Source organism: Coleofasciculus sp. E1-EBD-02 (assembly GCF_040218245.1).
Classification (GTDB): Bacteria; Cyanobacteriota; Cyanobacteriia; order Cyanobacteriales; family Coleofasciculaceae; genus Coleofasciculus.
In genome coordinates, this window is the sequence record NZ_JAVJQN010000008.1 from 1 (window position 1) to 57,671 (window position 57,671).

General features: G+C 44.9%; 50 protein-coding genes, 2 tRNA genes, 1 pseudogene and 1 riboswitch (1 of these 54 running past the window's edge). Of the genes and pseudogenes, 28 read left to right on the forward strand and 25 right to left on the reverse strand.

The annotated features are described in order from the left end of the window. The first annotated feature begins 227 nt into the window (after positions 1-227). Both RIC07_RS00965 and RIC07_RS00970 read left to right on the forward strand, forming a co-directional pair. On the forward strand, positions 228-1,145 hold the full coding sequence (locus RIC07_RS00965; RefSeq protein WP_446392875.1) for a tetratricopeptide repeat protein: 918 nt from the start codon (positions 228-230) through the stop codon (positions 1,143-1,145). A gap of 71 nt (positions 1,146-1,216) precedes the next feature. Further along, positions 1,217-1,447, forward strand: a complete 231-nt coding sequence (locus RIC07_RS00970; RefSeq protein ID WP_446369429.1) for a hypothetical protein — start codon at positions 1,217-1,219, stop codon at positions 1,445-1,447. Positions 1,448-1,592: 145 nt separating this feature from the next. On the opposite strand, the gene RIC07_RS00975 is transcribed toward RIC07_RS00970, so the two are convergent. Then, a complete protein-coding gene (locus tag RIC07_RS00975) occupies positions 1,593-2,009 on the reverse strand; it encodes a hypothetical protein (RefSeq protein ID WP_446392876.1) in 417 nt (138 codons plus the stop codon). A 204-nt stretch (positions 2,010-2,213) separates the two neighbouring features. Here RIC07_RS00975 and RIC07_RS00980 point away from each other — a divergent pair, with 204 nt between their 5' ends. Further along, positions 2,214-2,342 carry a hypothetical protein gene (locus RIC07_RS00980; protein WP_446392877.1) on the forward strand — a complete coding sequence of 43 codons (129 nt, stop codon included), beginning with the start codon at positions 2,214-2,216 and terminating at the stop codon, positions 2,340-2,342. Between the two features lie 185 nt (positions 2,343-2,527). Continuing rightward, the gene (locus RIC07_RS00985; RefSeq protein WP_446392878.1) at positions 2,528-5,248 is read left to right on the forward strand and encodes a WG repeat-containing protein; all 2,721 of its coding nucleotides are present in this window, start codon (positions 2,528-2,530) and stop codon (positions 5,246-5,248) included. A gap of 833 nt (positions 5,249-6,081) precedes the next feature. Here the strand turns inward: RIC07_RS00985 and RIC07_RS00990 are convergent. The 12 genes from RIC07_RS00990 to RIC07_RS01045 all read right to left on the reverse strand — a co-directional run bounded on the left by RIC07_RS00990 (position 6,082) and on the right by RIC07_RS01045 (position 15,599). Next, entirely contained in the window at positions 6,082-6,285 is a 204-nt protein-coding gene (locus tag RIC07_RS00990; protein WP_446392879.1) for a hypothetical protein, read from the reverse strand. Between the two features lie 30 nt (positions 6,286-6,315). After that, positions 6,316-6,756, reverse strand: coding sequence for a hypothetical protein (locus tag RIC07_RS00995; protein WP_446392880.1), 441 nt, complete (start codon positions 6,754-6,756; stop codon positions 6,316-6,318). Between the two features lie 147 nt (positions 6,757-6,903). Further along, on the reverse strand, positions 6,904-8,127 hold the full coding sequence (locus RIC07_RS01000) for a tetratricopeptide repeat protein (protein WP_446392881.1): 1,224 nt from the start codon (positions 8,125-8,127) through the stop codon (positions 6,904-6,906). A gap of 147 nt (positions 8,128-8,274) precedes the next feature. Further along, a complete protein-coding gene (locus tag RIC07_RS01005) occupies positions 8,275-8,565 on the reverse strand; it encodes a nucleotidyltransferase family protein (RefSeq protein WP_446392882.1) in 291 nt (96 codons plus the stop codon). A 533-nt stretch (positions 8,566-9,098) separates the two neighbouring features. Beyond that, positions 9,099-9,740: a Uma2 family endonuclease gene (locus RIC07_RS01010; RefSeq protein ID WP_446392883.1), complete on the reverse strand. Its 642-nt coding sequence runs from the start codon at positions 9,738-9,740 to the stop codon at positions 9,099-9,101. Between the two features lie 92 nt (positions 9,741-9,832). Next, positions 9,833-10,687, reverse strand: coding sequence for a DUF4435 domain-containing protein (locus tag RIC07_RS01015; RefSeq protein WP_446392884.1), 855 nt, complete (start codon positions 10,685-10,687; stop codon positions 9,833-9,835). Next, positions 10,684-11,775, reverse strand: coding sequence for an AAA family ATPase (locus RIC07_RS01020; RefSeq protein WP_446392885.1), 1,092 nt, complete (start codon positions 11,773-11,775; stop codon positions 10,684-10,686). Before RIC07_RS01020 ends, RIC07_RS01015 begins: the two co-directional genes overlap by 4 nt. An 18-nt stretch (positions 11,776-11,793) precedes the next feature. Further along, on the reverse strand, positions 11,794-13,110 hold the full coding sequence (gene sbcD, locus RIC07_RS01025) for an exonuclease subunit SbcD (protein ID WP_446392886.1): 1,317 nt from the start codon (positions 13,108-13,110) through the stop codon (positions 11,794-11,796). Positions 13,111-13,433: 323 nt separating this feature from the next. After that, the gene (locus RIC07_RS01030) at positions 13,434-13,775 is read right to left on the reverse strand and encodes a phage holin family protein (protein WP_446392887.1); all 342 of its coding nucleotides are present in this window, start codon (positions 13,773-13,775) and stop codon (positions 13,434-13,436) included. A 30-nt stretch (positions 13,776-13,805) separates the two neighbouring features. Further along, on the reverse strand, positions 13,806-14,588 hold the full coding sequence (locus RIC07_RS01035; RefSeq protein WP_446392888.1) for an RNA polymerase sigma factor SigF: 783 nt from the start codon (positions 14,586-14,588) through the stop codon (positions 13,806-13,808). A gap of 220 nt (positions 14,589-14,808) precedes the next feature. After that, on the reverse strand, positions 14,809-15,306 hold the full coding sequence (locus RIC07_RS01040) for a hypothetical protein (protein ID WP_446392889.1): 498 nt from the start codon (positions 15,304-15,306) through the stop codon (positions 14,809-14,811). Positions 15,307-15,311: 5 nt separating this feature from the next. Further along, entirely contained in the window at positions 15,312-15,599 is a 288-nt protein-coding gene (locus RIC07_RS01045; RefSeq protein WP_446392975.1) for a polymorphic toxin type 24 domain-containing protein, read from the reverse strand. Between the two features lie 257 nt (positions 15,600-15,856). Between RIC07_RS01045 and RIC07_RS01050 the strand changes: the two genes are divergently transcribed. The 5 genes from RIC07_RS01050 (at position 15,857) to RIC07_RS01070 (ending at position 24,805) form a co-directional block, all read left to right on the forward strand. Next, the gene (locus RIC07_RS01050) at positions 15,857-19,300 is read left to right on the forward strand and encodes an AAA domain-containing protein (protein ID WP_446392890.1); all 3,444 of its coding nucleotides are present in this window, start codon (positions 15,857-15,859) and stop codon (positions 19,298-19,300) included. Next, on the forward strand, positions 19,300-20,685 hold the full coding sequence (locus tag RIC07_RS01055) for a phospholipase D-like domain-containing protein (protein WP_446392891.1): 1,386 nt from the start codon (positions 19,300-19,302) through the stop codon (positions 20,683-20,685). The genes RIC07_RS01050 and RIC07_RS01055 overlap by 1 nt, the downstream gene beginning before the upstream one ends. Positions 20,686-20,740: 55 nt before the next feature. Further along, on the forward strand, positions 20,741-20,920 hold the full coding sequence (locus tag RIC07_RS01060) for a hypothetical protein (RefSeq protein WP_446392892.1): 180 nt from the start codon (positions 20,741-20,743) through the stop codon (positions 20,918-20,920). Positions 20,921-21,401: 481 nt separating this feature from the next. After that, positions 21,402-21,498, forward strand: a riboswitch (TPP riboswitch). A gap of 9 nt (positions 21,499-21,507) precedes the next feature. After that, on the forward strand, positions 21,508-22,881 hold the full coding sequence (gene thiC, locus RIC07_RS01065; protein WP_446392893.1) for a phosphomethylpyrimidine synthase: 1,374 nt from the start codon (positions 21,508-21,510) through the stop codon (positions 22,879-22,881). Positions 22,882-23,089: 208 nt separating this feature from the next. Next, positions 23,090-24,805 (forward strand): adenylate/guanylate cyclase domain-containing protein, encoded by a 1,716-nt coding sequence (locus RIC07_RS01070; protein ID WP_446392894.1) that lies wholly within the window; start codon positions 23,090-23,092, stop codon positions 24,803-24,805. A 51-nt stretch (positions 24,806-24,856) separates the two neighbouring features. Here RIC07_RS01070 and RIC07_RS01075 read toward each other — a convergent pair whose 3' ends face one another. Next, a complete protein-coding gene (locus RIC07_RS01075) occupies positions 24,857-25,156 on the reverse strand; it encodes a hypothetical protein (RefSeq protein ID WP_446392895.1) in 300 nt (99 codons plus the stop codon). 798 nt (positions 25,157-25,954) lie between these two features. Between RIC07_RS01075 and RIC07_RS01080 the strand changes: the two genes are divergently transcribed. Both RIC07_RS01080 and RIC07_RS01085 read left to right on the forward strand, forming a co-directional pair. After that, positions 25,955-26,839, forward strand: a complete 885-nt coding sequence (locus RIC07_RS01080; protein WP_446392896.1) for a hypothetical protein — start codon at positions 25,955-25,957, stop codon at positions 26,837-26,839. A gap of 146 nt (positions 26,840-26,985) precedes the next feature. Further along, complete coding sequence (locus RIC07_RS01085) at positions 26,986-30,837, forward strand: CHAT domain-containing protein (protein ID WP_446392897.1); 3,852 nt, start codon at positions 26,986-26,988, stop codon at positions 30,835-30,837. A 262-nt stretch (positions 30,838-31,099) separates the two neighbouring features. Here RIC07_RS01085 and pyrE read toward each other — a convergent pair whose 3' ends face one another. Then, positions 31,100-31,714 carry an orotate phosphoribosyltransferase gene (pyrE, locus tag RIC07_RS01090; RefSeq protein ID WP_446392898.1) on the reverse strand — a complete coding sequence of 205 codons (615 nt, stop codon included), beginning with the start codon at positions 31,712-31,714 and terminating at the stop codon, positions 31,100-31,102. Positions 31,715-31,798: 84 nt separating this feature from the next. Here pyrE and RIC07_RS01095 point away from each other — a divergent pair, with 84 nt between their 5' ends. Further along, positions 31,799-32,251 (forward strand): hypothetical protein, encoded by a 453-nt coding sequence (locus RIC07_RS01095; RefSeq protein ID WP_446392899.1) that lies wholly within the window; start codon positions 31,799-31,801, stop codon positions 32,249-32,251. A 55-nt stretch (positions 32,252-32,306) separates the two neighbouring features. Here RIC07_RS01095 and RIC07_RS01100 read toward each other — a convergent pair. Beyond that, positions 32,307-32,379, reverse strand: a tRNA-Ile gene (locus tag RIC07_RS01100). A gap of 540 nt (positions 32,380-32,919) precedes the next feature. Here RIC07_RS01100 and RIC07_RS01105 point away from each other — a divergent pair. From RIC07_RS01105 to RIC07_RS01115, 3 genes are all read left to right on the forward strand, one after another. After that, positions 32,920-33,687 (forward strand): hypothetical protein, encoded by a 768-nt coding sequence (locus RIC07_RS01105; RefSeq protein ID WP_006099199.1) that lies wholly within the window; start codon positions 32,920-32,922, stop codon positions 33,685-33,687. 378 nt (positions 33,688-34,065) lie between these two features. Beyond that, positions 34,066-35,559 carry a hemolysin family protein gene (locus RIC07_RS01110; protein WP_446392900.1) on the forward strand — a complete coding sequence of 498 codons (1,494 nt, stop codon included), beginning with the start codon at positions 34,066-34,068 and terminating at the stop codon, positions 35,557-35,559. Between the two features lie 44 nt (positions 35,560-35,603). Next, positions 35,604-35,729: a hypothetical protein gene (locus tag RIC07_RS01115; protein ID WP_446392901.1), complete on the forward strand. Its 126-nt coding sequence runs from the start codon at positions 35,604-35,606 to the stop codon at positions 35,727-35,729. Here RIC07_RS01115 and RIC07_RS01120 read toward each other — a convergent pair. Then, on the reverse strand, positions 35,700-37,361 hold the full coding sequence (locus RIC07_RS01120; RefSeq protein WP_446392902.1) for a DUF6930 domain-containing protein: 1,662 nt from the start codon (positions 37,359-37,361) through the stop codon (positions 35,700-35,702). The two genes, RIC07_RS01115 and RIC07_RS01120, sit on opposite strands and share 30 nt — an antisense overlap. Positions 37,362-37,602: 241 nt before the next feature. Between RIC07_RS01120 and RIC07_RS01125 the strand changes: the two genes are divergently transcribed. The 6 genes from RIC07_RS01125 to RIC07_RS01150 all read left to right on the forward strand — a co-directional run bounded on the left by RIC07_RS01125 (position 37,603) and on the right by RIC07_RS01150 (position 40,058). Then, a complete protein-coding gene (locus tag RIC07_RS01125) occupies positions 37,603-37,956 on the forward strand; it encodes a HesB/IscA family protein (RefSeq protein WP_446357802.1) in 354 nt (117 codons plus the stop codon). A 93-nt stretch (positions 37,957-38,049) separates the two neighbouring features. Beyond that, positions 38,050-38,472: a tetratricopeptide repeat protein gene (locus RIC07_RS01130; RefSeq protein WP_446392903.1), complete on the forward strand. Its 423-nt coding sequence runs from the start codon at positions 38,050-38,052 to the stop codon at positions 38,470-38,472. Next, positions 38,465-38,629, forward strand: coding sequence for a hypothetical protein (locus tag RIC07_RS01135; RefSeq protein WP_446392904.1), 165 nt, complete (start codon positions 38,465-38,467; stop codon positions 38,627-38,629). Before RIC07_RS01130 ends, RIC07_RS01135 begins: the two co-directional genes overlap by 8 nt. A 242-nt stretch (positions 38,630-38,871) precedes the next feature. Then, positions 38,872-39,741 carry a M48 family metallopeptidase gene (locus RIC07_RS01140; RefSeq protein ID WP_446384060.1) on the forward strand — a complete coding sequence of 290 codons (870 nt, stop codon included), beginning with the start codon at positions 38,872-38,874 and terminating at the stop codon, positions 39,739-39,741. Further along, positions 39,720-39,802: transfer RNA gene (locus tag RIC07_RS01145), tRNA-Leu, on the forward strand. The genes RIC07_RS01140 and RIC07_RS01145 overlap by 22 nt, the downstream gene beginning before the upstream one ends. A gap of 22 nt (positions 39,803-39,824) precedes the next feature. Further along, positions 39,825-40,058: a hypothetical protein gene (locus tag RIC07_RS01150; RefSeq protein ID WP_446392905.1), complete on the forward strand. Its 234-nt coding sequence runs from the start codon at positions 39,825-39,827 to the stop codon at positions 40,056-40,058. Positions 40,059-40,207: 149 nt separating this feature from the next. Here the strand turns inward: RIC07_RS01150 and RIC07_RS01155 are convergent, their stop codons facing one another. The 3 genes from RIC07_RS01155 to RIC07_RS01165 form a co-directional block, all read right to left on the reverse strand. Beyond that, the gene (locus RIC07_RS01155; RefSeq protein ID WP_446392906.1) at positions 40,208-41,302 is read right to left on the reverse strand and encodes a serine/threonine protein kinase; all 1,095 of its coding nucleotides are present in this window, start codon (positions 41,300-41,302) and stop codon (positions 40,208-40,210) included. Between the two features lie 66 nt (positions 41,303-41,368). Continuing rightward, positions 41,369-42,307 (reverse strand): metallophosphoesterase, encoded by a 939-nt coding sequence (locus RIC07_RS01160; RefSeq protein WP_446392907.1) that lies wholly within the window; start codon positions 42,305-42,307, stop codon positions 41,369-41,371. 115 nt (positions 42,308-42,422) lie between these two features. Further along, the gene (locus RIC07_RS01165; protein ID WP_446392908.1) at positions 42,423-43,487 is read right to left on the reverse strand and encodes an ion channel; all 1,065 of its coding nucleotides are present in this window, start codon (positions 43,485-43,487) and stop codon (positions 42,423-42,425) included. A gap of 20 nt (positions 43,488-43,507) precedes the next feature. On the opposite strand from RIC07_RS01165, the gene RIC07_RS01170 reads away from it, so the two are divergent. Further along, entirely contained in the window at positions 43,508-43,696 is a 189-nt protein-coding gene (locus RIC07_RS01170; protein WP_446392909.1) for a hypothetical protein, read from the forward strand. A 152-nt stretch (positions 43,697-43,848) separates the two neighbouring features. Next, positions 43,849-44,259 carry a hypothetical protein gene (locus tag RIC07_RS01175; RefSeq protein ID WP_446392910.1) on the forward strand — a complete coding sequence of 137 codons (411 nt, stop codon included), beginning with the start codon at positions 43,849-43,851 and terminating at the stop codon, positions 44,257-44,259. A gap of 200 nt (positions 44,260-44,459) precedes the next feature. Here the strand turns inward: RIC07_RS01175 and RIC07_RS01180 are convergent, their stop codons facing one another. The 3 genes from RIC07_RS01180 to RIC07_RS01190 all read right to left on the reverse strand — a co-directional run bounded on the left by RIC07_RS01180 (position 44,460) and on the right by RIC07_RS01190 (position 53,156). After that, a complete protein-coding gene (locus RIC07_RS01180) occupies positions 44,460-45,245 on the reverse strand; it encodes a DUF4058 family protein (protein ID WP_446392911.1) in 786 nt (261 codons plus the stop codon). A gap of 167 nt (positions 45,246-45,412) precedes the next feature. After that, positions 45,413-48,541 carry a PAS domain S-box protein gene (locus RIC07_RS01185; RefSeq protein WP_446392912.1) on the reverse strand — a complete coding sequence of 1,043 codons (3,129 nt, stop codon included), beginning with the start codon at positions 48,539-48,541 and terminating at the stop codon, positions 45,413-45,415. After that, a complete protein-coding gene (locus RIC07_RS01190; protein ID WP_446392913.1) occupies positions 48,534-53,156 on the reverse strand; it encodes a PAS domain S-box protein in 4,623 nt (1,540 codons plus the stop codon). The genes RIC07_RS01185 and RIC07_RS01190 overlap by 8 nt, the downstream gene beginning before the upstream one ends. Before the next feature lie 248 nt (positions 53,157-53,404). Between RIC07_RS01190 and RIC07_RS01195 the strand changes: the two genes are divergently transcribed. From RIC07_RS01195 to RIC07_RS01210, 4 genes and pseudogenes are all read left to right on the forward strand, one after another. Continuing rightward, on the forward strand, positions 53,405-54,169 hold the full coding sequence (locus RIC07_RS01195) for a Uma2 family endonuclease (RefSeq protein ID WP_446392914.1): 765 nt from the start codon (positions 53,405-53,407) through the stop codon (positions 54,167-54,169). A gap of 113 nt (positions 54,170-54,282) precedes the next feature. Continuing rightward, on the forward strand, positions 54,283-54,483 hold the full coding sequence (locus tag RIC07_RS01200) for a type II toxin-antitoxin system VapB family antitoxin (protein WP_446392915.1): 201 nt from the start codon (positions 54,283-54,285) through the stop codon (positions 54,481-54,483). 65 nt (positions 54,484-54,548) lie between these two features. Then, on the forward strand, positions 54,549-54,755 hold the full coding sequence (locus tag RIC07_RS01205) for a hypothetical protein (RefSeq protein ID WP_446380983.1): 207 nt from the start codon (positions 54,549-54,551) through the stop codon (positions 54,753-54,755). A gap of 2 nt (positions 54,756-54,757) precedes the next feature. Beyond that, positions 54,758-55,025, forward strand: a pseudogene (locus RIC07_RS01210) (type II toxin-antitoxin system RelE/ParE family toxin). A 21-nt stretch (positions 55,026-55,046) separates the two neighbouring features. Here the strand turns inward: RIC07_RS01210 and RIC07_RS01215 are convergent. Next, positions 55,047-55,496, reverse strand: coding sequence for a type II toxin-antitoxin system VapC family toxin (locus RIC07_RS01215; protein WP_446392916.1), 450 nt, complete (start codon positions 55,494-55,496; stop codon positions 55,047-55,049). Positions 55,497-55,972: 476 nt separating this feature from the next. Between RIC07_RS01215 and RIC07_RS01220 the strand changes: the two genes are divergently transcribed. Next, complete coding sequence (locus tag RIC07_RS01220; protein WP_446392917.1) at positions 55,973-56,410, forward strand: GNAT family N-acetyltransferase; 438 nt, start codon at positions 55,973-55,975, stop codon at positions 56,408-56,410. A gap of 707 nt (positions 56,411-57,117) precedes the next feature. Here the strand turns inward: RIC07_RS01220 and RIC07_RS01225 are convergent. Beyond that, on the reverse strand, positions 57,118-57,671 hold the final stretch of the coding sequence (locus RIC07_RS01225) for an NB-ARC domain-containing protein (RefSeq protein ID WP_446392918.1). The gene runs 766 nt beyond the window's last position; the window shows 554 of its 1,320 coding nt (coding positions 767-1,320); its start codon lies beyond the right edge, outside the window; its stop codon occupies positions 57,118-57,120.

The following is a 57,671-nucleotide window of genomic DNA, read 5'->3' on the forward strand; positions in this document are numbered from 1 at the left end:
CGCGCAGGCGGACTTTGTTTGTGTAGCTGCGACTTCTAGTCGCCAGGGCTTCTAGTCGCCAGGGCAAAAAAGGGGTTTCTATTAAAATAGAATATAAAACTTTTGGTTCCTTGGGTTTTAACCCAAGGCGGTTGGTGAGACTGTAGCTTGAAATTTTGCTTCTGCTTCTGCCTTCTGCTTTTTTATGGTGTCATCTGCTCGATCCTGTAAACTACGATTTTAGCCTCATGACCTATTTATCCCTACCCCAACGACTTCACTCTCTCAGCTTGGCGACAGCGACGCTGCTGTTAACATTACTATCGCCGATTTCCCTATCCCCTAATCTATCCCTATCTCTATCAACCCAGGTACAAGCCCAAATCCCTCAAAATCAACTGGGTGCAGCCCAACAGTTGCTAGATGAAGGAATTGATCTGTATCAGCAAGGTCAAATGCAGGAGGCGTTAAATCGACTAGAGGAAGCATCCAACCTGTTTGAGCAAGTCGAAGCCCCCGTAGAAGAAACCATAGCTCTGACCCAAATTGGTCTAATTTATGAGCATCGTCAACAGTATGATGATGCACTAAACGCTTACGAACAAGCCTTAAGCCTAGCCAAAACCTTCGATGATCCTTACCAAGAAGCGATCATCCTCGATTATATGGGTTCAGTCTATTCAAGTCTAGAACAATATTCTCAAGCACTAGATCTGCATCAACAGTCACTGGCACTTTTCCGAGAAGTAGATAATCGCCGCAGTGAAGGCATTGTCTTGGGCAATATTGGCAAAGTTTATTTCGCTCAAGATCAAAATGAGCAAGCGATCGATTTCCTTAAAGAAGCGCTAAACATTTATCAGGACTTGGAGGAAAATATATTAGAAGGAGAGGTTCTTTATTACCTAGGATTATCCCATCAAAACTTAAAAGAATATGCCCCAGCTTTAGACTTTCACGAGCAAGCCTTAGATATTTTCAACGCTGAAAATATCCCTGAGTTGCAAGCTAGAGCTTTATACTATATGGGGATAATCTACAGTCAACAAGGCAAAGAAGAAATGGCGCAAACGTCTTATCAAGATGCCTTGGCGATTTTTGAAGAATTAGGAAATGAGCAAGGAGTTGCAGCTATTCGTTATCAAATGGAAACGCTTGACCAATAATTGAGGGGTTACACTCCTTTCCATTTTTGCGGAACTGTCCCCAACTATAAGTCCCGAATGACTAATTATCCATGATAAATGACAAAGAACCGATTTCCAAAACAGAAGCCAAGCAACTGCTAGAACGTTTAGTATTTGACGATGAACGTCCTCAAGACTGGGTACAGGATGTTTGGGGATTGAGTCCAACCTTAGGAGAAAGTGGCGCCAAATTGCTAGAGGTATTTGAAGCATTGATTGAATGTTGTCCTGATGAGAAATTGGAAAATTTAATCCAAATTTATTATCAGGACAAGTTGTAAAGGGAATAGGGAATAGGGAATAGGGAATAGGGAATAGGGAACAGGGAACAGGGAGTTCATCTAAAAGTTGGGAGAAGTCCCCTCCCCTTGACAAGGGGAGGGTTAGGGAGGGGTCAAATGTTTTCCAGGGAAACAGCCTATTTAATTAACGTTTACTCCTAGAAAGCAATATTGACACATCAGCATGCATCAGCGCAATATTGGGATCACGTTGAATTGCTTGATAATAACGTTGCTCTCGATTAGTTCCCGCTTCATCAGGAGAAACCAGAGAACGGGCTTCGTCTAAAAGTTCATTTGCCTGATGCAACGTTATCGGTTCTTTGGCACTCAACGCTTCATCAATCTGGACAATAAATTGAGAGAAAGGGCGTAGCCAACTAAACCATTCATCTTGGACAACCAGTTGGAAAAACTCTCCTTTTGAACGAATACGCCCATGAAACCGTTCATACCTATCGCGTTCCGAGTGGAGAAGGGCTTTATGCAGTTGCAGCAGCGCCCCACGCACATCGCGCAGGCGTTGAAAGGGTAGGTTTCCGGGAGAATAGGTAAATGACATGAACTAGGATTGCGATCGCGACTTTCTTTATCTTAGATTGAGTTTAACATTGGTGTAGCGTACCGTTCGCGATCGCACTTTAAATTAAGTCAATAAAAAATAAGTTACTATAGACAATCATACGTCTAATTTTATCACCCTATTTCTAATCCAGCAACGGGACAGCTAATCAAGCTGCAAATGACACCAACCCAGATCAAAAATATGCGATTAAACCGAGCATCAACAACGGATACACTATGGCTAAAGGATGTCTTGAATCGGGAAGGAAAAAAGTTTCGCGATCGCGTAAAATTGAACGCCGATAATACCTTAACACTACAGTGGGAATAATTGTAGCTTGCTTCTCGCGAAAGCGAGTATGATAAATGACAAATAACGTAGCTTGCTTCTCGCGAAAGCGAGTATGACAAATGACGAATGACAAATGACAAATGACCAATGACAAATGACAAATGACAAATGACCAATGACAAATGACCAATGACAAATGACAAATGACAAATGACCAATGACAAATGACGAACTCCCCCGATTCCAGCTTTGCCGATACCCAAACCCATTGGGCGAAAGACTCAATTCACCAGCTTTTTAGCCGCCAAATTATCAGTGGTTATCCGGATGGCAGCTTTCGCCCCAATAACTCCGTTACCCGGGCTGAATTCGCTGCGATTTTAAATAAAGCCTTTCCCCAGGCTACCCCAGTGCGCGATGCAATCAATTTTCGCGATGTACCCGCCAATCACTGGGCAAATTCCGCGATTCAAACTGTTACCCGTGCCGGATTTTTCTCAGGTTATCCGAATGGAACCTTTCGCCCCAATCAACCCATTCCCCGTGTACAAGCGCTGGTGGCATTAGTCAGTGGGTTACAGTATGACCGTGACCCGAATCCTAACCCAATTCTCCAACAATATTACGATGATACGGCGGCTATTCCCAATTATGCACGAGGCGCGATCGCAACCGCAACCCGTCAGTTTTTAGTCGTTAACTATCCAGATGTCAGACGCCTACACCCGAATCGCAATGCGACACGAGGCGAAGTAGCTGCACTGATTAGTCGGGCGTTAAAACTCCCTGGCGTTCCCCGACAGTATATTCCCGGTTGGGATATCATTGCCATTGAACCGTTATTCGATGAGGCGGATTCCTTTACCCAAGAACGGGCGAGGGTCAAACTAGGCGATAAATGGGGATATATTGATAAAACTGGCACATTTATTGTTGATCCGCAACTGAATGAAGCTGAACCGTTTTCCGAAGGAATCGCATTAGTACGATTGCCGCAAAATGGCGTTGACTTAAGCTGGGTTCGTAGTAGGCACTTTAGTGCCAAAAGTGCTAAAGCGCTGACTACAAACGCCCGAAATCAATTATCCCCACCCGAAATCCGAGGCGTTTGGCTAACGACTACTGATAGCCAAGTCTTTAATTCCCAAAAAAACATAGCTGAGGCGATGGATTTCCTCGCCAACACTGGATTTAATGTAGTTTTTCCGGTGGTTTGGAATAATGGGGCGACGCTTTATCCCAGTCGCCTGATGCGAGATACCATGGGACTGGAAATTGACCCGCGCTTTACTGGGCGAGATCCCCTCGCTGAACTGATTCAAGCGGCTAAGAACGTGGGATTAGCCGTAATTCCGTGGTTTGAATATGGTTTTGCCAGTTCCTATAACAAAAAAGGTGGACGCATACTTGCCCAAAAACCCGATTGGGCGGCGCGGGATAGTCAAGGCAATTTACTCACAAAAAATAACTTTGAATGGCTGAATGCGTTTGACCCCCAGGTGCAGAATTTTGTTATGGGACTTATCCTGGAAGTTATCCAAAATTACGATATTGCCGGAATTCAGGGAGATGACCGCTTACCCGCCCTGCCATCTGAAGGGGGGTATGATACCCAAACCGTACAACGTTATATTCAGCAGTTCAACCAAGAACCGCCTAAAAACCCAAAAGACGCCCAATGGTTACAATGGCGGGCAGATTTGCTAACGGATTTCCTCACTCGTCTGTACCGACAAGTAGTGACGATTAATCCAGACTTGATAATTTCTATCGCACCGAGTCCCTATCCTTGGGGATTCCAGGAATATTTACAAGATAACCAAGCGTGGGCGGATCAGGGATTGGTGGATATGATACATCCCCAATTCTATCGCCGGGATTTTGCTAGTTATAAACAGCTTGTTGATCGGTTGGTGAATGACCAATTAAACCCGGTACAATTGTCTACAGTGATGCCCGGAATCTTGATTAAAAGTGGGTCGTATCGCATCAGTTCCCAGGATTTAGTCCAGGCAATTGAGTACAATCGCGATCGCGGTTTAGCCGGGGAGGTGTTATTTTTCTACGAGGGCTTGCGCCAGGATAATGATACCTTAGCCAACGCCTTGCGATCGCACGTCTATGCCCAATCCGTTCCTTTCAACACTACCCACATAAAAGCCCAAGGGTTTACCCATCGCCGCGTTGGGGCTGAATATCGTTATATTGACCGCTTTGGGAATCTCGTTACTCAGCCTGAATTTGATTGGCTGGATTCGTTTCAGGAGGAACGGGCGCGAGTGCGAATGGGGTACAAGTGGGGCTATATTGACAAAACGGGACACCTGATCACTCGTTTAGAATTTGATCAGGCAGATCAGTTTGCGGCAGGATTAGCACGAGTAAAAATTGGTAGTCGGTATGGGTATATCGATTTATCCGGTCAATCCGTAATTTCCCCTCAGTTTGATCAGGCGACTCGGTTCAGTGAAGGGTTAGCGGCGGTGAAGGTTGAAGATCAATGGGGTTATATCGATAAAATTGGTCAATGGGCGATTCCGACTCAGTTTGATCAGGCGGAATTGTTCTCCGAAGGATTAGCGGCGGTACAACTCGCAGGTAAATACGGATATTGTGACTCAACGGGTCAACTGGTGATTCCCACGAACTTTGACGCGGCGGGGTCATTTGCCCAAGGACTTGCCCCTGTGCAATTACGCGATCGCTGGGGCTATATTAACTCTACTGGAGAATTGGTTATTGAGCCACAATTTGACGCAGCGCAACCCTTTTCCCAGGAATTAGCCGCCGTCAAAATTGGATCGTTTTGGGGGTATATCAATAAAAAGGGCGATCGGGTCATTTCACCAGAATTTGATCAAGTCAGGTCTTTTAGTGACGGATTAGCCCCCATTCAGATGGGTAAACGATGGGGTTATATTCGCAATCTCTTTGACAAATCGTAGGGGCGCACCGACGTGCGCCCGTGTCAACTTAAGGCTGGAACCCTTACTTAATAAGAGATCCCCCCTAGCCCCCCCTATTAGATCCCCCTCTTCCCTATTAGATCCCCCTCCCGTCCCCCTTCAAAAGGGGGAAGCCAGAGGATGCTTCGCTTTTATTGCATGGGGGATTTAGGGGGATCTAAACTTTGAGCGCTAGTTATACAAAGCCTTAAGTTGACCCATAAGACCGACGGGCGCCCTATCACCGACTTAATCGGCTGGTGTTAAAACTTTCTGTGACAAAATATCATTTAAGGGATTTACAAACGAAAACTCTTGGTGAAAAGGGTTTCTATTACTAGCTTTAACAGGCATATCTTGGCGACAACGAGAGCAAAACCAATAAATATGCTTATCACGAACGTGAGCTAGTAACTGAGACGAACAACAAGGACAATTATTCATGTTATTTCTCCACCCGACGTTGATCAGCTTACTTATTAAATGTAAAAATTTTGGGGAAGAATCGGAAAAAAATTAAATTTAATGCTTACCCGTCACAAGGCAGATGTCACTTTAAACTTAATTGTATATAATAGCAAATTTAGATAACAAAAAATTAATCAGTTTTGATGTTATTTGATGTTACATGACGTAATTTGCCTTTTCTTTGAGTATCATACGCCAGCTTAATCGCTCAATTGACCTGGATTGATTCAAGCTACTTGGTTCAGGGTTTATCATTGATTGTTCAGAACCCACAAACCATGCACCATGAACCATGAACGTAAAAACCCACGTCTTTGAAGCGTGGGATCTGAATAATTTACACTTCTTAAACTCGATCACTCCGATCACTCAGTTGTGATTAAAATCCGTTGCGATAACAACGGATCTAGCGTCTTGGTAACAGGCAACGCTGGAGACGGATTAGTTTTCGCGGCATTAGTAGCCGGAACAACAGATATCTCCTGACTATCGTGATTACCAAGCCAATGATTTGGAGTATGGCGAATACGAGGCAGAAGTTGAGCAGAATAACAAGGATAGTTGTTCATAATCAATGAATGCACCCAACACCTAACACCTTACATCACTTCTACTCGACCGTCATCTTGCAGATAAACAGCGCGAACCCCTGGAGAACGACCACTGGGCAATACTTCAATTCGTAAGACTCTGGCTTCAGGTTTGCGGATATTCACATTTAAGGGTAATCCTTGAGTATCCCAAAGCACCGCCGAGAAATTGGGGTTCGTATTCCCACCTCGGACAAAGGAGAGAACCTGTCCGGGACTCACAGGTAAAGGGTCTGTAACATCGACCTGTTGAAGTTTGATCACGCTAGAGGTTAAATTAGCTACCTCAACGGTAATTCGTTGACCCGGTACAAATTTTACGGATTCTTGTCTACAACTGTTTGCGGCACAGGTTTCCGCTTGTGCCGGATGAATATCAGCCGTTGATGGTATTACCAGCGTCGTGGCGACTAAAAGCACTATTGGCAATTGTTGGGAAAGTGGATTCATTAATTATTTGTCCTTTGTCATTTGTCATTCGTCCTTTGTCATTTGTTAAGCGATTTAGACGTAGGGTGGGCAAAATTTATAACGTTTAAAACCCTGATAATATCGTTCCTTATTTTTGCCCACCACAGAATCACTTATTATTGATTATCATTGCGGCACAATCTCCGGAAAACGCCAACTATTCCGTATCGATTCAAAATCAGCATCAGTTTTCGCTTGTTTTCGGAAATTGGGATTAATCTCAATTGCCTGTTTTAAACTGTCAATCGCCAGGTCAACATAACCTTGCAACGCACGACAACAGGCTCTATTATACCAAGTATCAGCCAAGTTCGGTTCGAGTTGCAGGGCGTGGTCGTAGGCAGTAATCGCCTCTGTATACTGTTGTGAGTGATAAAAGGCATTACCTAGAGAATTCCAAGCCTGATAAAAGTCTGGTTTAATTTTAATGGCTTTCTGGTAGGAAGTAATTGCCTCTTCGAATTGATGCAACTCTGCCAAGCAAAGTCCTCTATTATACCACGCTTGATAGACATTAGGATTAAATTGAATAGCTTTATCGTAAGCCGCGATCGCGTCATCATATTGCTGCTTTTCTATAAATTTATTTCCTTGGTTAAACCCGTGTAAATCGCTAGCCTTTTGGGTTTGATTTCCTTTTTGTTTCATCAACCAGAGAAAGCCAAGGAATCCGACAATTAATGCTAACTTCGTCGCGGGTTGAGTAAATAGGACACTTCCTAACTGAATCGCTTCGGGAGGAATCTTGAGAAGTAAAGCAATTTGATAAATGAACAGAAAAAGTTCTCGACTTGCTGCTGGTACAAACCATAACACACCAAAAATAAACCAAAAGCTATATCGACCCAATTTATTGAATCGTTGCTGAAGCGATTGCGGTAACCAAGGGCGGAGAATTCCATATCCATCCAGAGGGGGAATCGGCAGTAAATTGATAACAACGGCAAAAATTTGTAGGAAAATGAGAAAGGCTAAACTTTGTCCCAGCCAATCGTCAGGTGATACCGTAACCCAATCCAACCAGAATGGAATTGCCAACACCACCGTCACCACCGCATTAGCAAACGGACCAGCCGCAGAGACTGCACTCTCCCATCTGCGATCGCGTAATTTACTATGGTCAATATAAACCGCCCCACCGGGAAGGGCAATTCCCCCCATCACCAAGAAAATCATCGGCATTAGCAGACTCAAACCCGGATCAGTATAGTTGAGGGGATTAAGCGTCAAATAGCCTTTATCCTTAACCGAAGTATCGCCACCGAAATAGGCGACAACAGCATGACCAAACTCGTGCAAGCACAAAGATACCATCCAGCCGCCAAAAACAAACAAACCCGCTAACCACATGACCGCTTACTCCCAAGGGAAAAAAGATATATATTTAGCTTAATCCGCCAGAAGCCCCATGTCATATTAACCTTTACCAAACTCCACTTCTAAGATATGCTGAATCCCCTCCAGTAATGGAAATACTTTACTAGGTAAAGACGAATACTACGTGACACGAATTGCCTCTTGTTCTATAGTAGGACGAATCTGGGGTTTGAGCGATCGCCGAGTCACAAGATCTACTGATGTACCGAAGTGGTCTTCCAGGTAAAATTTGAGATCCATATAACGATCAAAGGTTACGGGTTCAGAGAATTCGACTAAAATATCCACATCACTGTCTGGTCTAGCCTCATCTCGCGCTACTGAACCAAAAATTGCCAAATACTTGACTCCAAAACGTTTTAAGGCGTCTTGGTTTGTGGTTAAAATTGCCAGTACCTTATCCTTTTGCATTATCTATCGGTTAAGCTCTATCTCCGATTCTGCCACGGATAGGACTATAGCTGATCAAATCGAGTTCACGTAATCGGTGCTTCCGTGAATCTGGTACAACTATACAGTTCGTGCTGATTTAACCTGTATTTCACCTAATTGCTATCACTCAGGATTGCACAGTAGTTCAGAAAAACTAAGTATTTTTATGTACTCTTCTCCACTTTGATTTCAGCATTCAATGTTTCGCCATTACGAATCCACTTAAACCACTCTCCACATTTTTTGCAGTACAATCCTACACCGTGAAGATTATTAGTTTCTTTTACTTCTCCCCATTGGCTTGAGCATTTTTTGCAAGGAGGTTCCAAACATATCGATATATGAAGTTGCATTGGGACACTTAATAATTTGACAACGGTAAGTAGTCGGACAAAAGAAAACAACACGCTCATTAATTTTTGTAAATCGACCTCAATTTCTTACTATTCCCTATTCCCCATTCCCTGTTCCCTAATCTCAACCGTTAACTTTAATTGTGTCCACCTACTTACTCATTGTTGAAATTGGGTTAACAACCAAGCACAAACTTGAGATTGATTCATCTGACGTGTACGCTGCAACGCTTCTTGTAATACCGAAATCGCTAAACCCGGGAGAACCTGAGACTCGCGAATCCGCCGACTCCCACCATTCTCGATGGAAAAAGCCATAATTGTGGCAGTCTTTACGTTGACAATCCAATATTCATTAACATTTAAATCCTCATAAAGTAGCCGTTTTTCGCCCTGATCATCTGCGAGTGAGGTATTGGCAACTTCAATAACTAAATTAGGGGGCGGATAATTATCAAGTTGGATAATAGACGTTCCCCATGGAATCACATCAGCGTTGTCACCAATATAGTAAGATACATCAGGTTGAGCATCATCAAAGCCTGTTTTCCGATAGGTACAGTTATCAAGTCCATGCAGAGGAATACCTTTTAGGGCAGCAAAAAGGTTAACACCGAAGATAATCACCGTATGATCGCTAGCATGATCATATCCCAGAGGAGTCCTTTCAATTCTTAGTTTTCCATTGTGGTAGTAGCATTTGGCTTTTGGGTCAGCCGGATTATCAATCGTCTGTATATATTCATCCCAGGTGGCGACGACCCAGGTATCAGTTGGAACTGCTGTTTTTAGTCGAGTCATGAATATGGGTTAACACTCTATCTCTGATTCTGCCATAAACGCGATCGCCTTTTCTCGTTTCATTCATTCACACTCACCCAAAGTTGCTCACGTTAATTCCCTGGCGACAAAACCTGGTAGGGTTTATTATTGATTTCCCACTGCTGAATTAATTGATAAAGTTGAGTGCTGCGGAAATAAGAATCCTCGTAAGCGAGTCGTAATTCTCTCTCCAGTATATCGGGTCTAATCTCGTTTGTTTTCCATGAACCCCACACCTTACTCAATCCTATTGATAAGATACAAATAATATCGTGACCACAACAGAGTTGCCAAGGATCGTGGGCAGTTTTTTCTAATGTTTCTATACTTTTTTGAATATCTTGCTCTCTCAGGGCTAACTTTTGAGAGTGATCTTTAACAGCCTTAACCAGTTTACCTGTATCAATCACTAATGTGGCTTTGTCAATAAATTTACTAAAACTTAATTCCTCAAACTTCAGAAATAGATTATCTTTTAATGAAAGCCATCTTAAATATCCAATCCTTTTTCCACTTTCCAGCAACGTTAAACGGATATCTTGACCAAACTTATTTATCTTGTCCTCTGAACCACGCTCGGAAAGTATTTTGTCTGAAGCCGATGATTTAAACAACATCATTTCTAGATCATGCTCATCGGTTAAGAGCAAGTTTGAGCTAGAAGGTAAAGTTCCCTCTAGTCTGCAAAAGTCTGCATCGACAATAGCGAGAACACCCGCAAAATTATCTTGTTCAAGAATCCTTATTGCAGCAACAGCATTCTCCTTGCCACTAGCGATAGAAAATTCACAGTTTGTCCTATCTATAAAACGCTCATACACAAGCTTATCATTACGCCCCTCCACGATTAGAAAAGAACCTTCGTGACTACTACGCCGCATCCGAATTTGATTGGCAATCCGATCCGGGGTAATAAATTCTCTCATTCGGCTGGTCCTTTTAACTCAACCGTTAAATCCCAGCGATCGTGAATAATGTCCGGTGAATGAGTCGCAATTAAAACATCAATATTAGACAGTTTAGTTATTTCTTGTAAATCTTTAAGGAATTGCACTTGCCACTCGACGTGTAATGATAGTTCTGGTTCATCAATGAGAATTAAAGAATTCGGTTTAACTTTGAATAATAACTCATAAAGAAGGATAACTTCGTGCTGTTCTCCAGAAGACAAATTTGTCGGATGCAAGAATTTACCATCGTCAGTTGCAAAACTAAACCCCCTGTCCTTAGTAATATGTATATGTTTGTAATAGAATTTGTTATTGATAATTCTTTGGAGTAAATCTATTTTTCTCGCTATCTCATCAAACAAGCTGAGTTTTTTCTCGGCATCTTCAATATAAACTGACAAAATTTTCTTAGTGCTTTCGTCTATATCTCCTTGAATTTTAATATCTGTATTTTCATCTTTAACTAATAGTCCATAATCAATTAACTTAGAACGTTTTTTTTTAAGGTGATTGAGTTTATCTTTGAATAGTTTATCCGTTAATTCAGGTATTCCTTTTTGTTGAATCACTCTTGCCGGAAATGTTGTATCAAGTGACTGAGATAAGGTTCCGTATGCCGTCAGTTTGGCTTGAATATTCTTGGCTAATTCTTGGGCATAATTTGAAACAGCACGTAACCTTGACTGACGATTATATTGTTGTGTTTGGTTATTATATTTTGAGTTTAACAACCGATTATCCTCTATAAAATGAACATTAATCTGGGAATATATTGAGCTTATTTTATCTAAAAATAACTCATGCCCTTCTGGAGAATCTTCAATTTTTCTCCCATCTACTTTAAGCGTTTTATCATTATCAAAATTTAGTGTTAACTGACCAAAAGGAATACTAGGAGTTTCATAACATACTGAACTACATATTTCATAGATTAACTTGAGCAATTTAGTTTTTCCAACACCATTTTTGCCATGAATTATGGTAATGTGTTCTTCCAAGTTAAGAGGAATAACATGATTGAACACACCGAACAAATCAGTGATTGAAATTTCCTTGATTCTCATACCTGTTTCCCCGAACCCCTAAAGCAAACGCAATTGATTCTTTTGACTACCTTTTCCCACCTGACTCGCTTCCTGCTTATCGTCTCCAGCCTCCTCTATCTCTAACCAGCCATCCCCTTGCCCATCCAACAAATATTGCGCTGCTTCTAACATATCTGCGGCAATATCTTTTAAATTATCCTGACTCTCTAAATACGTCTTCAGCGCATCCATGGGATTCATACTGCTACCCACCCCCAATTCTGGCAAACGTGGACGGGCTAACTGACTGGCTAATTCGGGGCGAATCGTATAACTGTGGGCTTCACTCAGGGCTTGGTGAATTGTACTATTATCAATTAAATCTAACTGATCAGAACGGACTTTATAAATCAACCGAACTACAGCGTCGTTAATCGCTTTTTTCTTAATCGCTTTAAGTAATGCCGCTTCTGGATCAGCTTCCTCAACCAAATTCACGTTAATCGTGCAAAATGGGCGCACAGGTAAGGGACAAAACTGCCACTCAGCCTTTCCTTTCTCTAACTCAATTAACACATAACCTTTGTCTTCCTTTTCCTCACTAAAATCAACCCGTTCAATACTACCTGGATAAATGACGGGTGGGTTATTCGAGGGGTTCAGATTTTGATGGCGGTGGACATGACCTAATGCTACATAATCAAAACACGATCGCGCCATTAGTGACAGGGGAATGGTAAAGCCTTTACCCACCGCTAAAAAACGCTCTGCGCCAAAACTAGCCCGATCTGCCATTAAATGGGCTAAGAGTATGGTTGGTGCTTGGGAATCTAGCCGCCGAATTTCTCCTTCTAAAATCGGTTCAAGGCGTTGAATTAATAACTCATTTACCTCGCCTAAGGCTAACCCTTCAGTTTCTGGGCGCGTCAGTAAACTAGAACGGGTTAACCAGGGTAACGTAATCACTTGGACTAAACCATTCCGGGTTTGAATTGGATGCGTCGCCAGCGTATCACCAACAATAAATCCTGGCACACCTAGGGTACGATAAATACATAAACTCGCGCCCCCATTGCCTTGGGAATGTTGGTCATGATTCCCTACTAGCAATACCGTAGGAATTTCTGCATCCACTAAGCGGCGAAATTGCGTGGCAAAGGCTTCTTGCACATAAGGGGGTGGTGTAGCATCAGGAAAAGCATCGCCGCCAAATAAGACTAAATCCACGGATTCAGCAATAGCGCGATCAATACATTGAGATAAGGTATTGACAAAATCTTCCAGTCGTGTATTTAACCCCGTTTCTGGGTTAGTTCGCCCGTGGGAGAAGCCACTTCCCAGATGGATATCTGACAGGTGAAGAATTTTAATCATTAGTGGAAACCATTTTGACGTTCTAGGGGGGCAAGTTTATCTACTTTCGTCTCCCGATCAGAGAGAACATTAATACAAAACCCGTCCTGTCTCAATGTAGGGACGGATTGATATATTTTCGTTTCCCTATTGATGATAACGTTAATTCCAAACCCTGATCGACTGTAGGGGCGGGTTTCACGATTAACATTTTTTTGTCACCCCGATGTCACTAAACCCGCCCCATCCAATGGCAAGTTTCACAACTAACATTTTTGTGTCACCCCGATGTCACTCAATCCGCCCCGACCAAGGACAAATGACCAAGGACTAATGACTAATGACTAATCCGCAAACTGGTTGAGGATACTCGCCACGACAGACAACACAATTGAACCAATCAAGGCGTCAAGAGGTCCACTAATCGTAAACATGGCACCCGTTAGGTAAGCGACTAAGGACAAGGAGATGGCATTAATCACTAACAGAAATAGCCCCAATGTCACAATCGTCAAGGGTAAAGTCAGCATGATCAGAATGGGTCTGACAATAGCATTGACAATCCCTAAGATAATCGCCGCGATCGCAGCCGTGGCAAAACTCCCGATCGCAATACCCGGTACGAGATAGGCAGTAATGATTAATGCCAGTGCCGTAAACAGCCAGGTTAAGAGAAAATGTTTCATGGGTTTGGTCGAATAACACACACCCGAATTCTAACTGGCGAGACGTTCTGGTGTTTGCGGCTGTAGTAAAGACACCAATTCATTAATCCCCCGTTGTAGGTGTCGCGTTACCGTCATCGGACTAACACCAATGTGTTTAGCGGCTTCTTTACGGGGGAGATCTCGGAAAAAGACAAACTCAATCGCCGCTTGGGTTTTAGTTTCCAGTTGTGCGATCGCACCTTGTAACTGCTGTCGGTCTTCTTCCCAGTGCTGCAAGGTTTGGTCATAACTATCCGGTAGCATATCACCCAACGTGACCGGATGATCGACATGATGACCCACCGTCAAATCTAAACTCAAGGGTAAGCGATTTTTCGAGGCTAATTTACTCTCCTGCCATTCTTGCATAGAAATATTCAACGCTTGGGCAATTTCCGACTCTTTGGGTAAACGTCCCAACGTGGCGGTTAACCGTTTACTGACGCGCTGTCCCTCTTGCTGAAGTTCTTGCCAACGGCGAGGAATCTTGACGATATGTCCTTTATCTCTAAGAAAATGTAGCATCTCGCCGCGAATAAATGGCACAGCAAAGGAACTAAAAGCATACCCTTGATCTGGCTTGAACCGTTCAATCGCCCGAATCAAACCCAGATAGCCAAGTTGTACCAAATCGTCATAAGGTTCGCTACATTGCTGGCTAACTCGATAGGCAATTTTCTTCACCAATCCACTATTTAACCGGACAAGCTGGTTACGTAACTCAATTGACGGATTTTGGGAGTACGCCATCAATAATTCCATTCCGCGAACATTAATTGATTGAGTTGTCATGATGAATAAACCAACACCTGTGTTAAGGTGTCCTCTAACAGGGCTTGATATTTAATCAGTAATCTTGACCCTATTGTCGAAAGAGACAGACAATTCAACCATCGTTGTTTTACGGAAATTTAAAGGGTGGGTGTTGAGCGTCTCCGCAAAAATACGTAAACTGCTTGCGCTGAGGGTGTGTACTCCCGCGAACACGTTGACCCTGAGCGAAGTCGAAGGGTCAACACCGAGCAAAGCCGAGGTGTTGATTGTTATTCCGAGATAACATCTGATGGAAGGTGACAACCACGGTGTATTCATCTCTATCACAAGAAACCTTAAAACTACGCTGGGGATACAGTGACTTGAGATGATTTGCCCACATTTGTTTGATCAGTTGTCCCAAATAAAATAAGTTATCGATTCCAACACATTCTGAACCAGGAAGCAAATCATCAATGTGCTGATGGTTCATTACCTGTTCAATGGCGGCAAGATCATCGGCGAGCTTTGCTTGCCACTGTTTATATGTTTCTAGATGGAAGGTTTCCAATAAAAATATACCGCCCTCATGTTCAACAACGTCAGGTAAAAAGAGTTTGGTGAAGGCTAAAGCCACTTCAATATTAGCGACTCCACCAAGATAATCCCAGAGTGAGAAATCATCGCCATTGGCTTGTTTCCACTGCTGGAAATTGCTCATCTTATCTGTATTTAAGGATAGGCGTTGGGTTTCCATAATTTCTAAGGTATCTCGTCGGCTCTAGCCGGTCGAACTGTTTTTTCAGCTTGCACAAAAATATCTCCGGCGGGATTTTGGTTCTGTTTGTATTCAACCACATGGGGCGTTGGTATTCCTGCATGAGCTTTACCTGTCAAGTCTACTCGCTTAATCGCCCGTCCATTGTCATCGTAGACAATATAGCTAGTTATGTTACCGTCATCTAAACGATAACGCACCTCTCTAACACTGGCTCCATCCAGAGGAAATCTCCCCCTGACTTGAGTTCCAGTGGTGATACAGCGCTTAATTCTGTAATAAAGTACAGTAGATCAAAGTCCCCCTTTTTAAGGGGGATTTAGGGGGATCGAAAATGTACCGCATAGCAGAGCAAACTGCTGTAAGAGTGCTTGCTGGTATACCAACTGTCCAGTCAACGGGTTTAAACACGGATACAGCATTGCATCAAATTTGTAGAGACGTTGCATGCAACGTCTCTACTCCTGATTGTGTGCCAAACTGGTAGAAGTGCTACTCATCAGTGTAAACAATTAGGGGCAAATCAATCATGTCACCTCGCCTCATCAATAATCGATATGCTATATCTCCCAATCCTCTCTCCGGAGGGATGGCTGATGTTTATCGAGCAAGAGATTTAGAGGATGATGAGGAACGACGGGTTGCGGTAAAGTTATTCACACAAAGGAATATAGAGGAGGAAATCATCGCCGAATCCTTTAGGCGCGAAACTAAAGCCCTCCAGGAATTGAAGCATCCCGCAATCGTAGAACTCCTCGACTCAGGTAAAGATGAAAAGACGGGTCATCATTTCCTGGTTCTGGAGTGGATGGAAAAGGATTTAACTGCACTTCTGAAAGAATCTCCGCCGGATGGCTGGAACTCATTTTGGCAGGCGGTAGCTTTACCGATACTCGAAGCTTTGGCGTTCTCTCATAATCGTGGTTGTGTTCACCGAGATATCAAACCCAGTAACATTTTAGTTGGTAGTGATGGCAAGCCAAAACTTGCTGACTTTGGCATTTCTAAGCTCAAAAGCTACCTGCAACCTAGTGTAACACTCAGAGAGTTTGTTTCTCGTCCCTTCACGCCGCCAGAGGAGGATGACGGTTCTTATACCTACACTCGCGATGTCTTCAGCTTCGGCGTTTTGGTACTCAAGTGCCTAACAACTGTAGATATCAATTACGATAGCATTCCTGAGGCGATCGCAGCCTTGAATGCGCCAGAGTCAATTATTGACATTATCGAGCGTGCTGTTTCCCTTGATCCCGCAGAACGTCCACAAAACGCCGAGGTTCTCCTAGCACAACTCCAAGCCATTCAAAGAACCCAAACCCAAACTGGGTTGACGAAGACGCTGACTTGCTACTTAAAACTGACTCGAACTGCTCTGGACAATTTACAAAATGAACTAAATGCCTCTGAAAATGAAATCCAGGATATTATTTTAGAGGATCTCAATACAGCTTGCGGCATCACTCGCTACAGAAAATTTAATGCCGCCAGTCCTGAAGAAGAATTCCCCGCAGGTTACTACTCTATATTTGGCGTTTCCTATAGATATCATATAGCAGTAGAGCGAGAACATCTAGTTATCATCAACGCTCAATCTTTTTCGAGCGCTATACTCGAACAAAATCGGGAGCGTTCCTGGGAACCACCTTATGAATTTAAGTTTGGTAAACCTCTAGTGTTATCAAACGCCGAGGACGTTATTCGCGAACTTCAACTTGCTGTAGAAGAACACGCAGCTAACCTAAAACAGCGAAAAGCTGAAGAAGACAAGCAACGCTTATTTCGGATATGGGGTGATATTCTTAGAGCCAAGACAGATTGGGAAGAAAAACGCGAGACACCGATTCGGTATAAGAGCTTTACTGATGAGGGTAATCGCATTGTCTTTGAAATAGAATCCCTTCCAGATGAAGATATTACTGGACAACCTCGTCATGTCAAGACTGCCAATGGCTATAGCGTACTTCGGGGAGATGTTGAAGAAATAAAGGATGATCAATTAACCCTATACATTAGATATGTAAAGCCTGAACGATTACCAAAATCAGGAGAACTACGCTTTGATAGTCATGCGGCTGAAGTTGCCCTAAATCGTCAGAAAGCGGCTTTGGATGCTGTGCGATTTGACCGTGCAGTTCGGGCAGATTTACGCAATTTACTGGTTAATCCCCAACAAGCTTGTTCTCCAAATTTAGATAGAACTATACCGTTTATTCAATCCCTCAATTTGTCGCAGCAGGAAGTAGTTAAAGCGGCACTCTCGACTCAGGATTTTCTGATTGTTCAAGGTCCACCCGGTACAGGAAAAACAACATTTATTACAGAAGTTATCCTGCAAACGATTCAGCAAAACCCTGATGCGCGAATTCTGCTCAGTTCCCAGACTCATGTCGCCCTCGATAACGCCCTCGAACGGATTCAAGCGGAAAATCCTAATTTAAAATTGGTGCGGATTGGCAACCATGAACGGGTATCAGAAAAGGTTCATTTGCTTCTGCTAGATGAACAGATGAATCAGTGGAGAAAGGACGTTATTGCTAAGGGACAACAGTTCATTGCTAATTGGTCAGCGCAACGCGGTATTTCTGCCGATTACAGTGAAATGTCAAGTCTGTTTCAAGAGTTAAAAAATATAGCCATGAAGCTTAAGACTCTGAAAGAAGAAATGAAAATTTGGCAGCAAGATTTAGATGAGATTTGCCCTAATGCCTACAATCCGAACAATCAAAACTCACTAGCGACAGAAAGAATACCTAGAGACAGGGTAGATGAAGTTCAAAATATTGTCGAAGAAATTGACCGTTTGCGTCAGCAGTCAAAACTGGCTCGCGATGAGCAAAAGAAAACAGCTAAACGCTTACATGAGTTAAGTAAAATTGAAGATGATGAACTATTAAAAATGTCAGTTGAGGATCTGGAAGGTTATGCAAGCATCTTAATTGATGACGCCAACAGTTCTGATGCGAAGATGCTGCAAAAAATGCTGAGTATTCAGACAGAATGGTTTAATCAGTTTGGTCGCAATGAGACATTTACGGCTCCTTTAATTAAGCGATCGCAAGTCGTGGCGGGAACCTGTATCGGGATTCCCAGAGACATTCAGGATATCGAATTTGACTTGTGTATTGTCGATGAAGCCTCCAAAGCGACGGCGACAGAAGCGTTGGTTCCCTTGGCGCGATCGCGACGCTGGATTCTGGTTGGTGATCCTAAACAACTTCCACCGTTTCAAGATGAAGCGAGTCGAAATACTGAATTTCTCAACAACTATGATCTGAATCAAGAGGATATCAAGGAAACGTTATTTGATTATCTCTTGAGAATGCTTCCCGAAGTTAACCGCAAGATGTTGACGATTCAACATCGCATGGTTAAACCGATTGGCGAGTTAGTCAGTCAGTGCTTTTATGAAGGTAAAATTGAAAGTGCAAGAACTGATATAGATGCCAATCTAAACTCTGTTATCCCTAAACCAGTAACTTGGTTTACGACGGCGAACCTTCCTAATTTTCACGAACAGCATGCTAATCCTAGCTATAACAATGTCTGTGAAGTAAATGTTATTATTAAATTGCTCCAACAACTCAATCAGATGGCAATCAATGTTCCAACTAACTACAGCATTGCTGTATTAACCGGATACTCAGCACAGCTAAAATTACTCAATCGTTACCTAGCTTCAGAATTAGATAAGTTGTCAGCACTGACAATTGAGTGCAATACTGTTGATGCATTTCAAGGGCGCGAAGCTGATATTGCTGTCTACTCGGTGACTCGTTCTAATAAAAAGGGTGACATGGGTTTTCTCCGGGAATCTGAGCGGCTGAATGTGGCGTTATCTAGAGGAAAAGTTGGTTTAGTTATTGTCGGCGATCATCTCTTCTGTCGAAAAACCTCACGCCATAATCCTCTTAGTCTAGTTGTGGATTATGTTGAGCGTTACCCAGACTATTGTTCTCTCAAGGAGGCTGAGTAATGAATGTCCCGAAATATGACTTCTTAATTTGCCCAGAACAAGATGATCCGGAACAAATCGCTCGTCGCTACGATAATCGAGCTGGCTTTGATTTGGTTAGCTATAAAGAAGTGGGTTTACCTGTTTATAAAATAACGGTTCAAGCTCTGACTCAAATTCGGAAGCCGATTCCTCCCATAGAAGAATATGTTTTAAAAGCTATTCATACTGGGTTATCCTCAGAACAGGATATCGCTGGATTTCTGGGTTTAGAACCATCTATCCTTAGAGAAGCCATGATTGAGCTACGGTTGAACGAAACTATCGACCTCATCGCTCCAGAAGACGCTGCGATGCAAGTTTGGAAGCTGACTAAAAAAGGAGAACGAACGCTCAAGGAAGCCCAAATAATTGTCCCCGAAGAGCGCACTTTTCCGATTAACTTTGATGGACTATTAAGGTATGTACGCTGGTATGGACGATTAGAAATAAATTTGCTACGTCCCAGAGATTTGCGTCAGCAAGGAATGATGGAAATTCCAGCTTTTCCGGCAAAAACTCCAGAATTATCGGACATTAAACTAACGGATGTAGACAAAATTATTAGTCAAGTAGAAAAGGAGAAGAAAAGAACGCGATCGCGAGAACAAGATATTCTGGGTTTAAAAGCTATTGAGCGCCGACAGCGATTTTTTCAACCCGCATTAGCCCTAATCTATAAAGCCAAAGATAGCAATGAGGTGCAGGTTGCTTTTGCTATTGATGGTAGGCTATCCTCTGAGCATGAACAAGCTTTTGCTCGTGCTAATGGTGCGAAGAAACTCCGTATCCTAGAAAATCTTAAGGACAGCGAATTCAAGACATTAGCTGAGGATATTTTAGGACGTGAATTTGTGGCTCAAGCTCCACTCGTTGAAGTGGAGAACATAAAAGAAAAGGTAACTTCGGTTCGCGATACTATTGAAACGACTCGCCAGAGTCTTGAACAAACCCAGACGGATCACGAAAAGAGAGAACTTGAGCAACAACTTCAAGCCGCTAACCAGGAAATAGAACAACTCCAGGCTCAACTCAATGCTGTTCCGATTCGTTGGTTAGAGGTGTACGAACATCGCCCTTTGCTCGAACAGGCGCTCCGAGATAGTCAAGAACGTCTTTTAATTATTTCACCCTGGATTCGACAAAAAGCGACAAATAAGTGGTTAATTCAACAGTTAGAGAAACTTCTCAAACGGGGAGTCAAGGTTTTTATTGGATATGGCTTAGGAGCAGATGACAATCAGAAAACCCGCGACAAAAAAGCAGAAAAAGCGATAAAAAACTTAGAGCAGCAGTACGATAACTTTTGTCTCAAGCGTTTGGGCGATACCCACGCCAAAATCCTTATACAGCGCTTTGCGCTGTAATAAAGTACAGTAAATAAAAGTCCCCCTTTTTAAGGGGGATTTAGGGGGATCGACAATGTACCGCATAGCAGAGCAAACTGCTGTATCTGACTCCAAGTTTGCTATTGTCACCAGTTTTAACTGGCTGTCATTTAAGGGAGATCCCAACCGCACATTCCGGGATGAACGGGGAACATTAGTATCGGATTCGCAGAAAATTCAGGAATTATTCGACAAAGAGATGAAGCGATTTTAACAACTTGGGGTTCGTGCGTAGTTCGTAGTAAGGGAACCTTAGCCCTAGCTTTTGTTAGGTAACATACATCAACCCCACCGACGGAATTGACACAGCTAAAATAGAATAAATCGGCAATTAATCACCAATTTCATAAATACTGTAACCCTTAATTGAAAATAAACATAGCACCCTCTTGGATTTGAGATTTAGGAATCAAGGATAACTTGGTGGGTTACGGCGGATAGATCATTCAATGGTTCGTTTCCGTGGGTTGAGTACCGCCTAACCCACCCTACTGTTGTGGCACACCTTATTTGGTGGATTAGAATTGTAGGGGCGCAAGGCTTGCGCCCGGTTTAAACGTCAAATCTATTCCACAATTTTAGCTGTGTCAGTCCACTACGGGTTAAGGTTTATCTATGTAGGTGTGCCAAGTCACTACAAACGTAAACTTTTATAAAGCTTTATCCTCTCACCCAAGCCTAGTGGTACGATGAACAACTAAAGCTAGGGGTGCCTGAGCAACCAGGCTGAGATTACACCCTGAGAACCTGAGACTGGTTAAGACCAGCGGAGGGAAGCGGTTTATTAAAAGGAATCTAAATATGAGATCAGAATGGGTCGCCAAGCGGCAAGGACAGGGTAATGTTACACAAATGCACTACGCCCGCCAAGGTCTGATTACTGAGGAAATGGATTATGTCGCAAGGCGGGAAAACCTTTCGCCAGAATTGATTCGGGATGAAGTGGCGCGGGGGCGCTTGATTATTCCCGCCAATATTAACCATACCAACTTAGAACCGATGGCGATCGGCATCGCCTCTAAGTGTAAAGTTAATGCCAATATCGGTGCGTCTCCCAATTCGTCTAATATTGACGAAGAAGTCGCTAAGTTGAACCTAGCGGTTAAATATGGCGCGGATACCGTGATGGATTTATCCACCGGGGGCGGAAACCTGGATGAAATCCGCACCGCGATTATCAACGCTTCCCCTGTACCGATTGGTACGGTACCCGTGTATCAAGCCCTGGAAAGCGTTCACGGTACGATAGAAAACCTGACCCCGGATGATTTTCTCCAGATTATTGAGAAACATGCCCAGCAGGGTGTTGATTACCAAACGATTCACGCGGGACTTCTAATCGAACATCTACCCTTGGTGAGAAATCGCCTCACCGGGATTGTCTCTCGCGGTGGCGGTATCCTGGCGAAGTGGATGCTGCACCATCATAAGCAGAATCCTCTCTATACCCACTTCGACGATATTATCGAGATTTTCAAGAAGTACGATGTCTCGTTCAGTTTAGGTGATTCCCTGCGTCCAGGTTGTACTCATGACGCCTCTGACGAAGCGCAACTAGCCGAACTGAAAACCCTGGGACAACTGACTCGTCGCGCTTGGGAACATGATGTGCAAGTGATGGTGGAAGGTCCCGGTCATGTGCCGATGGATCAAATTGAGTTTAATGTCAAGAAGCAGATGGAAGAGTGTTCCGAAGCACCGTTCTATGTGTTAGGACCTTTGGTGACTGATATTGCTCCCGGTTATGACCATATCACGTCTGCGATCGGGGCAGCTATGGCGGGGTGGTATGGGACAGCGATGCTGTGCTATGTGACGCCGAAAGAACACTTAGGACTACCGGATGCTGAAGATGTGCGAAATGGCTTAATTGCCTATAAAATTGCTGCCCATGCTGCTGATATTGGACGCCAACGTCCCGGCGCACGAGACCGAGATGATGAACTCTCCCGCGCCCGTTATAACTTCGACTGGAATCGCCAGTTTGAGTTGTCACTAGACCCCGACCGGGCAAAAGAATATCACGACGAAACGTTGCCAGCAGATATCTATAAAACGGCTGAATTCTGTTCAATGTGTGGACCCAAGTTCTGCCCGATGCAAACCAAGGTTGATGCGGATGCGTTGACCGAATTGGAGAAGTTCTTAGCCAAAGAACCTGTTAAGCAAAGTTAGCCTTGAATTATAACACATAGAACAAAAGGGTGGGTGATGCCCACCTTTTTCATTTGTTATAATTAAGACTTAAGACTTATCCATTCTTTCGGGGTTTCGGTCAAAATAGTGACTAGCAAGTTATGAATCATCATGCTTAAAGCTGTGTCAGTTCATCAATATCAGGGTAGCTACTATTTATTGTGCCGCATCTCTAGACCGTTAACCCTTGTTTAAATCGAATCGTCAACGTAGAAGGTTAAAAAAAAATCTGACTAGAGGAATTGTCAGTATCATCAGATGGCTGGCAAAACTCGGTAAAGGTTTATATAACACGATCGCGTCGCTGCGATCGCATCAGCCGCATCAGTCCTCCTCTACTCCACCCCCGATGCAAGCGGCACCCTTACCTGGCAACGAAGCAGAAAGGCTCAAGGCTCTTCAGGGATACAACATCCTTGATACATTGCCCGAACAAGACTTTGATGACATGACGATGTTAGCCTCGCACATCTGTGGGACTCCCATCGCCCTGATTAGCCTGATTGATCAAAATCGCCAGTGGTTTAAGTCAAAAGTTGGCATCGAGGCGCAAGAAACACCCAGAGACCAGGCATTTTGCGCTCATGCTATTCTGAATCCGGAAGATATCATGGTTGTACCCAATGCCTTAGAAGACGAGCGGTTTGCCGGGAACCCTCTGGTAACGTCTGATCCGAATATCCGATTCTATGCGGGCGCTCCTTTAGTAACTGAAGATGGTTTTCCCCTGGGAACCCTGTGTGTGATTGACCAGATTCCTCACGATCTCACACCGCAACAGATCAACGCCCTACAAGCCCTCAGCCGTCAGGTGATTAACCAAATGGAACTACGGTTGAATATAACTCGGTTAAATCGCCAAATTGCTCGACGCCGGGAAGTCGAAGCCAAACAGCGTGTCTCAGATCAGCAAGTCGTCGAACTCCTGGAAAGCATGACTGATGGGTTTTTTGCCTTGGATAGACAATGGCGATTTACCTACGTTAATCAAGTCGGCGCTCAAATTTTACAGCGCCAACCTGAAGAATTACTGCGTCAGAATATCTGGGACACTTTTCCCGATGCGGTGGGTTCAAAATTTGATCGGCAATATCACAAAGCAATGGATCAACAGACTCCTGTCACCTTTGAAGCCTTCTACCCACCGATCAGATGCTGGTTTGAAGTGCGGGCTTTTCCCTCCTATGAAGGACTCTCGGTTTTCTTTCATGACATTACCCAACGCAAGCAAACCGATGCGGCTTTAAAACGGGAAAAGCAAAAAGTTGAGAACTTATTACTCAATATTTTGCCCCAACCCATTGCCAAGCAGTTGCAACATGAGCCAGGATTAATCGCCCAGAAACATGAAGATGTGACAATTTTATTTGCCGACTTGGTAAAGTTCACTCAACTAGCGGGTCAGATTTCTCCCCAAGAACTGGTTAGCTTGCTCAATATGATCGTTTCTACGTTTGATCGATTGGCACAAAAGCATGGTTTGGAAAAAATTAAGACCATTGGGGATGCTTATATGGTGGTTGGTGGACTGCCTACTCCTCAGAGTAACCATGTCGATGCGATCGCGCAAATGGCACTGGATATGCAACAAAGCCTTGAACAAATCAATACCTCAACGGGTAAGAATTTTCGTTTGCGGATTGGGATTAACACTGGAGTCGTTATTGCTGGCGTCATTGGCACAACTAAGTTTAGCTATGACATTTGGGGTGACGCGGTGAATATCGCTAGTCGCATGGAATCTCGCGGTCAACCGGACAAAATTCAGGTGACTGAGATAACGTATCAGCGCTTGCGAGACAAGTATGAGTTAGTCGAACGGGGGTTTATCCGGGTTAAAGGCAAGGGTAAGATGAAAACCTATTGGTTAATTAGTAAAAAGCCGTCAATTGTACAACAGTAAGAAGTAGGCGAACCGCTCGCACTCCTATTCCCTTCTACCTTCTGCCTTCTACTATAAATCGTGACCAATTTGAGGGTTAATGGATGTCTCACAATCTACAGAGGAAGCAGGAAAACTGAAGGATATCGCTAACACCATACCAGACAGAATTAAGAACATGAGCCAGGATTTGCGGCGTTGGTGTTCATCGGATTGCGTCTGTTCATCCATTAGCCAATTCCACAGTAGGAAGCACAGACTGACTCCGGGTTCTAGGTTGGATTTGAATAACCAGCCGATGAGGTTAGGAATTAGGAATTCGGCTAATAGCCAGAGTTTCTTTTTCCAGGTTTTGGATGTTGGGGATTTCATGGTTTGACCTCTTTGGATTTAGGCTTATGAGGTCTAGTCTGGCGATGGAATAAATAGATTGAAAACTGGAAGTAAATAGTTAGAAAAAGTTATTTGATTGATTGGTGTGGTGGTAAATTGCAGTTATAGCAGTAGACACATCGATTAGGACAAACGAACTGTTGTTCCAGACGTTGCATGCAACGTCTCTACTAAATGATGCGTCTTAACCGCTATGGCGATTACTATAATTGTCTGTCAATAGGGGGAAATGGTTTATAAATAGTCGGAAATAATTGGAAATAGCTGCAAATAGTAGGTTTTGTTTTTTTTGTGTTTCTGCTGACAATTGACATCGGTTTTGCTACGTTAAATGTAGGGGCGCAAGGCTTGCTATCTAAGTCAAGTTAAGCCACAATCTCCTTCACCATCAGCTTAAGCCAGCCCTCACCCCCAGCCCCTCTCCATCCCCCCTAACCCCCCTTTGAAAGGGGGGAATAAAGGGGAGAGGGGAGCAAGAGGGGAGCAAGAGGGGAACAAAAAGGGATTAAGCCGCTAACTTTGAACGGTATGTGACACAACGAAGGGAGGTAATTTTTGACCCTTTGCTTCATTCAAGGGAACCTAGTTTTGAGTGAGAGATTGTGTAGGGGCGGGTTTCACTACTATCTTTTTGGTTGCATCCAGATGTGACTAAACCCGCCCCGATTCAGGTTTCTAGACTTTCCCTAAAAAATTAGGCTTTGAAGGGAGACGGGAGGGGGATAAAAGCGGGTTAGGGGATGAGGGTGAAAATGTCAAAAACCGAGGGTTAACACTATGAATTACAATCAAAACTTTCTGCACGATATCAACCAGCAGTTATTTCCACGAGATATTACCGATAAAAATCTCAGAAAACGCATCTTCTTTCCGCTGCGGTTTCAGCGTCGCGAATCTCAGCCGTCTCATGTAGAAATCGCTAAACAAATGAGTCAGACAGAACCGTTACATGGGGTTCATTGTCAAACCTCAATTAATACAACGGTACAAAATGTAATTCGGCGGCTGGTGGAGGTATTTGGTGAGGAAATGGCACAAGATGGCGTGAATACAGCGCCGTTAATTCAGCGACAACGGGGTAAAAAGGGCGCGTGGGAGGTGGTGTATCAGTGGTTGTGGGAGGATAAGTTTCCCCGATGGCAATTGGATTGGATTTGGCAGGGGTTGGTAAAGCAGGCGGATTCTCCAGCAGATTGGATTCGATTTACTCCGGTTAAGCCGGGGGATAAAAAATTAGTGGTTCCTGTGGGGAAGACGCGAGAACAACCTGTGATTGGCTTGAATATTCCCTTAATGATACATATTGATTTAGAGTGTGATGCGGGACATTTATTATTACTGAATCGCGGCAGTGAGAGTCAGTATGTAATGTGTCCATCAGCCGCGTTTGCGCCAAGGAATCAACTCACCGGAGAAACAATTCTCATGCCTCAGCTTGGGGCAATTTGTGAACAGGATAAGATTAAGTTTGATAGTACGGGAAAAGAAGAGTTTCTGGGGATTGTGCTGAATCGCTGGTTAGAGTTTCCCTGGTTAAAACCAAATGAGGAGGAACCTGCACCGATTTGGGATACTGAACGGTTGCATCAATTGTGGGTTAATTTGGAAGGAGAGGAAAATTGGCGGGGGTTTTATCAGGCGTTTGAGGTGGTGGAGGTGTAGATACTTCTCTAACCCTTCTGACACACGGGAATTCAATTTCTCCCCGCTTTTAAAGGGGATCAGGGGGGGATAAACGACTAAAATTTAATCATTTCTGTTCAATATTTTGTTTATGTAAACGTTCTGAATACCGAGGATAAACACCAATGGACGAACAACGAATGACTGCCTATCTCAATTTGATTCAATCCCTGTTAACTTGTCCCGATGGGGAAGAACTTTCCTTATTACAGGCGAACGCTGAATTAGTGGATGAGGAGTTCGTGCAGGTAATGAAAGCAGTTGCGGCACAAATGGCAGAGGCGGGAAATGAGAATGCCGCGAATTGGTTACTCGATTTAGCCGGAGAATTATCCGAAATGCTTGGGAGTTACTTAACCTATGCAAACTCCGAAGACTATCTCGATTTTTTAATGCTTATATTGCAGGTACTGATCGATGAAAACAATCCTCAATTAATATATATTTTACTGCTAATAAACATAGATAAAATCAATGAAAAATTAGCCTATACTTTAACGGCATGGGCAAGGAATGAATTAGCGGGAATTGATCCAGAATTAGCCGAACCTATTGCTAAACATATTTTCTATTTCAGTAATTTAGTTATACAGTTTCCCTTTGGAAATATCGCCAGTAATAAAGAAATCGCTATTGCTGGGTATCAAGCAGTTGCTACTCTTGTTACCCAGTCAGATTTTCCCAAAGAATGGGCAATGACTCAACACCATCTGGCTATCGCCTACTATGAGAGAATTCGCGGGAATAGGGCAGAGAATATAGAACGGGTGATCGCACATCTTCATAATGCCTTACTTGTCTATACTCAGTCAGATTTTTCCCAAGCTTGGGCAGCTATTCAAAACAATCTAGCGATTGCCTATTGTGAGAGAATTCGCGGGGATAAGGCAGAAAATATAGAAGTAGCGATCGCACATTATCATAACGCCTTACTTATCTATACCCAGTCAGACTTTCCCCAAGATTGGGCAGGTATCCAAAACAATCTAGCCAATGCCTATAACCAGAGAATTCGGGGGGTTCGGGCAAAAAATCTGGAAGACGCGATCGCACATTATCATAACGCCTTACTTGTCCGTACCCAGTCAGACTTTCCCCAACAATGGGCAATGACTCAAAACAATCTAGCTATTACATACTCTGATAGAATCCGGGGAGATAAGGCAGAGAATATAGAAGAAGCAATCGCACATTATCATAATGCCTTACTTGTCTATACTCAGTCCGACTTTCCCCAACAATGGGCAGGTACTCAAAACAATCTGGCTCTTGCCTACTATCATAGAATTTGGGGGGATAAGGTAGAGAATATAGAAGAAGCGATCGCACATTATCATAACGCTTTACTTGTCTATACCCAGTCAGACTTTCCACAAAAATGGGCAATGACTCAAAACAATCTAGCTCTTGCCTACAATCATAGAATTCGTGGGGATAATGCAGAAAATATAGAAGAAGCGATCGCACATTATCATAACGCCTTACTTGTCTATACCCAGTCAGACTTTCCCCAAGATTGGGCAATGACTCAAAATAATCTGGCTTTTGCTTACCGTGATAGAATTCGCGGGGATAGGGTAGAGAATATAGAAGAAGCGATCACTCATTATCATAACGCCTTGCTTGTCTATACCCAGTCAGACTTTCCACAAAAATGGGCAATGACTCAAAAGGATATAGCTACTGCCTACTGTAAGAGAATTAGGGGGGATAAGGCAGAGAATATAGAACGTGCTATCACTTATTGTAATAATGCCTTGCTTGTCTATACCCAATCAGACTTTCCCCATGATTGGGCAATAACTCAACACACTCTAGCTACTGCCTACTGTGATAGAATTTGCGGGGATAGGGCAGAGAATATAGAAAACGCAATCGCACATTTTCAGAAGGCTTTACTTGTCCATACCCAGTCAGACTTTCCCCAAGATTGGGCAATGACTCAACATAATCTGGGGAATGCCTACTATCATAAAATTTGGGGTAATCGGGCAGATAATATAGAAAAAGCAATCGCACATTATCATAAAGCCTTGCTTGTCTATACCCCTGATAACTTGCCAATTAAGTGCTTCAATACTAGCCAAAATTTAGGCAGCATCGCTTGGGATAATCACGATTGGAAACTGGTAATTCAAGGTGATAAATTAGCAATAAAAGCGATCGAACAAAGCCGTAATTGGATTATTGATGAAGAACGCCGCCAAGAAATTATAGCGGAGTCTATTTATGTCTATGATAGGATAGTGAAAGCTTATCTGAATATCGGGAAAATTGGCAAAGCTTTAGAATATACTGAACGTTTCCGCTGTCAACGCTTAGTCGAATTAATGGCAAGTGATGTCCTTAACCCAGGGGCAGAAATTACTCCAGAAGTTCAAGCGTTGTTAATCGACTATGAGGAACTACAGCAGCGGATTAATAGCCTACGGTTTAGTTCTCAAACAGAAGCGACGCCAGCATTAACCGGGAGTCGTCGATTGCCGGATGGGGAAGCACTAGCAGCAAACCAAGCAGAAATTCAGAAATTAGAGGAACAAAAACAACAGATTTGGAAACAACTGCGCCGTTATGACCCCGTATTAGCGGGACAAATTGAGGTAGAACATCTGAAGTTAAACCAGATGCAGGAGTTAATCCCAAATGACACCACTGCCTTGCTGAGTTTCTATACCACGAATGACGATACCTATATTTTTATCCTACTTAAGGATCAGAGTCCGCAAGTCTATACCTGCCAAGGACAGGGATTTGAAACATTCCAGAATTGGATAACTAAAAAATGGTTTATACCCTATCATTGGGCAAATAAAGAATGGCAAGAAAACATAGAAACGTTTCTCCAAGAACTTGCCCAGCGTTTGCAGTTAAAGGATTTGATTTCTCAATATCTCACCGGAATTGAGGAATTAATTATTGTGCCTCATTTGCGTTTACATCAAATGCCCTTTGCCGCTTTGCCGATTGATAGGATGGAGACGTTCCACCAGGATGAGACGTTCCACCGGAACGTCTCTACAAGCGTAGGGAATGAGGGAAAAACACGGGTATATGGAGAGACACGGGGGTTAGTGATTGGCAAAAAATCTCAACCCAAAGTAACCGTAACTCCCACAACCTATTTAGGCGATTTATTCCGGATTCGGATTGTACCAAGCTGCCAAATTCTCTACTATTGCCAGCAACGCCCGCCAATCCCAAATCAGCCGACAATGGGTATTGTTGAAGATGCCACAGAAGACCTACTTTTCAGCCGCTACGAATGCGAAACCCTTGCCCAATCCTACGGTGTTTCTGCTGACAAACGCCTGCAAGGGCGCAAGGCGACAGTAACCGAATATCAAACCTTAGCCTCACAGGTGCAAATTCTCCACTCTAGCCATCATGCCACATCGAATCCCACACAACCCCTAGACTCTTATTTAGTATTAGGGGATGGTTCTCTAACCCTGAGTCAACTCATCAGCCCCGGTTGGCGAATGCCCAATTTATCTGATGTCTTTGCCTGCTGCTGCGAAGTCAATTTTAGTGTTAACAAACTTACCGATGATTTACTCAGTTTAGCCACAGGATTTCTCTGTGCTGGAGCCAGGAGTGTGGTGAGTACGCAGTGGTCGGTAGAGGACTTAGCCAGCGCCCTGTTAGCGATTTTTTACTACAATTTTCGTCAGGCGGGGATGAGCCGTTCTCAGGCATTGCAGCAGGGGCAGATTAAACTGCGGAATTTAACCGGAGAGGAGTTTGCCAGGAATTATCAAGGGGAGATTGGCAAGTCGTTGCAACAGCAGCATGATCAGGCGATGATTCGGCGGAATGATGCCAACGTTAAGGGTGATGTAGCTGAGTGCCAGAAGTGGCGGGATTTAGCGGATAAGATTCAGGTACAACAGCAGCGTTTGCAGTTGTTGGCGCAGGAGAAGCAGCCTTTTTCTCATCCCTATTATTGGGCAGGTTTTGTCTCTCAGGGATTGGCTTGATGATTGTCATTTGTCATTTGTTCTAGATTTTTCACGGGAAGTCTAGAAACTATTGTAGAGACGCGCTTTTGAAGCGTCTGGGCGGGTTTAGTCACATCTGGATGCAACCGAAAAGATAGTAGTGAAACCCGCCCCTACACACATTGCCCCAAATACCGTGAAAAGTCTGGTCATTTGTTCTACTCGCTCCCCCAGCTCCCAGACGTGCCATGGCACGTCTCTACACCGCTTCCCCCTCACAGCATTACTTATTCAGCAAACTCTACTGATGTAGGCGCTGCTGATAACGTTGTTGGATATCCTGAATCGTAAACACCGCTTGAAACGCTAACCCAACCGACTGGTAAAACTCAGCACCGCCTTGCTGTCGGTCAACTAAAGCTAGCACCTGATCCACTTGATACCCCGCCTCTCGCAGCCGCTCAACGGCTTTCATTGCCGATTTTCCCGTGGTTACCACATCTTCTAACACCACAACCTTGGCTCCGGCTGGCAGATTCGGACCCTCGATATATGCCCTTGTACCATGTCCTTTGGCTTCTTTACGGATAATTAAAGCGGGAATAGGTCGATTTTCTAGAGCTGACACCACACTCACGGCGCTGACAATCGGATCAGCGCCCAAGGTTAAACCTGCAACAGCTTGAGTATCTTGGGGAAGGAGAGACAGTAGCAATTGTGCGATCGCTAATCCTCCCTGAGGATGCAGTGTCACCTGTTTACCATTAATGTAATAGGAACTGCGCTGTCCCGATGAGAGAACAAAGTCGCCCTCTTGATAAGCCAGTTGACAAAATAAATCCAGCAGTAACTGGCGCTCTTGGGTTAATTGGGGTGAAGTATCCAGAGAAAGCAATGGTTTACTGTTGTCAGCCATGATAGTCAGATGGTGAAAATCCAATCACTACTATACTGAATTCAAATATCAGAATATGATTGAGGAAAAGTGAGGCGAAGAATTATGAATAAGGGGTTGAGGATATGGCTCAGGGGTTTGGTCGTTGCGGCGTCCACAGTAGTAGCTAGCACAGCACTGGCACAAACCGAACCCTCAGACTTTGAACCAGTCCGCCTAGATACCATTCCAAACACATTTGAGCGAGCGTTTTTCAATGAATCGGGAACGTTTTACGAAAACCGCAGTCTTGGGCGTCAGCTCGAATATATCATTGGTCCGGGTGGAATAGGGAGTGCGGGATTTCCAGATTTGGAACTGGAGCGAGATGCCGAATTGATTAATATTCTCTACGAGGATGCATTAAACCGACAGTTTGCCAGTGATCCAGTGATTCGTACTCCGGATTTACCGAATCCCTTCGACACCTCGGTGCGGTTATTGCCTGTCTCGGCTCGCTTTAGACCCCAAGGCAGCCCCCGAATTGAAGGGACTGAGTTTTTCTTTGAAGCTCCATGACCACGGTAGCGGCTTCATATAAGCCACTTGAGCGGGGGAGGATGTCAAAACAAAATCCAGGGTGCAGGAGTTGAACCTGCCTAGGGCGAATTATGAGTTCGCTGCCTCAACCGCTCGGCCAACCCTGGTTAATCGGTCTCTCTCTATATTATAGTAATCGGAGTTGGAAGCAACCGTTGAGCTAGTCCTGATGCTCATTGCCTATTGGAGAAGAATGCTTCTAGTACAAAGAGATACCGGGGCAGAGGGCAGACGACTGCACTTGTTTATGTTATCGGCTTTGTTGCCTATTGTTAAGGAGTGGGTATTTGCAGCCAAGCCGCACAGGGAGAATAATGGTGATGCTGGGAGATTCAGATAGCGATCGCGCCGCCGATCCAGTGTCTTAATTAAATGCAACATTTGCCATCAACTTTTTTTACATCAACGCGGCGACAAAAACTAAAATGGAGAGGACTGCTCCGTGGAGTAATCTAGTCCTGAGATTTATGATAATGCTGTATAAAGGTCTGTGAGCTGTCATCTGGCTTTATGCTATTCTTGACAAATCTTGCCCACCTGATGATAGGTGCGGGGGTATTACCTCCAGCGTTAGTGTAAGCTGTCACTTGTCTCGATGCACTATAACCATAAGTCGTGTTACTCTTCTTCTATAACTTGAATCAGTAATGAAATTCAACTCGACTGTAGCACTCACTCTGATTCTGCTGGCAATGATGTTAGGTGCCGGCTTTGTGAGTGCCATGTGGGGATTTTCCCTAGGTCATGAAGCTCTTAAAGGTGTGACTCAGCCCGATGTTCGCCCGACGAAGAAGCTGGCAAATAACCAGGAGGTTGAGCCGGGTGACAAAGAGGTTGCGCTGTTGAGTGAACGGGAGATCCTGGTCAACGTTCATGCCTATATCCATGACCAAGACAAGGATGAAGATTCTAATTCCGATAATAACGACTCTGAGTCAAAGAGCCAGACTGAGACGGATAAGCCAGACGAGTCAGCCGCAGAGAATCAGCAATCTGAAGGTGAAGACGAATCGTCTGAATCGGATGTATTTGACACAGAGACATCGTTTACCAGTAGTGGCTCAAATCAAAATTTACCCCTCAAAAGCCAGGATCGGGGGGTCACGTTGGAGGTTCGTTCCGCCAATCTTCAGGGAGGCTCGTTGTTGCTGGATGTTAGTTTGAAGAATGAGGGCGATAATCCGGTTCGATTTCTTTATAGTTTTTTAAATGTTACCGACGACAAAGGTCGAGCGTTGAGTGCGATCACCGAAGGATTACCGGGAGAATTACCGTCAAATGGTGAGGAATTTTCGGGTACGGTGAGTATTCCTACAGCATTGCTGGATGACGCCAAGGCGCTTTCGTTAACCCTAACTGATTATCCCGATCAAAAGCTGAAGCTGAAAATGTCCGAAATCCCTGTCGCCAGGTAAATGGTAACGGAGCAGGTTGGGATCATTAAGCATGAAAGCATATAAAATTCCAGTAGGTTGGGTAGAGCGATCGCCAAACCTAAACGGTTAACCCTAATGTTGGGTTACTCTACCCTTCGAGTTCTCCTATTCGAGTTCTCCTAGGCGAGTACGAGAAGGTTCCGCCTACGTCTCTCAACTCAACCGACAAAGGTAATATGCTCCCAGCAGGTTTAGTGCAAATGTTTTTCTTACGTTCGGTTCTATTGCTCGCTGTATGTTAAACGGTATTTGTCAATCAATACAGTCCCCTAGAAAGAGGCTGTCTGTGAAGTACCGTTGTGGATCTGCTCAAAGAAGCAGTAGAACTGCTTTTGCTGGTTACCTGCTACCGTTCTTATGGTTGCCCACTTAATTTTTCTGACTGCGAGTGCTTCTACTCCCCTTACCAGCCGGGACATGCTATTGCGATTATTATTAGTCCTGCTCTTGATTGCCATCAATGCTTTCTTTGTCACGGCTGAATTTTCTATGGTTTCGGTGCGGCGATCGCGGATTAACCAATTGGTTGATGCGGGGGATGTGCAAGCGAAGACCGTTCAATCCTTACAACAGAGCATTGAGCGTCTACTCTCAACGACTCAGTTAGGCATTACTCTATCCAGTTTAGCCTTGGGCTGGATTGGCGAGAATACTGTCGCCGTTTTCGTTGCTGCTGTACTGACTAAATTGCCTTTACCCCCAGAGATGGTTCAAGGAATGGCTCATTCTCTGGCGATTCCGGTGGGATTTTTCCTGATTGCTTATCTGCAAATTGTTCTCGGTGAACTCTGCCCGAAATCTGTGGCGCTGCTGTATTCTGAAGAGTTGGCTCGGTTTTTGGGTCCTCCGAGTCTGGTGATTGCCCGATTTTTCAATCCGTTTATTTGGATTTTGAACCAATCAACGCGCTGTTTATTACGGCTGGTTGGTGTGCAATATACGGGAGGATGGTGGAATAACCAAGTGACTCCGGAAGAGTTACAGTTAATTATTACCACCGAGCGGGAATCCACGGGTTTAGAAGCCGAAGAACGAGAGTTACTGAATAATGTCTTTGAATTTGGCGAAGTTTTGGCAACTGAGGTCATGGTTCCACGCACCAGTATTGATGCCATTTCCAGTACAGCAACGGTGCAAATGGTGTTAGAAGAAATTGCCAATACCGATCATTCTCGCTATCCGGTAACGGGGGAATCTCTGGATGATATTCGCGGGATTATCCATTTTAAAGAGTTAGCTAAACCCTTATCGGAGCGAAAATTAACCTTAGATACACCGATTGAACCCTGGATTCGTCCCGCCCGATTTGTCCCGGAATTTACCCCCTTGAGCGAACTCCTACCCTTGATGCAGCGATCGCATTTGGCAATGGTGATGGTGGTGGATGAGTTTGGTGGTACGGCTGGCTTGGTGACGCTGAAGGATTTGGTGGCGGAAATTATTGGGGATAACCCCGAACCGGAAAGCCCCGAAGAAGTACCGATCCAAATTGTGGATGAACAAACCTTTTTAGTTCAAGCCCAAATGGATTTAGAAGAAGTTAACGAACTTTTGGATTTAAATTTACCGGTAACCGATGAATATCAAACCTTGGCGGGTTTTTTATTATATCAGTTCCAAAAAATTCCGCTACAAGGGGAAATCTTAAATTATGAAAATCTAGAGTTAAAAGTTATCTCCGCCGCAGGACCCCGCCTGAACCGAATTCGCATTCATCGGTATGAACCTACAACGGTTCCGGTTGAAGATTTGCCTGAAACAGATGTGACCTCAGACATTACTTCAACTGAGAATACAGCGAATGAACCCCAAGGTGATACGCCAGATGCTTCTACTAATGATTCAGAATAATGGCAAAAGCGATTGAGTAAAGGGCGACCCGATCCAATTAGGAGTTGCTGAATAAGTCTTGTAGTGCAGGGGAAGCCGAGGGAGCAGGGGGAGCAGGGGGAGCAGGGGAAGCTGTAATACTGTTTCCTGTTCCCCAGAATTTAGAATTCAAACACAGGCATAAGTTGTAACATACCTAATCCTAACTCCTTAACCGAGAGCGATCGCGCTTCAAAGAATGCCATCATATCCTTGGGTTGAGGATTACCACGGGAAGCACCTTTGAGTCCTCTGGCGATAATTAACCCGCAGTAGCCCTTCGTTTTTAGACACCGTTTTTCCCAATGTTCACGATTCGCCGTATGAGTCGGATCAGCTTCGGGAAACTCACCAAATAGGTATAGATGATTATCTCCTGTTTGCAAAATGCCCAAATCATAGCGATCGCCAACTAGAGGATCTTCTCCAGGGTTAAAGCCAATCCCCTTGAGTCCCCCGGCTGTTTGAATTTGCTCGATTAACACTTTGGCTTTTGGGCGAGTGGTTTGAATTAACACCACAGGTAACCCTTCTCCTAGGGGCGGGGCGTCTTGAGACTGATAAAAATCAATATCCTCCTGTAGCAGTGCTATACTCTCCCAGGGCATCATCCCCAAACTAAGATAGGAATCTTTCGGGATTAAGTCATCCCGTAGCGGAAGTTCCAGTTCCTCCTCATCCTCATCCTCATCCCAGTCCTCGTCATCCATATCATCATCAATCACCATCTCCCATAACTCAGAGGCTACCTCGGGTCGTGTAGACACTTTAATAGACGCGATTGATTTTGACTCCGTATCATCCTCTTCCGTATCTACAGGGATAGGGATGCGGAAGCGCTTGTTCATCGCTGGAAAATCATCCGCCGCTAATTTTCGGGATGATCCTTGGAAAAATCGATGTAGGGCTTCCAGCGCCATATAGGTAAGTAGGGCTTCTTCCTCATCCAGGAAGGGGCGCATTCCCTCTAATGGATGCACCGCACCAAAACTCGGTAAAATCTCTTCAACGGATAAATCGGCTAAATCTACATCCTCATCATCTTCAAAGTCCTCATCCGCTGCTTGATAGGTAATAAACAAGCAATCTTGTCCCAAAAATGCCTGTTCCATCGCCTCAACCGATTCCTGATTGACGACCGACTCCCGAAACCGTTGCAGTGAATCTAAGGAGCGATAGAGCAGAATTCCATACTCCACACCCAGCATCCCCATAACCGAGACGTAAAACTCACCCACATCCCAGCGATTTAATTCCACACTCAGGATCTGATGGTCAGCCAAGATATCCCAAGGCGCATCCAGCCAAATCTCATACGCCTTACCGATCAATAGATCCGCATACTTCGGGGGTAACGGCGGCTGGCGCTGGAGGGCAATTTCCTCAAACCCGCGAAATAACTCATCAATCAGGGGTAAATCAGGGACATAATCGATCGCAATCTCCAACTCTTGCAGCACCCCGCGCAATAAAAACTGAACTTCGCGATCGCGTACCACAATTTTAGAGGGACGGGCGGGTCGAGCCGGACTTTGGGGATGTTCCATGGCTCGCAATAAGGTGCGAACAATCGCTTCAGGTCCCATTTCTGAGGAGACGATATCCATCGCCCGGACAATTCCTTCTGAGCCATCCACCCAAAGAATGCACTCATTATTACCCTCAGCATCAAAATCACCCTGATCGGATACAGTCACTAAAGAACGGCGATCCCCTTCCCAGACGCTGGGTATTTGGGGTAACCGTTTGAGCCGACGACGAGTATTGCGATTGAGAGCAGACATAGGGTATTTGGCAATAAGTGCAAAAACCATGGCAAGTCAGCCATGATCAATAATAGATACTCCTATTAAACCGCAATACCTTCCGGGCTGCGCTTCATTGTTTGGAGAAAGGAGTTCCCAAGAAAATTTTTATGGGGTAAATACACGTTAAGGGGTCAGTCTCGATAAACTTGATCCATAAGCGTGGAACATCAATCGTTCGTCATCCAAGTTTAACCTAACCAGGAGTTACAACATACTCATGACACAAGCAACAACACAGCAACGAGGAATCCAACTGACCGAACAAGCCCTCAAGCATATTGTGGCGCTGCGAGACCAACAAGGACAAGACCTATACTTGCGGGTTGGTGTCCGTCAGGGGGGCTGTTCCGGGATGTCTTACATGATGGATTTTGAAGATCCGAGTAAGGTACGGGATAACGATGAAGTGTTTGACTACGAGGGCTTCAAAATAATATGTGATCCCAAAAGCATCCTGTACCTGTACGGTTTGGTCTTAGATTACAGCAATGCCATGATTGGGGGAGGCTTCCAATTCACCAACCCCAACGCCAATCAAACCTGTGGCTGTGGTAAATCCTTTGGCGTTTAGTTAAAAACGGGGGAATAGGACGGGAGTAGGGGTTTGGTATCCAAACCCCTACTGCATTTAAAATCAGATCGCGGTAAACCTAAAATTGAATCTATGACCGAAACTGTTAATTCTCTGTTCGAGAGTGGCTTAGAACGCTACAACGCGGGTGAGGGACCTGATTCCCTGATTCCTGTATTTAAACAACTGTGCGATCGCTTCCCGAAAAACGCCGCCGCTTGGAGTTGTCTGGCTTGGTTGTATTTGCTGGATGACCAAGCGGAACGGGCATATAAAGTAGCGCTTAAGGGGACGAAAATTGATGCCAATGCGCCCCAAGCACGAGTCAACCTAGCGGTAGCGATGTTGGAAACCGGGCAAACTGGGGTGCGTAAACACATCGACACCGTTAAGCAGATGATGGCGACGGATTCTCAAGTTCGTCAGGATGTCTTTGAGAGTATTGAGGATGGACTGAGTAGGAAGCCTGACTGGGATAGTTTAAAGCGGGTTAAACAATGGTTATCTGATGGGTAACTTTTCACGGCATCTTGGGCGTGGGGGCTGGGTGTCGGGTGTCGGGTGTCGGGTGTCGGGTGTCGGGTGTCGGGTGTCGGGTGTCGGGTGTCGGGTGTCGGGTGTCGGGTGCGGGGTGTGGGAAAATCATACTACAGCTCTCAGGAGAGATAATTAACCTCTCAACAAAATCCGCCCTTGGTCAAATCGGAGGGAATTTTGTATCTCAGATGACCGTTTTGTCGTAATTTCCGAAGATGATTCGACGACTGAACCGACGTTTTCGGCTCGGCTTCTCGATACACTAGAGAAAGTCATTAGCTTTTCGCGGGGAAGCCCAGCGCTGTATGCGGAGCATCAGCGTCGGGTAGTTCACGATCAACCAATGACATAAGACCAATGACTAATGACCAATAACCTATGACCCAAACACTGTTAGTTGGTCTAAAGGCAGACCAGTTCCGTCATCCCCTTGATTTCCAAGCCACCCAAGCCTTGAAGCAGTTCCCTGGACTGGACTTGATGGTGCGAAATCTCCTCGGACCCTTGGCGGAACAATTCTTTTACCTGAATAATATTGCTGCTAGTGTTTTGGTGGGAGAAAATCAGCTACCCCACCTGCATAATTTACTGCTAGACGCCTGCAAAACCCTGGATTTAGAACCCCCTCAACTATACGTGCAGCAGCATCCCGTGCCAAATGCTTATACCTTTGCCATGCGGGGTAAGCAGCCATTTATCGTCCTGCACACCGCTTTAATCGATATGCTGACCCCTGAAGAAATTCAGGCGGTTATTGCTCACGAATTGGGACATCTCAAGTGTGAGCATGGGGTTTATCTGACACCGCTCAACATTATGATTTTAGCGGCGTCTTTACTGCCAAATTGGGGCGCTGTAATTGCCCAAAGCCTTCAGGAACAGATGCTGGAGTGGTTAAGGTGTGCGGAATTTTCCTGCGATCGCGCGGCGCTGCTGGCAACTCAGAATCCCAGAGTGGTGATGTCGGTGCTGATGAAACTCGCTGGCGGTTCACCAACCCTAGCTCCCCAACTAAACCTCGACGCCTTTATCGCCCAAGCCAGAGCCTATGATGATATCAGTAATTCGGAATTGGGAGAACTGCTCAAATCCGCTCAAACTGCCCAGTTGAGCCACCCCGTCCCCGTGTTAAGGGCGCGGGAAATTGATCAATGGGCAAGTTCTCAAGCTTATCAGTCCTTGCTACAACCGACATCTATTGGCTATAATGAAAAGGTTGCATCCAAGGGCGGATGGCGAAATTGGTAGACGCACCACACTCAAAATGTGGCGACCTCTGGTCGTGAGAGTTCGAGTCTCTCTCCGCCCATTCAGATTCAGAGGTGGTGATCATGACACAACGACTCAAGAGTTGGGAGTCTCCTCGCCGTCAAGGGCGAAATGACAAAGGTAAAGGCGGTTCCGCCAGAGCCAGACAACTGAAGAAGCAACGGCAAATGTTGCGGAAAAAGTTGAAAGAAAGTGGAAAAGCCAAACAACAGAATCAGCAAGGGGGAAGAGAAAAAGACACTCTTCCCTCTTTTTTTAGCTGTAGAGACGTTGCATGCAACGTCTCTACAAAATGATGCTTTTGTCTTCAAAGAAAGCATATTCCACACCGAGCGACTCGTATCGAGCGAAGTCGAGATAAGTCGAGGTGTTGCCTATTGCCTATTCCCTCCCCGCGTAGCGCTATAGCAGTCGCCAGAGTCATTCGGACATCAGATGAATGTCTTTAACTTCTCTGCATGAACAGAACATTCCCTTGAGGAGACAACTGTCGCTGGTGCTGTTGGTAGGCTTGTAACCAAAGGACTCCGGAGACTAATAAAATTGAGAAAATGACAAGATTGAGAATCATTAATCCTAAGGGAAGTGGAGACGTTTTGGGTATGTCTGGATGAGGGAGGGGTTGTTTCTGGAAATGCGGCAAAATAAACGCCGCATTTGGCGGTCTACGATGGACAAATGGAGCCATAAAATAGTCAAGCCACTCGACTAAGGGTTCAGAAATTTTGTGCGTATGCTTGCGCCACATTAATTCACCTGTTTTATGGTTTGTTTCTAGTTCTAAAGGATGTTTACCCGTCAGTAAATGGACAAAGGTACGTCCTAAGGCATAAAGATCCGATTGAGGAACCGCATTACCGTTGATTTGTTCAGGAGGAGTATAACCGGGTGAAAAAACGCCTTCTCCGGTTACATCTTTTCCCATCAGCCGTTGGACAACTGTACCGCTCATTTGGCAAACTGTCCCAAAATCAATTAGCACCAGTTGACCATTGGGTCGCAGCATAATATTCGATGGTTTAATATCCCGATGAAAATATTGTTGTTGGTGCAGCGTATCTAATATATCGAGTAACTGTTTTAGCCATTCAATGGCTTTGGCTTCGGAAATGGGTTGATTATGTTTGAGCCATGCTCGTAAATTTGTCCCCTCCACTTGTTCCATCACCAAGCAATGTAAAGGTCTGGCACGGCGGGAGACAGAAACGGTAAAATAATTGTCTTCAGGTTGAACTTTAGGAATACCTGGATGGTTAAGTTTCTTTAAAATTTCGGATTCTTGTCTGAATAGGCGAACTAAGGTGGAATTGTTCCGGGTTAAAACTTTCAGTACTTTATGTTTTGCTCCTTTGATTGCCGCCTCTGCTGCTAAATCCTGGACTTCAAATATTTTGGTGGGATTGGGTGCGTCTAGGGGTCGAAGGGGTTTCAGCAGCCGATATCGACTGTTGATGGTTAATGGGGTGTCACAGCCTTGGCAGTATTCCAGATACTCAGGATTTTCCCGTTGGTCGCACTTGGGGTTGATACAGTAGCTCATCGGATTTCCAGGGTGGGTTGAGATGACTTCTTAAAATTAACATCTACCTCCCGGAATAAATTAATCTTAGTTCCCTGTTGCCTGTTCCCTGTTCCCTGTTCCCTGTAGTGTAAACAGAGTGACCTCTGGAGGACAGTTGAGTCGTATGGGCAGATCGCTAAAGCCAATCCCACGATTAACATAGAGCTTATTACCTGAGGCGCCATAGCCGTCACTCCAACCATCGACATGTTCCCAGTTTTTAGCCAATGCTAACCAAGACCATTGGGGTGTGAAGGGTAGGCGAATTTGTCCGCCATGAGTGTGTCCAGCAACGGCTACGGGTGCGGTATTGGCAGGTAAAGCCGGAAAGGATTTGGGATTGTGCATCATTACAATCCTGGGATTTGTGGATGGCACTTGCGCGATCGCATCTTTTGGTTGATCCTTGTTTGCCAGATGGGAACCTATGCCGACTAAATAGAAAGAGTCGGTGTTTCCATCACTGAGATTTTCCCCAGAGTTTCCGGGTTGCGGTAATTTGACGGCTTGATTTTCCAGAACCTCTATACCGACGTCTTCCAACGCCGCCTCTAATCGCGCTGCTAAGTTCTCTTTGGGTGGAGTATCTAGGCTAATCATACCGTAGTCGTGATTACCCAATACCGCATAGGTGGGAATATTGGCTTCGGGTAAGGGACGGAGTAAATCAACGATGTTAGCAATTTCTGGGTCTGTGCCTTTAAAGGCATGGTAAATAAAGTCACCGCTAATCAGGACGACACTAGGGCGTTCTTCTATCAGTTTGGCGATACTACGGCGGACAGTCGGGGTATTATCTAGCCACATTCCGTATTGAAAATCTGAAACCAGTCCAATTCGTTGTCCTTGCCAAGCTGTAGGAAGATTGGGAATGACGGCAATTTCTTCTTCTGTGTCGAGGAGATAAGGCTCAACTAAGCCCCAAATTATAAGGAAACAGAATAGTCCGACTAAACCTAAAAGAATATACTTGATTTTTTTCATGGTTCATGGTTCATTGTTGATTGTTCATGGTTCATTGTTGATTGGTAATCCTCGGCTTTTCTGCTCCCAGACGCGCCATGGCGCGTCTCTACAAGTTCCCCTTCCTGTTGCCTAATCAATGCAATATTACTTTGTCAATCGTCGTCTGGTCATCTAAGGGGGTAGCCCGATTGGTAGTTTGGCTGGAGGCGATCGCATCCCAAACCCAGCCGTCATTGTGAATCAGCGCCAATAGCAGCCGTCGGCGTTTGGTGACGTGTTTGGTGGCGTCCCAAAATTGGCGATCGCTAACCGTGGGAATCCCGTGTTTCCTGAGTCGTTCCAGGGGGGGAAGCGGTGGGTTTTCCGAGGCGGGTTCTAAGTAAGCGGATTTAAGGGTTTTCAAATAAGCCGCACTTGCCCGACGTGCTGCACCTAGCGCCGCTGGATCGGGTTGATTGGACGTTTTGACACCATATTCTAAGATAGTTAGCGCTTCATCAAGAGCCACTAAACTCAAAATGATCGAGCGAGAGCGTTCGATGCTGTGGAAATAATGAAGAATCGGGTAAGTTAGATGGCGTTCTCCCTGTTGGGCTAGCATGGGCGTCAAAGCAATTAAATGCTGGTCAAATTGCCCAAAATCTTTGCCATTCCAGGCTCTGACCAGAATTTCGTCAGCCGTACCACCGAGAGCGGAAATATAAACCGCGAGTTGGCGTTGCTGAGTCGCGGCTGAAACCACAGGTAAGAGATAGGCGATTGCCAAGGTAACTAAAAAGAACCCATTCACCGAAGCAATTGCGGTGGCAATTTGCCAAACTGCACCTTGAGGACTATAACTCCCCATGCCTAGGGTAGAGATGGTATAACCGACAAAGTAAATTCTTTCTAACGTAGTGGCGGGCAGTTTTTTCGGCGTTACCACAGCCGTTTCATCGGCGCTAAACAATAATGTCCATCCCGCCCACGTTAAGGTAAACCAAAGCACGGTGACACTAACGATAACTATCCAGCCTGTAACTAGCAATAAACGGTGATGGGAACGCCAGCGATGAATCTTAAGCGCGATTCTCCATAGCCAAGCCGAGAGTCTGCTGGTTAGAGGTCCTCCTCCGCCCACTGTCAGTGTGGTGATCAGGACATCAATGGAGACAATGATGAGAATGAGCAGTCCGGAAATGACTAGCAGAATCGACATAAGGGAAATTAAAACAGTCCATGCGATCGCAGATTACCTCACCCCAAGGAAAAAAACCTGCATCTGAGGGAATAGGTAGGGGTAGGGGTGTGGGGTGTTGGGTTTCGGGTGTGGGGTGTGGGGTGTCGGGTGTGGGGTTTCGGGTTTCGGGTGTCGGGTGTTGGGTGTGGGGTGTCGGGTGTGGGGAAAATCTTTCCTTGAGCCGATAACGTTACACCCACCGTGTTGGGATCAAATCTAAGCCTAGAGAGAGGGGATTCCTGACTAGGGATATGTCTAAGCTGATATTGGTAATGCTATTGGAATTGCAGTCATTGAGAGGTCAACGTAATGGTTCGGGAGTTTTAGGGAAGGGAAAACTATGGCAAATCAGAATTTCCGTGTAGTCGGCTACATTAGTCCAGTCACATACAGCAAACTCAAGGAGTTTATGGAGGCTCAGGCGTTATCTGAAGCCGAAGCGATCGATAAGATTTTATCAACCTATTTGGGAGCAACTCCCCTACCTAAACCCCCGAATGGTTTTGATACAAGCGAAGGTGGCGACTCAACAGCCGAATCATCCCCACCTGTGTCCCCATCAGCGATTCCTAAAGACAAAAGCTTGACTCAGAACCAATTAGCTGAACGCCTGAAGTGCGATACGAAGAAGTTAACCGACATCCGAGGCTATCCTGTGGTTTTATCCGACTACACCAAAACTCGTGATCCACAGGGAATCGCATGGGAGTATGAAGCTGAATTTGATCGCTATTTTCCTCTCGAAGAATGAATAATAAGTAAGTAGGTAGGGACAATAAAAGTTAACGGCTAAGATCGTCATTCGTCATTCGTCATTTGTAAGGGTTTGAGATCTATTTACATAACTTAATTTAGTTGAATTTATTTCCACCAACCTATTTAGTTGGACAAAACTAAAGTTAACGGTTGAGATGAGGGAACAGGGAACAGGGAACGCTTTCCCTGTTCGCATTATCGCAGTTGTTGCTCGGTTAATAATGTATTTACCCAAACGTGATCATCCGCTAATAATGGCGGTATGGGTTCTTGAGTATAATCGATGGCTAAATCATAACTGGCTTGGTCGTATACATTATTCAACAATACCTGTAAGTCTACGAAGGGTTCGCGATCGCCCGACTTCAAGGGTAAGGGAAATGAGGGAATCGTATCTCGTAGATTAAAGGCATACAAATCAGCTTGAGGACGACGATCTCCTCGACTGACTAAAATTCGATAATGAGTTTGACTATTGCTATGATAAATTGGCAAAGGTTTTCCTTTACGCAGTAAATCGATTTCCACTAAATGAGTTGAACTGCCAAATATTTTATTGCGTTTAGTTTCATAGTCTTGGCGACCTTCTCCAGAACGTTTATTAATTGGAGAGAGAATTTCAATGACGGTTACGACTTCACCTGTGGCGACTTCTCGTACTTCTAAATAACCTTGTTTAATGGTTTCGGGTACGGGAACTTGTACTGTCTGGGGTTGAGGTGGGGATGGGGCGACAGCAACATTGGTCATTGGCTGTTCAGTTGTCGTCTGTGAACCTTTGACTGTTAAATCTGGAATACCAACCAGGAGTGATTTTTCGCCAATGGTTTCATACAGACGCACTTCAACCGCAACTCGGTATTTGGGACGCAGTTGAGGAGAAAGTGACCTAGCTAGTTCAACAATTAGCCAGTGATGGACTCCGGGCCAGATTTCTGGGTGTTCTAGGTAAGGGTTCATCCCAGGAAAAGGGTTTGGCATAAAAAACCTCCCTCGGCGTTAGATTCTCGTTGCTTAGATTTTATCGTTGTTTTGTCCTAGCGTTGGGAATTCGCGGAATCAGACAGGTGTTTGAGAATGTCGCTGACTTAAGGCTGGTGGGCAATGCCCACCCTACGGTTTCCGGATGTAATGCGAATCTATTTTGCTTATTCCTTATGCCTTATGCCTTGATCAGTAAAGATGGGAAAGCGCACGGTGAATGTGGCACCCTGACCTGATCCGGGACTTTCTGCCCACACGGTACCGCCTTGTAGTTCCACTAGGTAACGCACGATCGCTAATCCCATGCCAATACCGCCGTATGATCGCGTCAGTGAACCATCCCCCTGACGGAAGCGATCAAAGACAAAGGGGAGAACGTCGCCATGAATCCCAATCCCGGTATCACTTACCTGGATTTGCGCCTGATCCTCAATCTGTTCTAAGCAAACCTGAATCTGTCCTCCCTTGGGTGTGAATTTGACCGCATTGGAGAGTAAGTTCCAGACAATTTGCTGTAAGCGGCTGGCATCCCCTAATATGGGAGTCACTGAACCATCTATCTGCGTCTCGATTTGCAGTTTCTTTGCTTCAGCCGCCGCCTGAATAGAGGTAATCGCCCGTTGGATAATCGGCATCAGTTCCACAGGGGAGACATGCAGCGTCAGTTCTCCGGTGATAATATCCGACATATCCAGGACATCTTCAATCAGTTGCGCCAAGGATTGAGTATTGCGAGAAATCGTCTCCAGCGCCCGCGCCATCTTCTCTTCATTTAAGCGGCGCATAGGTAGAAGCTTGGCTAAACCGAGTATTGAATTCAGGGGGGTGCGGAGTTCGTGGGAAAGGGTGGCGAGAAACTCATCTTTCAGGCGGTTGGTTTGGGCTAATTCATGAGACTGTCGCTTTAAAATGGCTTCAGATTGTTTGCGATCGCTAATATCCAGAATAAACGCTACTGCTTCATCCCGCGCCTCACCCAGCAACACATAACCCACCAATACCCAAACCCGAGTCCCGTCTTGGCGAATATACTCTTTTTCATAAGGAATACACCGTCCTTTTTCCTTTGCCTGGGCAATGTTCCTCTCATCTAAGGGGAGATACTCTGGTGGAGTGATGTCACGCCAGCCCAATCGCCCTGCTTGCAAATCCTCCCGGCTGTAGCCGACAATATCCAAGAAGGTATCATTGGCGTCTTGGATTCCTCCATAGATGTCGCAAAAGAGAATCCCAATCAAATCCGATTCAGCAAATCGCTGTAACCGTTCTTGGCTGGCTTTCAGCGCTTGCTTGGCTTGAGACGATTCGATGGCAATCTCGGTTAAGTGGGTGAATTGGTCGATTAAATTCCAATCCTCAGCGCTGGGATGGCGGGGTGTGGGATAATACATGGCGAAGGTTCCCAAAACGTCACCATTGCTGGAGTGCAGGGGAATCGACCAACAGGCTGCTAGATTCTCGGATAGGGCAATGTCTTTGTAGTCTGCCCAAAGCGGGCTGCTGGCAATGTCGCAGACAATTACAGGTTCGTCACGATAAGCGGCTGTGCCACAACTTCCCGCACAAGAACCAATCGCTAAACCGTTAGTGACCTGCTGGAAACGTTCGGGTAAACGACTCGCACAACCATAATATAATCTCTGCTTTTGCTCATCTAACAGCAACACTGCACCAATTGACTCATCTGCGTGAGACTCAATCAATTGCGTAATAGTATCGAGGATATCAGACAGGGGAACATTGGTGGCAATTGCTTCCAGAATCTGCTTCTGTCCCTGGAGTAACTCTTCTGCCCGTTTGCGATCGCTAATATCGGTGGCGATGGAGATGATGGTACGCCTGCCATCTGGTAATTTTCCTAGAGGGGCGGAACTAAAATCCCAAATTCTCTGGCTACCCTGTTTCGTGGCGATCGCGAATTCTCCCTCATGGATTTTATCATTCAACGCATATAACTGATCAATCCTCTCTCGCACAACCTCTCGACGTTCACCATAGGCTTTTTCCGTCCAATCTGCCATGGTGGGAATGTCGGCATGAGTATATCCGGTCAATTCCGTCCACATTTGGTTAACTTGCAGCACTTCCCCATCTTCGGCGTGAATAATCAGCGGATAAGGGGCATTAATTACCGCTTGTCGGAATCGTTGTTCACTTTGTCGCAGCGCTTCCTGCATCTGCTGGCGTTCCGTGATCTCCATGGACATCCCGGCTAACCAGCGTTGTCCAGAGGCGGTTTTCAAGGGAAATTTATAGGAAAGGTAATAGTGGATTCCATTTCCGTTTTCTAGGGTTTCTTGCAGTTCAATCGCGTGATCACCCGCTAACGCCTTGACATCATTCTCCCGGATTTGTTGCGCGATCGCATCTGAAAAGAGGTCAAAATCGGTTTTTCCTAGCCAATCTATCAAAGGACGATCGCAACGGTTTTCCACCAGCCGATTAACAAAGATATAGTGTCCTGATTCCTCTTTAATATAAGCAGCTACTGGGCTATAGTCCATAAAATTTTGGAACAGTTCTTGGCTTTCCCGCAGTTGGGCTTCTGTTTGCTTCTGTTGGTGAATCTCCGTCGCCGTGCCAAACCATTTGATAATTTTACCGTGGCTATCTCGGAGGGGGAAAGCGCGACTCAAATGCCACCGAAATTCCCCATCGGCGCGTCTGAGTCGATGCTCACATTCGTATAATTTACCCGTTGCTACGGAATGATTCCAGGCGTCTGTTGTCTTTTGTTCATCGTCGGGATGCAGGACAGGTTTCCAGCCCCAGCCTTGACCCTCCTGTTGAGAAATGCCACTGTATTCCGCCCAACGTTGATTATAATAATCCACTGAACCATCAGATTCAGCCGTCCAGACAATCTGGGGTAAACTTTCAGCCACTAATCGGAACTTTTCTTCGCTTTCTATTAACGCCTCTTGTCCGCATATAACTTGCTCTCTGGCAATCGTTAAACCGGAGATTGTGCTACTCAGAAATAACCCTTCTAGAACAAACAAAACTAAGCGCAGGGTTTGTCCTAAACTATCCACCCCCAAAGAATAGGTTGGCGATAAAACCAGATAACCGCCGCTTAACGCCGCCAAAACTGTTGCGAAGATTCCCGCCCCCCTGCCACCATACCAGGCACTCACCATCACGGCGGCTAAACAGAGCAAAAATGGGCTTTCTAGTTCCCACAAAGGTGTCAGGAATAGTTGCAGAGAAAGGGCGATGGCGATGGCGAATAGGGAAACACTGTAACGCCACCCAAGGTGACAAAGGGGTTTAATTCTGATTGTCCTATTCATCGAATCCGTTGAGGAAATCTCCAGTGCTAGCCGTTCTTGCCGCTAACTGAACAATAACCTTGAGTAATTGCTTCGGTTCAATCGGCTTAGGGATATGCATTTGGAAGCCTGCTGATAGGGCTTGCAGGCGGTCTTCTTCTCTAGCATAAGCGGTTACAGCCACCGCCGGGATTTGTCCCCCTTGGGCTGACGGTAACGCCCTGATCCGGCGAATCAGCCTGTAGCCATTTCCACCGGGCATACCAATATCACTGAGTAGCAAATCATAGTTCATTTGTTGCAGCCGTTCTAGCGCTTCAGTTGCTGATGCTGTGGCAGTTGCCATCGCCCCGTACTGTTCCAGAACGGCGATTAAGACTTCACGGGTATCTGCATCATCATCGACCACTAAGACCCGTATCCGACTTAGGAGTGATGTGTCAAAGGTCAAGGATGAATCAATTCCATCGTCGGCAGTTATTTTTTTGTCGTCATCGTCCAAAAGAGGTAGTTTAACAATAAATGTCGCCCCTTGTCCTTCTCCGGGGCTTTCGGCGTGAATTGTACCGCCTTGCAATTGCACCAGATTTTGGGCGATCGCTAATCCTAATCCTAAGCCGATTTGTTTTCTGGCGGTGGTGCTATCAGCTTGGCGGAAGCTTTCAAAAATATGAGGCAAAAACTCTGGACGAATTCCTTTCCCTGTATCCCTAACCCGGATTTGGGCAAAGTGATCCACTGGTTCTAAATAAATCTCCACTCGTCCCCCTGCTGGGGTAAACTTAACCGCATTGGAGAGGAGATTCCAAATCACTTGTTGTAAGCGGTTGGTGTCACCCGAAACCCAAGCCACAGCCGCCGCATCGAACTGGCAGTCAATGTGAATCTGTTTATCCGTCGCCAAGGGGCGCACCGTATCCAGCGCCGCTTCAATCACAGAAACCAGATTCGTGGGACAGATATTCAGGCGAATGTTACCCCGAATAATCCGGGAAATATCCAGTAAATCGTCAATCAGTTGGGCTTGGGCTTTGGCGTTGCGTTCAATTGTCTCTAGGGCGCGATTCGTCTTTTGTTCATCCAACTGGCGGATGCGGAGTAACTTTGCCCAACCCAAAATCGCATTGAGGGGCGATCGCAATTCATGGGAGACTATGGCTAAAAACTCATCCTTGGTGCGACTCGCCGCTTCCGCCACCGCACGGGCTTCCTGTTCCCGCACCAGTAGCTGATTGCGTTCAGCTTCTGCAAGTTTAATATCGGTGATATCCCGGGCGATACCCAAGACTGATTCCACCGTGCCATCTTCAGCCAATTCCGGCACCATCCGGGCTTGATAGTATCGAGTTGTATTATCGGGGGTGAGAAAATCAAACTCTGTAATTCGCTCTTTTCCAGTCGCCAATATTTCTCGCAGCGTGGTTTGCCACTGGGTACTTATGGGTTCGGGAATGCCTAACTCCCGATGAGTTTTACCCAAAAAAGCTTGGGCTGATAATCCCGTTACCGCTTCTATGGCTGGGTTGACATAAACATGACGTAACTCTTGATCAATGCGGGAAATAATATCCGGAGAATTTTCCACCAAAGCTTGGAATTCCTGTTGGCGACGATACAGTTCAGCTTGGATTTGCTGGCGTTCCGTCACGTCTCTCCAAGTGGCAATAAACCCATCGCGAAAGGGGGCAATGCAAATATCAAAGACTCGACTCAGGTACTGCTGACCATAGTTATCGGTATACAAAACCGATTCTTTCACTAACGGTTGTCGAGTTTCCACCGCCTGACAATATTCGGCAAATAGCCCCGTTTCTCGATGGGCGGGGAGGATTTGGCACAATCCCTTACCGATTTGCTTGTCTTGGCTTAAACAGTTACTTTCACAAACCGCCGTATTAACATAGTCGATGCGAAAATCAATAATCTTACCCGATTCATCACGTATGGCGGAGTAAATACCAAAACAGTCCAACATTGTCTCCACCGAGGTGCGGAATAATTCCTCCCGTTCTTGCAGTTGGACTTCGGCTTGTTTACGATCCGTAATATCCAGAACCACACCCATCATGCGTGTGGGTGCGTCATTCTCATCATAAAAAGCACGACCCTTTGCCGCAATCCAGCGTTGTGTGCCATCGCCATGGATAATCCGATAGTCACAGGTATAGTCTTGTTTAGTTTGGAGGGCATCGGCTACTGTATGATTGACGCGATCGCGATCGTCTGGATGTAGGCAATTGGTAAACACCTGATAATCATAATCCGCCTCGTCCGCTGGCAAACCAAACATCAGCTTACAAGAGTTTGACCAGATAAGTTTTCCGGCTGGCACATCGTAATCCCATATCCCTAACTTTGCCGCATCCAAGGCTAATCGGAGTCGTTCTTCACTCTCCCGCAGCGCCAATTCAGCTTGGGTCAAATCCGTGATATCCCGCGTTATCCATAATACCGATGGAATTGAGCCATCTTGAGTCAACTCTGGAACTAAACGGGCTTCATAGTAACGAGTGACATCATTTTGGTCGAGAAAATCAAATTTAATTGTCGTCGGTTCTCCCGTCGCGAAAACCGTTTCCAGGGCGCTATCCCAGACTTCACACTGCTGGTGAGGCATCCCTAACTCCCGGTTCGTTTTGCCGATAAACTCCGCCGCCGCCCGTCCGGTAACGGGTTCTATGGTTGGGCTAACATAAAGATGGCGCAATTGACGGTCAAATCGAGCGATAATATCCGGTAAATTCTCGATTAGGGTTTGATACTCCTGTTGGCGGCGATAAAGTTCTGCCTGAATCTGCTTACGCTCTGTAATATCTCTGACTGTAGCCACCACTGTTTCAATCGTACCCTCAGCATTAGCAACGGGTGAGAGAATATATTCATACTGCCGAATTCCCTGCACCGTCGGGAAGCTGATTTCATCCGTCAAGCTTTGTCCGGTTTCAAATACCAGTTGGCGTTGAGCATCATAGGATTCCATCAGGGTTGCAGGTAAACCCAACGCTTGCCAGGTTTTCCCCACCATATCACTGGGCTGTCGTCCTAAGGCTTTGGCGGCTGATACACTAACGTAGAGGTATTTACCGTGACGGTCATAGAGGTAAATGTGATCCACAGACGCACTGAGAATACCCTGTAACAGTCCCACCTGCTGCTGCACCTGATGTGCCAGGTGTTGCCGTTCCGCTTCAACCTGCTTACATTCTGTGATATCCCGCCAAGTAGCGATAAAGCCATCTCCTAACTTCGTCGCCCGGATATCATAAGCACGAGACAGACGTTGTTGACCAAAATTATCTTCGTAAATCAGGGATTCTTTAATTAAGGGTTCACCCGTTTCCACCACCTGAGAGTAGTCCCAAAATAGTCCAGTTTCCCGATGCGCCGGGAAGAGGTGGCATAACGACTGACCAATTTGTTCTTCTTTACTTAAAAAGTTATCACGGCAAGCAGAAGCGTTAACATAGTCGATGCGAAAATCCACAATCTCACCCGATTCATCGCGGATTGCGGTATAAATACCAAAACAATCCAGCATATTTTCCACAGAGGTGCGAAATCGTTCTTCACTCTGCCGCAATTTTTGGTTAAATTCTTGTAAGCGAGTATAGGCTTTGGTTAATAAAGCATTGAGTTGAGCGCGAGTGAGAGAGTTGCTATCTGCCGCAGGTTTAGCGGTAACGGTTTCCGGTTGTGCGATCGCCGCTCCCAAGAGTAAACTGACAATACCTTGCGTCAGTAGACTCAGTTGGTGCAGCGATAAAATGTCGGCGGAAATGGGCAATGGGGACAAGGAGAGGGCGCTAGGATAAAAAATTAGGTAGTCTAGCGCTGTCACGGCGATAGAAAAGCTAACCAACAGCATCCCACCCATCACACCAAAACGGATAGCTGCCCAAAGAATCGGTAGAAAACCAATATACAATAATCGCTCGAATGTCAAGCCGGAATCCTGAGTTGCCCAAACGGTGAGGGTAGCGATACCGATACTCAAGAATCCCAGTCCCAGGAGTTCCAGCCATTGATGCAGCGAGAGGCTCCAAACCGAGGAACTTTCTTGGTCTGAGTCAGGAAGCCATCCTTTATTTTGCCAGAATCGGGTGATAAATAAAAGGGCTGTTGGCGCTACAGCGAGGATACCAATCGCTTGTCCTAACCAGTTGTATGATACGTTCTGTAGTAGAGTAGACGGCGTTATTTTACCCCAAGCCAGCAACGCGAGACTATGAACCGTGGCGGAAGTGCAAGAGGCGGCGAGAGTCGCACTGGCAATAAAGACAACAGCATCAGCGAGACGTTTGAGTGACAGCGAACCTTGCCAGAGTTGGCGATAAAGAAGCCAAGTTATCAGTGGAACAATTATATCAGTGCATCTGAGCAAACCCGTCCAGTCACCATGTCCCCAAAAGGGGGCGATGACGAGTGAGATGATTCCGGTTAAGATAAGTCCTATCCATTCAAACCAGAGAGTAAGTGCGATCGCGACTCCAGAAGGGAAAAACCACAGCGATAGTCCCGGTTGCACCTGATAGAGAAGTGCCAACCCATGAGCTAAAAATAGGGCGAATCCAGATAAGACAATGACAAGCCACAACTGCTGGCGAGTCAAGGGCGTAGAGTTGGGAGCAAAACGCATAGAGAAACTTTCCTCAGACTTGCCATAATCTGTTTATTTTAATCCTAAAATAAGTCTTAAGGATGAGGTAGATATCCCCTACTACCCAATCCCTGATATCATGTCCGGTTGCAGACCATCCTCTAGGGCAGAAGGCAGAAGGGAAGGAGAAGCGGTAAGATTACAAAAACGGATTTGGCAGCAATGCGCGATCGCTCATCAGCGAATCTGACCATTAAACTAAAGATAGAAGTATACCATCCTTCCCGATGACCCTTGCCAAGGATTCAGCACCAACAGATCAAATTACTTCCCTTAACGACACAGAGGATATTATTATTCCTCCATGTGATTTGTTGAGTGATGAACCTCCCTTGGAAAGTGACCTACATCGAGATCAAATAGAACTCCTGCTGGCTTGCCTCAAGTGGTGGTGGCGAGAACGCACTGACTTCTATGCCACTGGCAATCTTACCATCTACTTTAGCCCAGAACACATCACCACGCGAGACTTTAGAGGACCCGATTTTTTTGTCGTGTTAGGAACAGAAAATCGACCCCGCAAAAGTTGGATCTTATGGGCAGAACAGGGTAAATACCCGAATGTAATTGTGGAACTGCTTTCTGACAGCACCGCTACAGTTGATAAAGACTTTAAGAAAAAACTTTACCAGGACACCTTCCGCACTCCCGAATATTTTTGGTTTCATCCAGATACGTTGGAGTTCCAAGGGTTTATACTGATGGCGGGTGAGTACCAACCGATAGAACCCACTAATCAAGGGTGGTTATGGAGTCGTCAGTTGGAACTTTTTTTAGGAATTTATGAGTCAAAGCTGCGTTTTTTCAGCCCAGAGGGTCAACTCGTCGCCACACCAGAAGAGAGGGCAGAAATTGCCCAGAAACAAGCCAAAACTGCTCAAAAACAAGCAGAGACAGAACGACAGCAGCGGGAACTAGCACAACAGCAGGTAACAGAATTACGAGCTAGACTTAAAGCGTTAGGCGTTGAACCCGATTTGCCAGAGTCGTAAGCGTTCATCAATGAATAGCCGCATATCGGTGATGAGGGTTTAAATCTTTCTAATGCTGTCCTCTGGCTTAAAAATGAATATATTGTCATACCTTAATTGTACTAGATAAATCCATGGCAACCAATCTTGAAATTGACGAAAACCTTCTTCAAGAAGCACTTTCATTGTGCGAGCATTCAACAGCAGATCGGTTGATTGAAGCAGCTTTACGAGAATACATTCAACGTCGCAAACAACTGAAAGTTTTGGAGTTATTTGGAATGATCGACTATGAAGAAGATTATGATTACAAGCAACAAAGACAAACAAGATGAACGTTATTGTTGACAAGGTAAAGTTCATAGGGGAAGAAGGTCAGTATGATGAGGTATGATAAATTATGACTTTTAATGATGTCGTTGAGGCGATCCAGAGTCTTTCCACAGATGAAAAGCTGGAAATTCAACTGTTGTTGGAGCAATACATCCGTGAAGAACACCGTGACGAGATATATAGGAACTTCAAGTCAGCGCAGGTTGAACAACAAAAAGGGGAACTAAAGTTTTCCGCCAATATTAACGAACTAAGACAACTGATAGAGGAATAATCGTGGAAGTCAGTTTCAGTTCTTCGTTTAAACGTGCATTTAAAAAACGCATTATAGGGTAATACAGATTTAGAGACAAGGTTTTGGCAAAAATTGGAACAGTTTACGGTAGATCCCTTCGAGCCAAGTTTGAAAACACACAAACTATCAGGCAAGCTTAAAGATTTATGCAGTTTCAGTGTAGATTACGATGAGAGGGTATTGTTCTACTTTACAGAAGATGGAAAAGCTGTTTTTGTAGATATTGGTAGCCATGATGAAGTGTATTAATGCATTAAATAGTGTCTATGTTCAAATATGACGGGGATCTATGACTTCAATTTGAGAACACCAAGAAAAATCATTTACATTAAACGTGTAAATACTAGTGACATGATGAGCTAACATAATGGCAATATGAAGTAAGTCGAAAATTCCCCCATTAGTCACGGGTCGTTCTTCCAGTAAAATTAGCCAACGTTCAAATAGATCGAGAGGAGTTGGGAGCAAACAGACGTGAGGCATTTGGCAAATCCGTTTAATCCGGATCATGGCTTCTGTTGGCTCTAGGGGTTTGGCTAAGATGGCAGGATTTGTGATATAAGAGTAAAATTCTGCTAAAACTTGCGATGAGACGCATAAAATTTCTGTTTCACTGGGTCTAAATATCTCTAATGCTGCTCTGTGTAAAGGTGCTTTAGTATTGACAACATAGGCGAGTACATTGGTGTCGAGATAAATTCGTTTAGGCTCTGTTTCCATAGAGCATACGGCGACTAAAGGATTGTAGAATTTCGCTTTCAAAGAATAACGGAGTGGGATCGAATTCTGACAGTTGAGCCTCTGTTAATGGATTATGATGTCTATTTATAGCTCTAAATATATCTATCATCCCATGGATCTGCTCGATTTGTTCAGGAGTGAGTCCGGTAACATCAAGAGTTGTAGTCATTTGGGGTTACGATTAGGGGTTATAGATATTTTAGCTGAACTAGGCGGACGCAAGGCAAGCAAGTAGAAAAATTTTTTTGCCATGGCGACTAGAAGTCGCTGCTACACTTGCCAAAGTCCGCAAGGTAAGGACTAGATTATAAAGGGGGTAGTCAACCTGGATTTAGTATCAGAACCAACAGATAAAGTTACTTCCCCTACCGACACAGAGGGTTCAATGCAAATGACGGCAAATTCTAGAGACAAGCTTCCGCAAAATATCAGAATCAGAAACGATCTCAAGCCAGGTGATAAGTAGTCGGACAAAAGAAAACAGCACCATACTAAGTTTTGTAAACAAACCTCAAACCCTTACTGTTCCCTGTTCCCTGTTCCCTGTTCCCTGTTCCCTAATCTCAACCGTTCACGTTAATTGTGTCCACCTACTTATCGGCTATTTGACCTATCTGCATGGAATATTATATGCAAAAGAATATGGATGGGACAATACTTTTGAGGCGTATGTAGCCTGTCCTTTGGCTGAGTTTGCCAAATCACAGACTGATCGAGAACGGATATGGATCGTTGAAAAAGATGGAAAGGTTGCTGGCTCAATTGCTATCGTTGAAGCTTCTCAAGAGAACGCTCAACTCCGCTGGTTACTGCTTCATCCTAATTTGCGTGGATACGGGATTGGTAAAACTCTGGTAGAAGCAGCCATTCGTTTTTGCCAAAATAGTGATTAGTCCTTGGTTTTTCTCTGGACAGTTAGCACACTGACTAAAGCAGCAAAACTGTACCAATCAGTAGGATTTAAACTGACCGAAGAAAATATACATAAGTTGTGGGGTACGATGGTAACAGAGCAGCGATATGAATTAGATTTTTAACTCGTGATCCAGAAGGGATGGCGTGGGAATACAATGTTTCGCTGAGTTGGGGAAAGCAGGAGTTGGGTAATGTTGATGATTAAGGTATTGCTATGATTAATTCAAGAATCGGTAGGTGTTAGGGTTCGTTCCCTCAAGCCATTTTAAAACAGAGGCGATTCTCGTTCCGAGACGCTACGCGATCGCATGTCACACCTGACACGCTACTCTATAATTGTCAAAACTACAAATAGGAAACAACAATGTCAACCATTTATCGTTTTAAAGCAAACGAAATCGATCGTGATTTCTTGGAATAAATCAAAGCGACATTTGGAGATAAAGAAGTTGAAATTATTGTTTCAGGATTTGATGAAACCGAGTATCTTTTAAAATCAGAAGCCAACAAAACTAGGCTTTTAGGAGCTATTAAAAATGTTAGAGAACGGAAAAATATAGTTGAAGTTAATTTACAAGATTTGCCATGAGCAGTAATTATACTAAATCCAGGTTTTCCACCCCAGCTATAATAAGTCAGTCCGCGTAGCAGCGATTTCAATCGCCGTGGCTTTAATCTTCTAGCTTCAATCTTCTAACGGAGTCATTAATTGCAGCGTCACTTCCCGAACGGCTGGTGGTAAAATAAATCGACCCTCCGACTTCTCCACCAGCGATCGCTGACTCAGAGAACCCAGCGCCCGAATCACTTCCTGGGGCGATGTGTCACTAAAATGCTGTTGCAATGCTTTAAACGAAATCGGCTCTTTTTGGTGAGCCAGATAAACCAATAGTCTTTCTTCTAATTCCGATAAGCGGTCTAAAACTTCCTCAATAAAATCACTAATATCATGAGTGAACAAGGTCGTTGATAAAAAATCCGTCACGTCTCCATCAAAAACTTCCTTAATCGTCGTCGCCACCAACTTGAGCATAAACGGATTACCGCGATACCCTTGAATTAACGGTTGCCATTTTTTCTCGCCGGATAATCCTTTTTCCTTTAAGATTAATCGGGCTGCGTCTCCCAACCCCTCTAACTTAAAGGAACGAACGGGTGATGTCTCACCTTCCAATAACGAAATTTCATTCAGTTTTTCCTGAGACGTAATTAATACACAGCTTTGGTGCGGTTCTTCTC

Coding starts and splice junctions, on each gene's coding strand:
- RIC07_RS00965 (WP_446392875.1), top strand. CDS start 228: ATGACCTATTTATCCCTACCCCAACGACTTCACTCTCTCAGCTTGGCG.
- RIC07_RS00970 (WP_446369429.1), top strand. CDS start 1,217: ATGATAAATGACAAAGAACCGATTTCCAAAACAGAAGCCAAGCAACTG.
- RIC07_RS00975 (WP_446392876.1), bottom strand. CDS start 2,009: ATGTCATTTACCTATTCTCCCGGAAACCTACCCTTTCAACGCCTGCGC.
- RIC07_RS00980 (WP_446392877.1), top strand. CDS start 2,214: ATGCGATTAAACCGAGCATCAACAACGGATACACTATGGCTAAAGGAT.
- RIC07_RS00985 (WP_446392878.1), top strand. CDS start 2,528: ATGACGAACTCCCCCGATTCCAGCTTTGCCGATACCCAAACCCATTGG.
- RIC07_RS00990 (WP_446392879.1), bottom strand. CDS start 6,285: ATGAACAACTATCCTTGTTATTCTGCTCAACTTCTGCCTCGTATTCGC.
- RIC07_RS00995 (WP_446392880.1), bottom strand. CDS start 6,756: ATGAATCCACTTTCCCAACAATTGCCAATAGTGCTTTTAGTCGCCACG.
- RIC07_RS01000 (WP_446392881.1), bottom strand. CDS start 8,127: ATGTGGTTAGCGGGTTTGTTTGTTTTTGGCGGCTGGATGGTATCTTTG.
- RIC07_RS01005 (WP_446392882.1), bottom strand. CDS start 8,565: ATGCAAAAGGATAAGGTACTGGCAATTTTAACCACAAACCAAGACGCC.
- RIC07_RS01010 (WP_446392883.1), bottom strand. CDS start 9,740: ATGACTCGACTAAAAACAGCAGTTCCAACTGATACCTGGGTCGTCGCC.
- RIC07_RS01015 (WP_446392884.1), bottom strand. CDS start 10,687: ATGAGAGAATTTATTACCCCGGATCGGATTGCCAATCAAATTCGGATG.
- RIC07_RS01020 (WP_446392885.1), bottom strand. CDS start 11,775: ATGAGAATCAAGGAAATTTCAATCACTGATTTGTTCGGTGTGTTCAAT.
- sbcD (WP_446392886.1), bottom strand. CDS start 13,110: ATGATTAAAATTCTTCACCTGTCAGATATCCATCTGGGAAGTGGCTTC.
- RIC07_RS01030 (WP_446392887.1), bottom strand. CDS start 13,775: ATGAAACATTTTCTCTTAACCTGGCTGTTTACGGCACTGGCATTAATC.
- RIC07_RS01035 (WP_446392888.1), bottom strand. CDS start 14,588: ATGACAACTCAATCAATTAATGTTCGCGGAATGGAATTATTGATGGCG.
- RIC07_RS01040 (WP_446392889.1), bottom strand. CDS start 15,306: ATGGAAACCCAACGCCTATCCTTAAATACAGATAAGATGAGCAATTTC.
- RIC07_RS01050 (WP_446392890.1), top strand. CDS start 15,857: ATGTCACCTCGCCTCATCAATAATCGATATGCTATATCTCCCAATCCT.
- RIC07_RS01055 (WP_446392891.1), top strand. CDS start 19,300: ATGAATGTCCCGAAATATGACTTCTTAATTTGCCCAGAACAAGATGAT.
- RIC07_RS01060 (WP_446392892.1), top strand. CDS start 20,741: ATGTACCGCATAGCAGAGCAAACTGCTGTATCTGACTCCAAGTTTGCT.
- thiC (WP_446392893.1), top strand. CDS start 21,508: ATGAGATCAGAATGGGTCGCCAAGCGGCAAGGACAGGGTAATGTTACA.
- RIC07_RS01075 (WP_446392895.1), bottom strand. CDS start 25,156: ATGAAATCCCCAACATCCAAAACCTGGAAAAAGAAACTCTGGCTATTA.
- RIC07_RS01080 (WP_446392896.1), top strand. CDS start 25,955: ATGAATTACAATCAAAACTTTCTGCACGATATCAACCAGCAGTTATTT.
- RIC07_RS01085 (WP_446392897.1), top strand. CDS start 26,986: ATGGACGAACAACGAATGACTGCCTATCTCAATTTGATTCAATCCCTG.
- pyrE (WP_446392898.1), bottom strand. CDS start 31,714: ATGGCTGACAACAGTAAACCATTGCTTTCTCTGGATACTTCACCCCAA.
- RIC07_RS01095 (WP_446392899.1), top strand. CDS start 31,799: ATGAATAAGGGGTTGAGGATATGGCTCAGGGGTTTGGTCGTTGCGGCG.
- RIC07_RS01105 (WP_006099199.1), top strand. CDS start 32,920: ATGAAATTCAACTCGACTGTAGCACTCACTCTGATTCTGCTGGCAATG.
- RIC07_RS01110 (WP_446392900.1), top strand. CDS start 34,066: ATGGTTGCCCACTTAATTTTTCTGACTGCGAGTGCTTCTACTCCCCTT.
- RIC07_RS01120 (WP_446392902.1), bottom strand. CDS start 37,361: ATGTCTGCTCTCAATCGCAATACTCGTCGTCGGCTCAAACGGTTACCC.
- RIC07_RS01125 (WP_446357802.1), top strand. CDS start 37,603: ATGACACAAGCAACAACACAGCAACGAGGAATCCAACTGACCGAACAA.
- RIC07_RS01130 (WP_446392903.1), top strand. CDS start 38,050: ATGACCGAAACTGTTAATTCTCTGTTCGAGAGTGGCTTAGAACGCTAC.
- RIC07_RS01135 (WP_446392904.1), top strand. CDS start 38,465: ATGGGTAACTTTTCACGGCATCTTGGGCGTGGGGGCTGGGTGTCGGGT.
- RIC07_RS01140 (WP_446384060.1), top strand. CDS start 38,872: ATGACCCAAACACTGTTAGTTGGTCTAAAGGCAGACCAGTTCCGTCAT.
- RIC07_RS01150 (WP_446392905.1), top strand. CDS start 39,825: ATGACACAACGACTCAAGAGTTGGGAGTCTCCTCGCCGTCAAGGGCGA.
- RIC07_RS01155 (WP_446392906.1), bottom strand. CDS start 41,302: ATGAGCTACTGTATCAACCCCAAGTGCGACCAACGGGAAAATCCTGAG.
- RIC07_RS01160 (WP_446392907.1), bottom strand. CDS start 42,307: ATGAAAAAAATCAAGTATATTCTTTTAGGTTTAGTCGGACTATTCTGT.
- RIC07_RS01165 (WP_446392908.1), bottom strand. CDS start 43,487: ATGTCGATTCTGCTAGTCATTTCCGGACTGCTCATTCTCATCATTGTC.
- RIC07_RS01170 (WP_446392909.1), top strand. CDS start 43,508: ATGCGATCGCAGATTACCTCACCCCAAGGAAAAAAACCTGCATCTGAG.
- RIC07_RS01175 (WP_446392910.1), top strand. CDS start 43,849: ATGGCAAATCAGAATTTCCGTGTAGTCGGCTACATTAGTCCAGTCACA.
- RIC07_RS01180 (WP_446392911.1), bottom strand. CDS start 45,245: ATGCCAAACCCTTTTCCTGGGATGAACCCTTACCTAGAACACCCAGAA.
- RIC07_RS01185 (WP_446392912.1), bottom strand. CDS start 48,541: ATGAATAGGACAATCAGAATTAAACCCCTTTGTCACCTTGGGTGGCGT.
- RIC07_RS01190 (WP_446392913.1), bottom strand. CDS start 53,156: ATGCGTTTTGCTCCCAACTCTACGCCCTTGACTCGCCAGCAGTTGTGG.
- RIC07_RS01195 (WP_446392914.1), top strand. CDS start 53,405: ATGACCCTTGCCAAGGATTCAGCACCAACAGATCAAATTACTTCCCTT.
- RIC07_RS01200 (WP_446392915.1), top strand. CDS start 54,283: ATGGCAACCAATCTTGAAATTGACGAAAACCTTCTTCAAGAAGCACTT.
- RIC07_RS01205 (WP_446380983.1), top strand. CDS start 54,549: ATGACTTTTAATGATGTCGTTGAGGCGATCCAGAGTCTTTCCACAGAT.
- RIC07_RS01215 (WP_446392916.1), bottom strand. CDS start 55,496: ATGGAAACAGAGCCTAAACGAATTTATCTCGACACCAATGTACTCGCC.